The sequence below is a fragment of the Panacibacter microcysteis genome (genome assembly GCF_015831355.1).
Taxonomy (GTDB): Bacteria; Bacteroidota; Bacteroidia; order Chitinophagales; family Chitinophagaceae; genus Panacibacter; species Panacibacter microcysteis.
In genome coordinates this window covers 1-57,671 of the sequence record NZ_JADWYR010000003.1, presented here as the reverse complement: position 1 = coordinate 57,671, position 57,671 = coordinate 1, and the positions used below count along the sequence as shown (strand labels likewise).

The window sequence follows — 57,671 nt, the reverse complement described above, 5'->3', positions numbered from 1 at the left end:
TTCCCGCTTTCAGTTCATTTTTTGGATTAGGAAACTCAATACGCATTTTTATGGTACTTGTCTGCGGATCTACTGCGCGATCTATTAAACTGATCTTACCACTATACGGGTAAACCATTGTTCCGAAAGCAAGTGTAAAAGTGGAATCTTTGGGTTGCATCTTCTTTTCCTGCAACTGTGTAAACCGGTATAGCTCCCGCTGATCAACTGCTATGTCAGCAGCAATCGGGTTATCAGAAGATACGGTATTCAAGATAGTCTGTCCTGCAGAAACTGGTCCGCCAACCTTTACCTGCGATATACCAATTGTACCATCAAACGGGGCATAGATAGTGGTGTATTTAACACCTGTTTGTACTGCACGCACATTGGCCTGTGCTGCCGCAACAGTTTTTTCGGCGGCCTGTAATGCTGCGTCGGCATAATCTACCTGCTGTTTGGCAATAGCATCCTGTTTATCCAGTTCGTGGTAGCGGTCTGCGTCTTTTTGTGCTTTTAGCAGGTTGGTCTTCTGTACCTCAAGATTGGCAAGGGCCTGCTGGTAATTTGCTTCGTACTGCTGCTGGTCTATTGAATAAAGTTTCTGGCCTTTTTTTACGCGGTCTCCGTCTTTAAAATATATTCCTGTAACGAACCCTGTTGCCTGTGGCCGCAATTGCACTTCATTCAAAGCCGTAACTGTGGCAGGGAATTCATCGTAGTACACTGCATCGGTAGATACAACCTGTGTAACGGTCACCGGAACAGCGGGTGGCGGGCCTTGTTGTTGTGCCTGCTGGCCCTTATCGCCACAGGAGGCAATAAAGAGTATACTGCCAAGAAAAATGATATTGCCGATTTGATTAGCTGACATATAAATTGAATTGTTCGTTTTAGTTGTTACTTGTACTGTATTCATTATAACCCTTCTTTAGATCTTAGTAATTAATCTGCCCCAGCGCTTTTTGTACATCTGTTTTGCTGGCAAGCACCTGGTACAAAGCGTTGTAATAATTGATTCGTGCTGTTCTTAAATCTGTTTCAGAAGTGATTACTTCCAGGTATGTTTTAACGCCCGCTTTATATTGCAACTGAATAACATCATACACTTCCTGCGCAAGATCTACATTCTCTTTAAGTGCTTTGTAGTTTTCGAAATTTGCTTTGTAAGCAGCCAGTGCCTGCGCATATTCTGCATTAATGCTTTTTTGCAGGCTGATGATGTCCCAGTCTACCCTGTTTACCTGCAACTCCGCCTGCCTTATATTGGCTGTTCTTTTAAAGCCCTGGAATATAGGAAACGCAACAGTGAGACCTGCATAGGAGTTTGGTGCGGCGGTATTGTACAACTTACTGAATGAATTATTAAAGTAATTGAGGTTATAGGCACCAAAAGCTGATACTGTTGGAATAAAACTCCAGCGGTTATATTTCAGGTTTGCCTCCTGTAATTTCTTTTGTGTTGCCAGCCGCTGGTATTCTATTCTTTTCGTATAGTCAACACGTTGCAATGTGTCTGTAAATACTTCCCGCTCCATTGCCAGGCTGTCGTAAACAATGTTGAGGTTTTTGTCTACGGGATAACCAATAACTGTTTTCAAATATTCAATTCTCGCATTTAACAGATCAGTATTGGCAGCTTTAGATGCTTTGGCGTTATTAAGTGCAATGGTTGCACGTTTATAATCTGTTTTATCTGTGATGCCTACGTTGTATTGTGCGGTGGCATCTTTCAGGCTTCTTTCAAGTCTTGTAATGGTTTCTTCTGCCACTTTTATCTGCTGCAGCGTGGCCAGCACATCATAAAAAGCTTTGGTTGCAGTAACTGCCACATCTATCTTGTTACCGGCTGTATTTTGCCTTGCAGCGCGGCGTACATCTTCTGCGGTACGGCTGGCCAACAAAACATCCCTGTTGAAAATATTTTGTGTGCCGGTAAATGTTAGGGCCGATGTGTTGTTTACGCCAATCTTTACAGTATTACCGGCAAAAACAGTTTGCTGAAGCTGGAAGTTGTGCTGGTAATTGTAACCAAAATTCACCTGCGGATACCAGTCTGCAAGTTTGCTTTTGATTGTTTGTTCTGTTATCTGCTCATCAATTACAGATTGCTTAAGCAATGGCTGGTTCTGCAAAGCATATTGCACAACGTTTTGTAATGTTGCTTCCCGGAGCAGGGAATCTGCCTGTGCTGCAGCATTTTCTTTTATTAATAAAATAACGAGGATAAATCCTAAGATTCTTTTCATACTTTCTCTTATAAACATTTCAATAATCAATACAAGTTACTACGCAGCATTGAAAGCTGCAATGGCAGGCAAGAAAGCAGTTGGCGAAACTCAAAGTTTGGGCGTCAGCAACTAACGGAGCGCAAAAATAGTAATTTGTTTGACATTAATTAAACGTTTGTTTAAATGACAGAAAAATTACAATTAGTTAATGCTGCAAAAATACAATGGCGTAAAGCCTGGAAGTTTCCAAAAGAGACAAAGGCTAAAAATACCGCGACAAAATATGTAGCCCGCGCTGATTGTTATCAATATGTCATTTATGACTGAAAATGCAGGCAGGCAGTGCCTGTAACGCCGGCAGCATATGCTGCGTAAAGAACAGCATGTACAAGTGAGTGACACAACAGGCGCTTAATAGTAGTAATGCAGCCCGCACAATAATTAATTGCATAAATTCGCAGTCTTTTGTCATGCAATGATTACGCCGAATACGATACAGCAAATTACATCGCGCATTGATATTATTGATGTGATTGGTGAATTTATTAAACTGAAAAAAAGAGGTGCCAATTACTTAGGGCTTTGTCCTTTTCATGGTGAAAAAACGCCATCTTTTACAGTATCTCCGGCGAAAGAAATTTATAAGTGCTTCGGTTGCGGCAAAAGCGGCAATACCATTACATTTTTGATGGAGCATGAGAAGATCAGCTATGTGGAAGCACTGCGCTGGCTTGCCACACGTTACAATGTAGAGGTGGAGGAAACACAGGTAAGTGATGAAGTAAAGCAGCAGCAACAGGTGGCTGAGAGTTTGTATATCCTGAATGCTTTTGCACAAAAGTTTTTTGCCCAACAGCTTTTTGAAACCGAAGAAGGTGGCAACATAGCACTCAGCTATCTTGAAGAAAGGGGTTTTACGCACGAGACGCTGCATAAGTTCCAGGTTGGTTATAACCCACAGGCAAGAGATGTGTTTGCAAAACATGCGCTGCAGCACCAGTTTAGTGAAGAAGTGTTGCTTAAATCCGGCCTGGTGGTGAACCGGTACGAGGAGCTGGCAGATAATTACCGGAACAGGATCATCTTCCCGGTACACAACAATTCGGGGAAAATTATTGGCTTTGGCGCAAGGGTTATTGGCAAAGCCGATAAAGCACCCAAATATATTAATACGCCCGAGAATGAACTGTACATCAAAAGTAAAATTCTGTATGGTTTATATTTTGCGCGGCAGGCCATTGACCGCAGCGATGAATGCCTACTGGTAGAAGGCTATACAGACGTGATCTCCCTGGCGCAGGCCGGCGTGGAAAATGTAGTGGCCAGTGGCGGCACATCGCTTACCACAGACCAATTGCGGCTGATAAAAAAATACACCAACAATCTAACCATCGTATATGACGGCGATGCAGCAGGCGTAAAGGCGGCATTGCGTGGCCTTGACATGGCACTGGAAGAAAGCCTTAATGTACAACTGGTGCTGATCCCGGACAAGGAAGACCCTGACAGTTATGTGCGGCTGGTTGGTGCACAGGGCTTCAAAGATTTTGTTGCGGAGAATAAGAAAGATTTCATTCTTTTCCAACTGGAAGTAATGCTGAAAGAAGCAGGCAATGACGTAAACAGGAAGAATGAAGTGGTTAACCATATTGCAGAAACCATCAGCAGGATCAATAAGGCAGAAGATTTTACCAAGCAGCAGGAATATATCAGGCAAAGCGTTTCAATACTTAAAATTGACGAGAGTGGTTTTACCAATCTTGTAAACAAGTTTATACGCGACAGAATTTCGAAAGACGAGAAGAAAAGTGCGGCCAACGATGCACGCATTATAGAATCGCAAAAAAGTGAACAGGCAGCAGATGATACTGTAAATCTTTTAATGGAAGATGAGTTCCAGGAAAGAGAAATTGTGAAGCGGTTAATAGAGTACGGCAACGAAATACTTACAGAAGATAAAACGGTGGCAGATGCTATTTATGAAGTACTACAGGAGTTTCATTTAAAGAATGAAAAGCTCGACAAAATTGCTGAAGCTTATTTTGACATGCTGCACACCAATGGCAGGATAGATTCGAAAACATTTTTGTACAGCAGCGAACCGGAGATGAACGCTTTTGTGGCGGGCCTGTTGCATTTTGCTTACGAGTTGCACGACTGGGGCCGCCGCATGGAAGGCTATACCGTAAAACTCGACAGCGATATAAGCACCGTCATCAACTCCGCATTGGGCATATATAAATTGCGAAAAATAAAACGTATGTACCTGGAACTGGAAGATGAGCTAAGCAGGGAAAAAAACGAAGAGAAATACATATCGCTCATTACCATTTACAAACAACTGAAAGAAATAGAACAAAAGCTGGCGCAGGAAATGCGTACGGTTTATCTAAAATAATTGAGCCGGCTGCACTGCTACTATTAAGCTGCGGTTGTGTCACTCACTTGTACGTTCGGTTCTTTATGCAGCACTTATACAGTCTGCGCAACCGTAACCAACCAGGCCCTTTTTCCAATATTCAACTTCATTGGTTATTTGCGTTGCACGAGTTATAAGTCACCGTATTTTTTTCGGTACGCAATAAGCCAGCCAACCACCTCATTGTATGTCTTTAAACCATTGGGCTGGTTGTTTGCCTCAAGGTATTTTCCATAAATAAGCGTTATAAGCGGCTCTATGTCGTTTTCATGTTTTAAAATAAAACGTTTGTATTCCTGCACGTCTTTTCTCACCAATGTATCCAGCATTTTATAGTTGGCCCGTGCGGCAGCAGAGTCTTTGTAAAACAATTCCCTGTTGGCATAGCTGAATAAATCGAAATACGCAGAATACCGGAAACGTTCATCGGCAGAGGCAGTTGCGGCCAAATAGCCTGAAAAATTTGCTTCATCTTCTGAACCATAGCCGAGCTGGTGGCCAATTTCGTGGCACACGGTAAAAGGTATAACAAAACGCGGCACGGTAGTATTTACCTGCGCCTCTGCACTAAACGGGTTATAATAACCCAGAAAACCCGTGTAATTGCCCAGCCAGCCCCACATAGAACTTTTTACACTCGTGGCTCTATAGTCGAGAAAAGAAAATTTTTGTTGTGCCTTTTTATAAGATTGTACAGCCATGCCAAACATCTCTTTGTTGCCGGGGTATGCCACACTATCTCCCAAACTCAATCTTGTGCTATTCACCTGTTCAATGAGAGAGGTGGTTAGCTGCTGCAGGTCTGCAGTGTTGTATTCAACACGGTCCAGCTTTAACTGGTAGGCTATGCCAAGGCGGTCGTAATTAAGCCCCCATAAACTGTAAAAAAAAACGTTTACCCATAGTACAACTGCCAGGGTTCTTCTTAGAGATGCCAGGAAGCTCTGCCCGGTAACCTTTTTTGTAATGATGGCTTTTAAAGTTTTCCATAGTCTTATTATCAGCCAGATGACTGCAAGACTGTACAATATATCGCCCATGCTGAAAGGCAGCCAGCCAAACAACAACCGAAGCAAAATGCTTATGTAGGTGTAAATGCCGGATGAATAATACCGCTCCACCACTGTAGGGAAAAAAGCGACGATATTGATGCATATAAAAAGCGCCAAAGGCAGCAATAAACCCAACCATTTTTTCCTGCTGTTTTCCATTGCCATACAGAATTATTAACCCTTTTGGGGCTGCTAAAATCATTAATTTTATGTTTCTAAAGCTTTAAAGATTGAAAATCAGTTGGTATATGGCGCAAACGCACTTATGCACCTTTGTGCAAATTGATTTTAAAGACCTTTGATATTCCTTTGGATAGAATAATTTTTTCTGTTACCTTTGCCACCCCAAAAAAAGTGCATATGAACAACCGGAGAGCGTATGAAATTGCTTTTGTGGGATTAAAACCGGGTATTCATCACTTTGAATACGAGGTTGACGATAAGTTCTTTAAACAATACGGTGAGCAGGATTTTTCCAATTGCAAGGCGAAAATAAAATTGGAGCTGGAAAAAAGTAATTCGTTCATGATGCTGAAGTTTGATGTGGATGGTGCCGCAGATGTTAATTGCGACCGGTGTGGTAACGATTTGCAAATACAGCTTTGGGACGAGTTTAGAATAACCATTAAACTGGTAGATGAACCAGAGGTGCTGAACGAACAGGAAGAAGACCCTGATGTATATTACATCAGTAAAACAGAAAGCCACATTTATGTAGCAGACTGGATTTACGAGTTCGTTACGCTGAGCATACCAATGCAGAAAATGTGTGCCGAAGATGAAATTGGCGGACCGCAGTGCAATAAAGACGTGCTGGCAAAACTGCAGCAGATGCAAAAAGATGCCACACAGGAACAACAGCAGTCTAACAATGTGTGGAAAGGCCTGGAGAAATTCAAAAACCTGGAAGAAGAATAAATAGCCCGGCGTTGAACCGGTGGGTGATGGTAAGATGGTAGTGCACGTGTTGCATAAAGAACAGAACGTACAAGTGAGTGACACAACGGAAGCTGAAAGTAGTAATGCAGCCGGCTCACAACCCAAAAAAGAAACGAAATTTTTAGAAGTATAAAACTTTGAGTTATGCCAAATCCAAAGCGCAGACATTCACAGCAGCGCAGCGCAAAGAGAAGAACGCATTATATTGCTGAGTCTGTAACATTAAGCAAAGACACCACAACGGGTGAAACACATGTACGCCACCGCGCACATGTAAGCGAAGGCAAATTATATTATAAGGGTAAGTTGGTAGCTGAAAAAGCACCATTGAAAGCTTAATCTTTAAAATATATTCCATAGCTTGCCGGACATGAATATTGCTTTTGACATGATGGGTGGCGACTTTGCTCCGCTTGAAGCGGTGAAGGGTTTGCAGATTTATCTGTCGGGTACTTCACGTCCGGCTACTATATTTTGTATAGGTGATGAGGCTCAGTTGAAGCCTCTTTTTGATGAATATAAACTAAGTGGGAACAGTAACCTCAGGCTCATTCATGCGCCGGAAATTATTGGTTACCACGAGCCCCCCACAAGGGCCTTAAAGGAAAAACCAAATTCCTCCATCTCTGTTGGTTTCGGTTTACTATCCAAAGGCATGGTAGATGCTTTTATTAGTGCAGGAAATACCGGCGCAATGCTTGTAGCCACCATGTACACCATTAAAACCATCGATGGTGTATCCAGGCCAACCATTCCTACGATTGTGCCTAAACTTAACGGCGCCACAGGATTACTACTGGATGTTGGCTTGAATGTAGATTGCAAACCCGAACACCTTAACCATTTTGCCATTCTGGGCAGCCAATATGCACAGCACATCCTTAACATTGAAAATCCACGGGTAGGATTATTGAATGTGGGTGAAGAAGAAGGGAAAGGTAACCAGCTTTGCAAAGAGACTTACCCACTGCTGAAAGAAAACACGAAGATCAATTTTGCAGGCAACATAGAAGGCCGTGACGTTTTCCAGGATAAAGCCGATGTGATTGTTTGCGATGGCTTTACGGGCAACGTTATTCTTAAACTGGCAGAGTCTGTATACGATGTGGCGCTCAACCGCAATGTACATGATGATGAATATTTCAACCGTTTTCATTATGAACAGTATGGGGGCACGCCTGTACTTGGCGTGGCGAAACCTGTTGTAATCGGCCATGGCATAAGCAACGACAAAGCTTTTATGAACATGATCAGCACTGCAGAAAAAATGATCGAAACAAATCTCTGCGCAAATATCCAGCAAAGTTTTTCCGCATAATTATTCCTGTTTTGAATAAGCCTGCGCAGCAGGTGTTGTATCGGGCTTTCTTTATTAGATTTGCCCACTTTAAATTATTCGCATATGAAAATAGCAGTATTAGGCAGCGGCATGGTTGGCAGAACTATGGCATTGGATCTTGCGCAAAAACATGCTGTTACATCTTTTGATGCAAGCGAACATGCGCTGGCCACATTACAATCAAAATCTACACACATACAAACCATACAAACCGACCTTTCCGCTTATGAAAACTACCCCGCCCTGCTTCAGCCATTTGACCTGGTGATTACCGCCGTACCGGGATTTATGGGTTTTAATGTATTGAAAGCTGTGATAGAAGCCGGAAAAAATGTGGTAGATATTTCGTTCTTTCCTGAAGATGCGCTTGAACTGGATGGACTGGCCAGACAAAAAAATGTAACTGCGATAACTGACTGTGGTGTAGCGCCTGGCGTAAGTAACCTTGTTATTGGTTATTACAATACGGTAATGAAAATCGACAGTTTTGAATGTTATGTAGGTGGCCTGCCCAAAACAAGAAGAAAGCCTTTTGAATATAAAGCGCCTTTCTCGCCAATTGATGTGGTGGAAGAATACACAAGACCTGCGCGTTTAAAGGAAAACGGGCAAATTGTTACAAAGCCTGCCATGACAGAAATTGAACTGATGGACTTTGATGAGATAGGAACACTGGAGTGTTTTAATACTGACGGCCTTCGCTCTATTTTATATACCATGCCGCATGTTCCTAACTTAAAAGAAAAAACATTACGCTATCCCGGTCACGCGGCTTTGATTGTTGCGTTACAACGAAGTGGTTTTTTTTCAGAAGAAATAATTGATTATAAAGGTGCATCCATCAGGCCGATTGATTATACTGCGGCCATTTTATTAAAAGAATGGAAACTTGGTGCGGAGGAAGAAGAATTTACCGTAATGAAAGTTGTGGTAAAAGGTAAGATCGGTGACGCCGGCAAAACCGTTGAATATACCATGCTTGATAAGTTTGATCCCGAGTCGAAAACATCTTCTATGTCCCGTACAACCGGCTATACATGTACCGCTGCAGCCAATGCATTTGCGGATGGATTGATTACAAAAAAAGGAGTATTTCCACCGGAATTGATTGCAGATGACAAACGCGTATTTGATTACATCATGCACTACCTCAAAGACAGGAACGTACGCTGGATAAAACGGGAATATTAATAAAGTTGAAACAGCCCTGCTGCGTACCTGTTATCAGGATAAATAAATTTCGAGTAAACCATCGGGAAGTGTTACATGCACTTCCCTTTTTGTGCGGTCAATATTGTCAAGCGTCTCTTCATGAAGCGGAATCAGTGCCTCTTTGCCATTTATCATAACGGTCAGCAAAACCTGGTGTGGCTGCTCAATTACTTCATCGATTATTCCAAGCTGCTCACCATCGTTAAACAACATAAAACCAAGTAGTGCAATAGGCGAGTTTTTAGCTGCATATCTTTCAAAATCATCGTGCGCTAACCACACAGGTTTTTTAATAAATTTCAGGGCTTTCTCTCTAGAATCAACATCGTCAAAATGAACAATCGTTTCTTCGGCAGTTTTGGCTTTTGCGGTGGCCACAAAGTGCGGCAGGTAAGAACCTTTAACCTGTTCCACAAAAATAACCTCTCCCTGCCTGAATGTTGTCTTTTTGCCTAATGCATGTTTAACCAGTACCTCCCCGGTTAAACCGTGTACACCTACTATTTTACCAATATTAATGTAATCGTTGTTCATTGCGCAGCAAAGCTACTGAAGAATGAAACAAGAGACAAGGTGTATGGTTGATGGTATATGGTAAAAGGTGTATGATAAAAAGGTATGTTTTGTGGATACAAGAGCCTACGATTTAGCCAGGTGTTCGAAAAAGACTTTCAAGAACATCAAGGGAACAGATGTACAGTCAAAAAAAATATACCTAAAAAAACAACTCCCGGGTACATAAAAATTACGAGATAAAAAATAAAATGTGCTACCGCTTTGTATATAATTTTACGACATGGCACAACTGAATATTGGCGATGCGATGAAACAGTTTATTGAAAAAAGTAAACTTAAAAATGGCATTCGCGCAGTACAGATTGAGAGTGTATGGGAGCAGGTTATGGGTAAAACCATTGCGAAATACACTGACAAAATTGAGCTGATCAACCAAACCCTTTTTATACAGACCGCTGTAGGTCCGTTGAAGAACGAACTGGTATACCAGAAGGAAGCAATCATTGATCGCATCAATGAAGCGATGGGCGAGAAATATATTCGTGAAGTGGTAATAAGATAATTATATCCAGTAATCACGCATCAGTTTCTCATGATGCTCTTGTGGCGCCGCACCGTGTTTTTCATGTTCTGCAATCGCTTCCCGCATAAGATCGTGAATGGTAATTACACCCTGAAATTCCATCCCATCAAACACCGGCAGGTAACGGCTTTTAGAAGAATTCATCAACACCATGCATTGATCTGCTGTATCATTTAAACCTGTTACCGGCAAATCTTTACTCATGATATCTTTTACAAGCGTAGTATCAGAATGTTTATCCAGGAGAATAACTTTATGTGTATAATCCCGCTCTGAGACAATGCCCAGGTAGTTTCCATTCTCTCTTACAATCAGATAGCTGATATTCTCGGTCTTCATCAGGTTGATGGCTTCAATAACAGTACGGCCTGGAGCAATGAAATTGAACTGTGGTCCTTTCTGCTGAAGAATTTCTTTGACGCTGCGCATGGAAGTTGATTTTGAATATCAAAAATATCCCGGGCGGTCTGGGAAAAGTATGACGGCCATCAGTACGGTTGTTGCTTATGGTCACTGAATACGTACGCGGGGGTCAATAACGCTGTATAAAACGTCTGCCAGTATATTCACAATTATAAAGAATGTAGCGGTAAGCAGCACGCTACCCATTACAACAGGAAAGTCCAGCTTTTCAAGCGCATCAACAGTTACTTTACCAATGCCTTTCCAGCCGAAGATGTATTCAACGAAGAAAGCGCCGGCCAGTAGTTCGGCAAACCAGCCGGTAATAGCAGTAACAACAGGATTAAGTGCATTACGCAGCGCATGCCTGAATATCACCGCCTTTTTTCCCAGGCCTTTGGCATAGGCGGTTCTTATATAGTCCATGCCTAATACATCGAGCATCGCACTGCGTGTAAGCTGTGTAATAATTGCCAGCGGACGAATACCCAGTGTTATAGCAGGGAGCAGCAGGTTGCGCAACGCTAACTGTTTACCCCCGAAAACATCATACTCATATAAACTGCCAGTCATGTGTAAACCGGTGATACCTGTAAATACAAAACCAAACAGGTAGGCAAGCACAATACCCATAAAAAAAGATGGTGCGGAAATACCCAGTATGCTTACAAAAATGGCGGATGTATCCATCCACGTATGCTGTTTTACAGCGGCCAGTGTGCCCAGCAGCACACCCAATACGGTTGCAATAAGCATGGCTGTTAAAGCCAGCACCAATGTGCCTGGCAATGCCTCCGCTAACACAGCAGATACTTCTTTTCTTGTTTGATACGAGCGCCGGAGGTAAGGAAACTTAATTGCAAACTTCGTAGTACCGCCAATAAAAATACCTTTAAGCGAACGCGCCTCAATTTCCTGTTTGCTGTAAACACCTATTGGCGAAATATCATTCAGATACAGGACAAACTGTTTCCATTTGGGTTGATCAAGTGCAAGCTCCTTGCGAATATTATTGATCGTGGCGCTATCGCCTGTCTGCCCGATTACCAGCCGGGCAGGATCTCCAAAACCCTGGAACAAAAAAAACACCAGCACAACAACACCGAACAACACCAGTAGTCCGTACAACAGTTTTTTTATAATTAAGCTCAGCATGTATTGTGACTTATTAAAAGTCGAGGTCAGGAGATTTAGGCGCAGCCGTTTTAACCTTTGCTATCACTTCATCTACCTCTGCATAACTGTATTTGCCTTTTATATTGGCCATGTTCATTACAAAATAGGTAGGGTTTACTCTTGCAGCAGTCTTTATTACCGTTCCATCGCAGGTAAGAATGGTTACATTTTTTTTACCGGCCAGGGCAGCCTGCGCATCTTCTTTTCTCGAGGTTACTACAAACAACGGCAATCTTTTGGATGCAAGCATATTATTAAGACTATCAAAATCTTTATTCAGCCAATCCTGCTTACCCGTAAAGTCGTTCACAAATACCATTACATAGTCGTAGCCCTGGTTAAGAACAGCAACTGTGGTATCTGCACCGTCTTCATTCTGTAGCGCAAAGTCAACAATTTTGGGCTGCTCCCCTGCTTTTACCAGTTTCTGGTAGCGATCGATAAACTCGTAAGTTGAATCAAGGTCAGCCGGAAGTTGCTCAGCAGAAAATTCCATTTCCTTTCCGTCTTTTTTATACCTGAATGTTAACTCGTAAATATCTGCATGACCGGGAAGCACTTTCATATTCTCCACAATATTTGCACCCACCCGGAATGGCAGGCAATCTTTTACCGGCAAATAGGTCATAACATATTGCTGAAAGAAAGCAACCGCTATAATGCAACCAATCAAGACAAACATTGCCCGCGGTGCAGACAAAGCAGAAACAGTATTTTTCCTGTTTATAAAAAGGATAAGTATCAATATTAGCAACACCACATCTTTTATAAAAGAAGCGACAGGCGTAAGCGGAATACAATCACCAAAGCAGCCACAGGTTTTTATTTTGCCTGACAGCGCGGCGTAACCGGTAAGAAAAGTAAAAAAGACAATGAGCAACAACAACAGCCAGCTAAACAGTTTCATGCGCCAGCCAATGATTACCGCTACGCCTGCCAGTACCTCAAAGATGTTCATGATAAGAGACAATGCAAGCGTATAATCATTCAGACCGGTAAGGCCCCAGACCTCGAAAAACTCCTGCATTTTATAACTAAGGCCCAGCGGGTCATTTGCTTTTACAAGCCCGGAAAAAATAAACAGTAACCCAACAATCCACCGAATGATGACCAGTAATGTTTTCATTGATCCAGGTTTAAAAGTTTTTGTTTTCTATGAATTGCGATGAGCCAAAAAAACAGTATGATGATGCAGTGCGCCGGTAGTACCGGAGCTGCTGCCAAAAGATATACTGTACAAGAGTGCGACGCAAGGAACGGTGATCAGCCTTACTGCAGCCGGGCTCATCATTTGCTTAATGCTTTCCTTCACCAATAAGAATTAACGCAAACACGGCGTAGTTGAGTATATCAATATAATTGGCATCTATACCTTCGCTGATAAGTGTTTTGCCATCGTTTGCCAGTATTTGCTTTATGCGCAACAGCTTTACCAGTATCAGATCTGCAAAACTCTGCTGGCTCATATCTCTCCATGCTTCGCCATAGTCGTGGTTTTTATCCATCATCAACTGCTTTGTAAGCGTCACCTGCTCATCGTACCAGTCACCCACAGTTTCTGCCGGAACGTCTTCTACCAGAGGCTTTGCAAGCTTTAATTGTATCAGACCAATTACCGCATAATTAATAATACCCCTGAATTCACTGGCAATATCATCGCCCACTTTTTGCTCTCTCTTTTCCTGTATTGTTCGTATGCGCAGTGCTTTAATGAATATCTGGTCAACCACGCTGATGGTGCGCAACACACGCCACGATGTGCCGTAATCTTTTGTTTTTTTTATAAAAATATCTTTACAGCTTTTTATCGCCTCATCAAACTGTACATTCGTATTGCTCATGTTGATATCAGGTTTTTGTACCCGGCTGTTGCATAAGTATGGAGCATCGTTGCGTCGCACTCTTGTACTGTGGAAGCTGAACTCAGCAATGCGAAGACCGAAGCGCAAAAACGATGCACTTTGTACATCCTTCAGCCGATACTTAACTTTACAACCTGTGCCTGTTACAGCAGGTTACTGCGCTCAAAAATAAAGGAAAGCCAACAATGTTTACACTTAACTGCCGCGGAAGATTATTAAGCATTACACAACCTGTGGTAATGGGCATTATCAATACAACGCCCGATTCATTTTTTAGCGGCAGCAGGCAACAAACCATTGAGGGCGCTTTGCATCAGGCCGAAAAGATGATCAGTGAGGGAGCAGTAATACTCGATATTGGCGGGCAGAGTACACGGCCGGGTAGTGAGCAGGTAACAGCACAAACAGAAGCAGAGCGGGTGCTTCCGGTTATAGAAGCCTTGCACCATACTTTTCCCGGCACCGTTCTTTCGGTAGACACTTACTATGCATCAGTGGCCGAAAAAGCCGTGGCAGCAGGCGCTTCTGTTATAAACGACATCAGCGGTGGTATGCTTGATGCTGCCATGCTGCCAACAGCCGCAAAACTGCAAACACCATTTATATGCATGCACATGAAAGGCACACCGCAAACCATGCAGCAGTTTACACAGTACGAAAATATTGTACAGGAAGTGCTGGAATATTTTATTGAAAGAATAGCTGCCTGCAGGCTTGCCGGTATTACAGATATCATAATAGATCCCGGTTTTGGCTTTAGCAAAACAATTGCACAAAACTTTGAACTGCTGCGTGGTCTTTCTGTACTAAGCATGCTGGAAAAACCAATACTGGCGGGCCTGTCCCGCAAAGGAACCGTTTATAAAACCTTGCAAATACAACCGGAAGAAGCGCTCAACGGCACCACAGTGCTAAACACGGTAAGTTTGCTGAACGGTGCGTCTATACTGCGTGTGCACGATGTAAAAGAAGCCGCAGAAACCATAAAACTGGTGCAGGCATATTACGGGGAAAAATAGTATGTTTGCAGCCGAATTACATTCTATGCATTTTCTCAGTCTCAATTTAGATTTTCTCTTTCACCGAACTGCGTGGTAATTATTCCGGCAACTGTTGATGTTGCCTGTTTCCGCATGTAATTCAAATCATTCATTTAAAAAATTTCTGCTGATGCTTACGCATACCTCTATGTCGCAAAAAACTGCGCATTACCTTCACCTGGAAGAAGAATTTGGCGCACACAATTATCATCCATTACCTGTAGTGCTCGAACGCGGCGATGGCGTTTTTCTCTACGATGTAGATGGCAAACGTTACTACGATTTTCTAAGTGGTTACTCGGCCGTAAACCAGGGCCACTGTCATCCGCGTATTATTCATAAACTTATTGAACAGGCACAAAAGCTTACGCTTACTTCAAGGGCATTTCACAGTAACCTGCTGGGCGAGTATGCGCAGTTTATTACCAGCTACTTTGGTTTCGATAAAGTGTTACCCATGAATACAGGTGTAGAGGCGGTGGAAACAGCCATCAAACTTGCACGCCGCTGGGGTTACGTAAACAAAGGCATTGAAGAGAACAAAGCAAAGATCATTGTGTGTGAGCAAAATTTTCATGGCCGCACCAGCACCGTCATTTCCTTTAGTACAGATCCTTCTTCTTATACAAAGTTTGGTCCTTTTATGCCCGGTTTTGAAGTGGTGGAGTACGACAATTTACCCGCCCTGGAAAAAGCCATGCAGGATAAAAATGTGGCTGGTTTCCTGTTTGAACCCATACAGGGTGAGGCAGGCGTAAAAGTACCTGCTGATGGTTACATACAGGGCATTCGTGCACTTTGCAATGAATACAATGTACTTATGATTGCAGATGAAATTCAGACAGGTTTGGCCCGTACCGGCAAAATGCTTGCATGCGATCATGAAAATGTAAAGCCGGATATACTTATACTCGGCAAAGCATTGAGTGGTGGCACTATACCCGTGTCTGCCGTACTTGCAAACAACGATATCATGCTCAATATAAAACCAGGCGAACACGGTTCTACTTATGGCGGTAACCCGCTGGCCTGTGCCGTGGCCATAGAATCGTTGAAAGTATTGAAAGAAGAAAACATGACAGATAATGCCGCTGCTATGGGCGAACTTTTCCGCAACATGCTGAAGCAATTGCAATCACCATTTATTACTACCATCAGGGGCAAGGGCCTGTTAAACGCCATTGTGGTGTCGCACAGCAACCCTGATGCAGCGTGGGAGCTGTGCCTTGAACTGAAAGCAAATGGCCTGCTGGCAAAACCTACACATGGCGATAAAATCAGGTTCGCGCCACCATTGCTCATCACTGCAGAACAGGTGCATGAATGTGTGGGCATAATCGAAAAATCATTAACAATACTTGCATAAAAACATCCCGCCGTTGAGGCGGGATATTTTTTTATTGTATTGGCCAGGCTGCAGTAAATGAATGAAACTTTTGTTGCGTCGCACTCTTGTACGTTCTGTTCGTTGGGCAGCACCAACCCCCGCAACAAAAAATACCTGTAGCAGCCTGCACAACCGGGAGACAATTGTACATTTGCTCTTATATTCAATAACAACCGCCTGCAAGGGAAACTATATCTGGCCGGTTAAAACCATTGCTGCCAATGGGCAATGCTAACACCGCACCTTTACGTGTGCTAAACTGACAAAACGCCCATCTTCAGGTATTTTTAATTTATCCCGGCACTTTGTGCACAAATAAATACCGCCGATATATGCCCGAATCATTATTATTGCATTCCAAGCTAACAACATGGATAAGAAGGAGATCACAGCGAAAGACGGCAACCAATATTACTACACCATTTCCTACGCAAATGCGGAAAACCCTTTAGGTATTGTAAAGGCTACTTTACAGGAATATGCCATCTACAAATCTGACAACGACGAACTGATTGGTAAACTTTACCGCACCAAAGAAGGCAACTGGTACGATATGCCTGAAAACACTTCTATTAACCCGCTGCTGAAAACTTTTATAAAAATTGCCATAGAAGAAACGGAAAAAAAGAAAACCGTAGCCGCTGAGGGCGAAGGGCATGAACTGGTTTAAGCTGCTTTACCTTTCTTTTGGCTGATACACTCTTACATAATCTACTTCATATTTTACCAGGTTAGTAGCTGCATCAGGATCTTCGCCATTACCACCCAAGGCAAGATTGAGTAACAAAAAGTGTGGCTGCAGAAAAGGATTGATACCATTGGGGTTAACGGTTGTTGTTAGTACTGTTGTGTTAAGCAGTTCATCATCCAGGAAAAGTTTGATGGCGTCTTTTGTCCATTCCATTTTCCATACATGAAATTTATTTATCCAGTTACTGTCTTTTGCAGTAAAATATGCTAACGGTATCCGTTTGGTGTTCCATTTAGCCGTATAGCGTTTAGCTGTGCCCCATGCGGTATTGGCAAGCACTGTTGGCTGGTGATCTACCCTGTAAAACTCCATTAAATCAATCTCCCCGTTAGATGGCCATTCGCCGTTTATTCCCAACGTCCATATTGCCGGCCATGAACCTTTCGCGGTATCAATCCTGGCGCGTATTTCAAATACACCAAACAACCATTGGTGTAAACCGCTGGTCTTTAAACTTGCTGAAGTGTATTCAGCAAAAGGCCTGTTCAGCCGCCAGTCAGTTGCCCCAGGCTGATGATTATTATTTTTTACCTGCTCCCTCCTACCCTCAATCACCAGCACGCCGTTGGCGCAAGTTGCATTCCCCGGCTGGTACCATTGCAGTTCCTCGTTTCTCACAAAGCCATTTTCAAACTTCCAGTTGTCACTGTCCGGCTTTCCATCCATATCAAATTCATCATGCCATACCAGTTTATAACCTGCCTTTTCTGCAGGTGCATCAAAAGAAGGTTTGTATGGATCGCCGGGTTGGGCCATCGTTGTCAAACACATACACACAGAAAAGGCTGGTAATAATCGTTGCAGCATCGTACAATTCTTTTAAAGGTTGTAAAATACAACTTTTCATCACCGGCCGGGAAAGATGTTATCCGAAGATTCATGTTACACTAAAAAACAAAAAGCACCCTTACGGGTGCCCTTGGTTTTAAAAGGTCGTGATCACGAATAAATTACTTCGGCATAACTACTGTATCAATAACGTGTATCACACCATTGCTCTGATACACATCTTTGATCGTAACCATCGCCATATTACCTTTCTCATCTGTAATAACAAGGCCTGAGCCTTTCATAGAAAGCATCAGTTCTCCGCCGCTTACTGTTTTCAAAGTTGCTTTACCATTACCGGCTTTTATCAGCGCTGCAATGGCTTTGGAATCGTACCTACCCGCTACTACATGGTAAGTAAGTACTTTCGTAAGGGTAGCTTTGTTTTCGGGTTTTAGCAGGTTATCAACGGCACCTTTAGGAAGTTTATCAAATGCCTCGTTTGTTGGCGCAAATACCGTGAAAGGACCGGCACCCTGTAGTGTCTCCACCAGCCCTGCAGCTTTTACCGCAGCCACCAACGTGGTATGGTCTTTTGAATTAACAGCATTCTCCACGATGTTCTTGGATGGATACATAGGTGCGCCACCTACTTCTACTGTTTTTTCCTGTGCGTTTACTGTTGCAGAGATTATTACCGTGCCTAAAATAAATGTGAACAATTTTGCGAATTTCATACGTTTAAATTTTTTGCTATCCAGGAGCAATGTTTATTAATTGATTGTTGCGTGTTACATGTAAAGCACAGTTTAAATACGTCGTACGAAATCATCCGGTTTTGGGTATTTAAAAAATATTTGTGAAAGGAACTACATATGCAACCCATGGTATTGCCTGCCGGTAATACACAACAAAAAAGCCGCTCTTCGAAAAGAGCGGCTTTGATAAACAATATAACCCCCATTACCTGTTTATTATAAGCTGGTGTTTATACACAACATTTTTTCTTTCTACCGTAAACGAATAAATACCTGGTAATATGGTTGAAGGAAGTGTTACGACCCTGTTCACATTTCCCGGAAGTATACCTGCATTCATCTGCCACACCAGCCTGCCGGTATTGTTGTACAAACGCATAATGGTTGGCTCATAAGTATTACCAGCCAGCAGGTGTACGGTAAATAACCCGTTGGTTGGATTAGGCATTATACTTATTCCCGCAACGGAGCCGCTTGTAGTTGTGAACCTCGGTCCACACACCCATGCAGATGTATCTGTACTACAGTTGCTTCTCATGTCCCATTCGTAGGTTGTACCTGGTTGCAGGCCACAGATCGGCAAATGATTTACAGATCCTTTCACAGTACGTTTCACAACTGTATTAGTGCCTGCTGCACGGTAACGAATTTTATACCCGGCCACATCTCCGCCGCCGGATGACCATTTAAGCACGGCGGCAGTATCTGCTATGCCGGTAACTTTCAATGCTGCCGGCGCATTGCATATAACACTGCTACTCACATACTGCCATACATCAGCATACAATGTTGAGCCAAGGTTACCCGTACCTATATAACCTTTGTTGTTGATAGCAAAGCCCACACTGCCGCTCCGTATGCCGCCGCTGAAATCTGCTGTACGTGCCCAGGTGTTGGTGGCAGGGTTGTATTCCCAAACATCTTTATATACCGTACCGGCATAACCAACACCAATATAACCCTTGCCATCAACGCTAAAGCCTGTAACATACTCACGTGCGGCACCGCCATAATCTGCCTTCCTCGTCCACTTGTCTGCAGATGGGTCATACTCATAAAAATCCCTTTTCCAGCCACCATTCCAGCCCACACCCATGTAACCTTTGTTCCCTATAGACAAGCCGTAAGGGTTACTTGTTGGTCCGCCGCCATAGTCAGCTTTTCTTGTCCATTTATCTGCTGACGGATCATATTCCCAAACATCACTGTAAGGGCCGTAGTCGTACCGGTAGCCACAGGCAAAATACCCTTTGTTGCCTATAGAAAAGGCTGTACCATAGGCCCTGTCTATACCCGGGAAGTCCGCTTTTTTTGTCCAGGTATCTGCTGCAGGGTCATACTCCCACAAGTCTTTGTAATAGGTGAAAGGATACTCACCGCTTTTGCCCATACAGATATAACCTTTACCATTCACCGCAAATGCAGAAGCCGCATCCCTGGCAGCACCGCCAAAATCTGCCTTGCGTGTCCACGTATTGGCAGCGGGGTCATACTCCCAAAAATCTCTTACCGAACCAAACGCATCAATGCCGGTGCCAACATAAGCTCTGTTATTGATTACAAAGCTTACGGCATAACTCCGGTTACCGCCACCATAGTTTGCCTGCTGAAGCCATGTATCGCCGGCAGTTACACCGGCAGTCGTTTGTGCATTACACATCGAAGCCAACATTGCAAGCACAAGTAATTGTAAAATCTTTTTCATAAGGCTGCTTTTTTAGAATACAAATATTAGCACAGTATATTTTTTCTTTTGCTGACAATTATCAAAACACTGCATGATAGCAGACATTGTTTAGGCAGATAATTGTGATAATTTATATACCCGGCTTTTGAATATGGCTCAGCTCCTCTTGCGTCGCACTCTTGTACTGCATAACTGTATGCGGCAGCGCCGGGTACTGTCTGCACCAGTAATCTTTTTACCGGCGGTAAAGAATTGTGTGCATTAACTGATACACAGATTTTCTAACTTTACAACATGGTACAAGCGGCCCCGGTAATCTCCAAAAGAAAAAAGCAACTGGCTGAACAATACATACAGGAAGTAGATAAACATGTGCAGGATCTTAAAGAAGGTAAAACCGATCGTGCACATGAAATAAGAGACCTGGCAAAAATTCTGCACGTACACCCGGTACACCTGAGCAATACCATCAAAGAAGTTACCGGCAGATCTACATGCGATCTCTATGAAGAAAGGCTGCTCAATGTTTCCAAAGCATTGCTGCTCGAAACAGATATGAGTGTGGCTGCCATTGCAAGACAACTTACTTACGACCCTTCCAACTTTACCAAATTCTTTAAACATTATACCGGCACAACACCAAAAAAATTCCGCGACCGGTTTTACACCACCACATAAATCTTAAACTGTCACCATTTTTTCTTAAGCCAACACCATGCTTGTTCGTTAACATGGATTGAACTTTGCTGCTTCAAACAAAAAGATTCCATGATGTTAACACAAAGAAAAATAGCCCTAGTAACCGGCGGCAGCCGCGGATTGGGAAAAGACATGGCGCTGAGCCTTGCAAAGAAGGGGATAGATGTAGTGCTTACGTACCGCTCCAATGAAGCAGAAGCCAATGAAGTTGCCAACACTATACAAGCCGGCGGCGGCCATGCAGCCGTATTGCAACTCGATATGGCTAAGTTTGAAACCTTAGATGTTTTTGTACAATCTTTCCAGCAAACGCTTGGTACAACATTTGGTACAGGCAACTTCGACTTCCTCATCAACAACGCAGGTATTGGCGGCTCTAAAACGCTTGACCAGGTGACCGAGCAGTTTTTTGATGAATTTCTAAATGTACATTTCAAAAGTGTGTACTTCCTCATACAGAAATGTGCACCCATTATGAATGCAGGCGGCAGTATTGTAAACATTTCCACCGGCACAACACGTTTTACCAACCCGGGTTATTCTGTATATGCATCTATGAAAGGTGCCATGGAAATATTGACCAAATACCTGGCAAGAGAACTGGGGCCAAAAGGTATTACTGCCAACATTGTTGCACCGGGCCCTGTTGAAACAGATTTCAACAATGCCACCATACGCAACAACCCGCAACTAAAAGAAAGGCTGGCAGGTTTATCGCCGCTAAACCGTGTGGGCAGTGCAAATGATATCGGCGGCGTAGTAGCCTTCTTGTGTACGGAAGATGCTCGCTGGATCAACGGTCAGCGCATTGAAGTAAGCGGCGGGATCAATGTGTAAAGGTGGAAAGGAAAGGTATAAGTTGGAAAGGAAGGTGGAAGCTGAAAATCAAAGAGATGATCCTTCGGATCATCTCTTTGATTTTTGTAATAACGTATTTAAACGGGTTGGTATTTTGTAACGTTTTCGCCATTGCTGCATAACTGTACTACAGTACAAGAGTGCGACGCAACCAAAGCCACATAGTAGCAATGCTGCCGGGTACATAACATTACTGCCAGTTACTTACCCACACAAAGTATGGGCGATACGTATCGGCATTGCGCCAGATACCCGTTCCTTTCTCAATTTCATTGGTGCAATAACCTACCAGCAATTTACCATCTGCCGTAATAAACCCGGGATGCGCAGTGGCGTTGTAAGTAATCACGTTCCAGCTACCCACTTTGGCAGGCGTGGTATATACAAGTCTTTTATTGGTAAACGGCCCTGTTGGTGATGCTGCATCGTATAGGTAAATGTTTGGCCCCAGCAGGTTTTCCTGGGACAGCAGATAATATTTGCCCTGGTATTTAAAGAAACTAAAGTTCTCTGATAAACCACCGAGCAACCTGCCATTTCTGTCTGCGGTTGCCGTCCATGTGCTGCCATTGTAGTAGCTAACCGTACTTAGCGGATTATTGTACGGCGTGCGGCAAACGTGTGCAAACTTGTTGTATTTGGTACTTTCTGCACCATAGATATAAATGTATCCATCATCGCCTTCCCATGCGCCGCCAACCCAGTTAATGGCATCGCCGGTGCTGAATGGTTTTATTTCTTTGATGGTAAGATCAGGATAATTGAGAATGGCCACATCTACACCCAGTACTTTAAAACCAAAAGCACCACCTTCGCCGGTTGCTTTTATTTTGTTGATGAACACATACACCTGTGTTTTCTGCTGGTTCATGAAGATGAGGTTGGGCCAGTAATACTTCTGCCCGGCATTGGGAAAGAATGGCAGCGGATTTTGTTTGGTGCCGTTATAATACGTGGTAAAATTGCCACCCTGCATATTCATGGTGGTTACCTGGTTGTGTATAAAGCCGATGATGGGGCGGCTGCGGTCTGCATATACAGTATCCAAAAAAGAATCGCCCCAGATCCACACTACACGGTCGTCGGGCAGCTTGTAAGATACGGCAACGTCGCCGCCCGTCCAGCCCCCGCCATAGCGGGTAAACACACTATCCCAGTACGTGGCTTTTTCTGCCACTATTCCTGCAGCAGCGTTTGATGCAACAGATGCGCTAATGGCATTTTCATCAGCGGGTGTAAACTCTTTTTTACAGGAAAACAATAACAGTGAGGCGGCAGCAATGGCTACATAATTTTTCATGCGTACAGATTTGGTTTCGAGGAACTGTAAATATACCGCACCCTGCAAAACCAGCACCCGGCCGCTATGTATATTTTAATTGCTAATGCCTTGCATAATCTTCGAGGTAACTGAATGCGGCGGTAAGTTTTCCTTTTTGCAGCATGGTAGCGCGGTTAATGATATCGCTGCCATTGCCGAGCAGGTCGGGCAATACATACTTCAGCAGTTGCTCGCCAAAGTAGCGGCTTGCATCTCTCGGTAATTCATTGGGCAGGTTGCCTACGGCCATTACATCTATGCTGTCGTGCGCATAGGGCACTGTTTTTTCAAATGTTTTGCGGTGTACCCCGTATACAGGGTCTTGTATGGTCTGGTCGCCCAGGTTTATGGGCACAGAGCCGTCCATATCATCCGTAATGTCTGCAATGGTTTGTATGGTAAAGCTTTCGTTGATATCTTCTTTCTCAAACAGGCGTGGGTAGCTGGTTTCCCAGTAAATACCATTCATAAGTATATCTGTGCTGCGCGTATAAGGCAAAAACCTGCTGCGGTATTCTTCCGCATTTTCATGAAAATGTTCGCGTTTATAGGTCTTCAGCTCTTTGTGCGTGTACAGGTCGTGCCCTTTTAACTGTACATATACCGGGTAGCTGAATTTGCGCTCCAGGTATTCATCGGGCTCCACTTCGGTAACGCCCATCAGGTTCATGATCTCGAGAATACCGTGCGCCACACGTCCGCTGCCCGTTACGGCGATTTTGATGTTGGGCAGACGAAGCCCGAAGTAAGTATGTATCAGTTCGCGGTAATCTTTGTGTTTGTATACGCGCCCCAGCTCAAATTCGCCGGTACGGTTGCCATAAGCCATTACACCATTGTGTGCACCTACTACGCCGGCAAAAAAGCCAAAACCAATAATGCGTTGTCCATCTTCATGTTCCAGGCATTCGTAGTCTATGAGGGTAATGTTTTTGTCTATCAGCGCATGCATCAGTTGCTGGTTGTATGGCTGTTTCTTCTTGGTATGCGAAAAGAAGAGATAGGTCCTGTTGGCAATCAGCATATCTGCCGGCACCTCTTTAATGCCCATCAGTATATCGCAGTCGCTCACATCAGCAGTTACTTCAATACCCGCCTTGCGGTATTCTTCATCGCTAAAGCAGCGGTGCGCCGATGACTGCACTTTTACGCTGCATCCGGTAATGTTGTCTTTTAACCATTTACATTGAGATGGGGTAAGTGCCACACGGTTATCACCAGGTTTCTTTCCTTCTTTTATAAGCCCGATCGCAAACATGCCGAGTAATTTTGCGGCGAAAGTAAGGCATATTTTTTTGATACGAACTTTTGTTAGTATGGCATCGCCTGTTGCGTCGCAATCCGCTCATCGTTCGGTTCTTTGGGCGGATGCAGCGATGCGGGTTTAACATACCATAAGCTATAGCGCCTTGCCACTGTGCCATTAAGCACTAATTTTACCGCATGAAATTATTGCGCAGTTGCCTCGGTTTTATACGGCGGTTCCTGTTACCAAAAAAACGTTGCTGTAAGTAATGCAAAAAGGAAAAACCTTTTTGGCAGGTAATTGTGGTTACGCTTATATTTGCAACCCATTTAAACGCCCAGATGGCGGAACTGGTAGACGCGCTAGACTCAAAATCTGGTTATCGCAAGGTAGTGCAGGTTCGATTCCTGTTCTGGGCACTCGGAAGTCTTGTAAATCATTGATTTACAAGACTTTTTTGTTTTTGGACTTGTCATTTTGTGTCGATTTTTCACGCTTTTTCCCTCTTTTGATGACACATAAATGACACGTGAAATGACACATGAAAATTCCCTTTGTTTTACCAGTTCCGTAAAATTGCACCCGGAACTGGCGCCTGGTCTAATCCATTGTTATTCAACAGGTATCCGTGTGACACATGGCGAAGTTGACACATCTTAAGTCATTTTGCACCACCTTTTTCAAATTGATTCATGTATTTCTCATGCATTAATCTCCATCTAATTTTATCATTTAAAAATGTGCAAAATGAATATAGTGCCAAGAGTTTCCGCTGACGGAACAAAAACATTTTTCACCCTTGAATGGGGGCGCAAAAAGGGCGCACGTTTAGCCACCGGCATCTTTATCTACGTAAAACCCAAAGACAAAACCGAAAGAGACTATAATATCCAATCGCTGAAAAACCTCGACCTGATAAAAGCGCAAACACTCGTCGATTTACAAACCAGAGGACGCGGCTTTGTTTCACCAGCAAGAATGAAAGAGAATTTTCTGGACTTTTTTGAGAAGTATGTAAAAAAGAATAAAAGCGACAAGAACCGAAGCCTGTCCTGCTGCTTTTCCCAGTTTAAAAAATTTGTCGCGCTCGACCAGGGCAAAACAGAAAATGACACAGATGATCTGCGTATCTGTGCGGCAGACATCCTTCCGAATTTTTGTGAAAGATTCCGAAAGCACCTGCTTGACAACTTAAACGGCGAAACACCGGCAGACTATTTTATGCGGTTCAAAAAAATGCTCACTGTAGCCCAGGAGTCCGGCTATTTCCGGGAGTCACCTGCGGCCAAACTGAAATGTATCAGTCATGAATCATCCGAAAAGGATGTGCTGGAAGTGCCCGAATTTCTACAACTGCTTCAGACGCACTGCCGGCATGTGGAAGTCAGAAAGGCAGTGGTAAGCAGTCTCTATTCCGCTTTGCGCTGGTGTGATGTGGAACCGTTGGAATGGTGGCAGATTAAAACAGATAAGATCGTATTAAGAAGGCAAACAAAGACAGGTGTTCCGTTAACATTGCCACTGCACCCGGTAGTGGCTGCTATATTAGGGGAACGTGGAAATCCCGACGAGCGTGTATTTAGATTACCATCCTACGATACGGTACTTGATATTCTTCAGGAGTGGGTAACGGATGCGGGGATAGATAAGAAAATCACTTACCACTGTTTGAGACATAGCGTGGCGGATATTTTGCTTGCCGCAGGGGTAGACGTTCATACCGTGGCCGCGTTTTTGGGTCAAAAGAATGCGAAACAGGTGCTGGAGCGATACAAAAAAAGAGTCCGGCAAAACAATATCAATGATGCTTCAAAAGCCCTTCCTGTTCTTGACAGCAGTGATAACCTCGTTAACTTTTAACTGAGATAAGGAAGACCCGCCTGTACAGATGAGGTCGAGGTCTTCCTTTTTATAGTAGCCGCCACCAGTCTTTAAAATACCAAATTCTTCACATTTCAGCGCAAACTGCGTCCTGCTTAGATTACAATAGATCAACGCCTCTTCCGGTTTCAAAAAAGGCTTGAAGCAAATTGCAATTGCACGGATCATCACAACGTCATCGCGTTTCATCATACTTAAGATTTTATGCGGGAAGCATTTTTTATTCGCTCAATCTTGGAATAGAAACAAGATTCCCCGCAACCGCATTGCAGGAAGGTAAATACTTTATATACCCGTATTTGTTCAGCTCATTGATACAGCGATGAAATGTTGCAGCAGAAACCTTTGCCTGTTTAATGATTTCCCTTTTGAAAATAACCACAGGCATGTTGCCTTGCTGACACTTGATATAATTGACGAGTGCGAGAAACAAACTGATATGCGAAGGACGAATCCTCGGATCTTCCTGTATCAATTCCATAAAGTCTCTTATCATGTTCCCTACGTCCATAAACATTACCAATTACTTAGTGAAATCACGGACTATTGCCTCATCCGGGCGATCAATATATTCATTTGCAGCCCTGCTTTAGCAAATAAACCAGGCTACCCAGTACCGGGTTATAAGAAGGAATGTAATGGATATAACCATACCGGTGCAGTTCCTGGATCAGCCGGTGATAGGTGTTACTGGAAGATATCTTCGCGTATTGCATCAACTGTTTTCCAAACACAGATAACGGCCCCTGGTCTTCCTGCACACTGTAAAAATGAAGGATGGCTGCATACAGACTGATGTGCAGCGGACCAAGCCTTGCATCGTCTACGGCAGCCTGCATAAAGCCATGAAAAGCCGCTTTAAAATCCACCATTATCTTGTCTAGTGCCACCATCCTGCTTCACTTCATTCGTCCGTATTTAATGAATTTTGTGCTTTTGCCGCGGTTTTTTGATTTCCCCTTCCTGCTTTTGCACCTGCCTGTTGGTCTGTCGTTGTTTATGCGCTGTGTGTGCCGTCTCGCTCTCCTTTTCTTCTTTGGCCACGCGCTGTTCCTCCCGTCTGTTTTCCTGTGCGGGTGCCTGCTGTTGCCGCGTTTCGCTTCCATTGCGTTGCCTGATGTGTTCAACACTCTCCTTTAATTTTTCACCGAACTCCTTCCCAATGTATCCCTTTTCGACCAGGGCGTCCGTTGGTAGCACCTGCTTGTTGGCGTCATATACCCGCAAAGCGTTTAGGGGGATATTGGGTGAGATAAACAGCTTTTGCTCTTTGCCGTCATTACTGATGAATGTTGCCAGCTGCAGGTTGCCGCGCTGCAGGGATTCCATCAGACGGGTTTTATACTCCTCATGCGCCAGCTCCCGGATACTATAGCCGGCCAGCACTTTTTCCAGGTCGAACGGGTAATGCTGGTTATACTGTTTCTGCTCGGGGCTGCCGTTTTGCTGGATGTTTTTCAGATTGGCCACTGTCCAGGCCTTGTAATGCTGGTCGTTCGCATTGCTGAAGGTTTTCCAGACCGGTCTGCCGGAGAGATAATTGAATGCTTCCTTGAATGTAAAAGTGGTGTAGAACTTCGCAGCATGCTCGTCATCGGGTTTGCGTTTGAAATTATTCAGGTGGAAGGTCTGCTTCATCTCTGCCGCCTGCCCGTCCTTCCGCACACTGAGGTCGTACTTGTTAAAAAAGTATTGATCCGAGGTCTCCGACTTTTTAATATGCAGCGTTGCACTTGCTTCATCGCCATCATACGATTTTTTGAAAGGATGTTCGATGGAGGGTGCTCCGCTCTTCAGTTTGTCGACCAATTCCGGTGTGAAAGCCTCTTTCAAACCGATCTTCATCAGTTGTTTCTCAAACAAACTCAATTCTTTCTCTGTCATAACAACAATTTTTGATGTTTAAAAATCTGTGTAGTGCTCACCCGGTTGCGTATTGCTGTCCGCGGATATCGCATGGATGATATCCCTGTTTTTCACGCGCAGTTGCAAATGCCTCCCGCCACCAGCTTCGCCGATCTGTATAATAAAAACCTTCGCATCAGGTATGGTAAATGATTCAAAGGCAAACACCGCAACCGAAGTAGTATTTGCCCTGATCTTTTTGCTATTACCGGCAGTACACACCGGTTGCATCTCCACCTGCTGCGCAGCAGTGCGTTTGGCGATCTTTTTGTCCTGGATGCTAAAGCGGATAAAATCAATATCATAATGGATAGAAGACACATTCTCGAAGCTGAGCTGCAGGAACAGCAGGTTTTCTTTGGTATAGATACCCCTTACCACCACACGCACATCACCTTTATCATCGGCGGTACCATACACCCGCCGCCTTGCATGCAATAACCTGTTGCTGACCTGCGCTGCATCAGCAGGGTTCATCCCTTTTTAAGTGAATAACTACATTTATAAACAACCTGCCGTTGCAGGCGCTTTATCGCCCCACAAGGTTTAAAGACCTATCGCAAGTTTTACTCCTGCACCGGCTTTTTTGAACAAGGGATCAAATAGAAAATAGGGAATTGCAGTCCCATTATTAAGGTCTTGATCAGGTTCAAAAAACAGGTTAAAACTTTTCATTCTCAAATCATTAAAAGTATGAGTAAGTTATTTAAAAATTTTGTAGGTATCGACATTTCAAAATCCTGGTTCGATATTACACTTATCGCCATGCAGTCATCGGTTAGACCGCTGCATCAACAGTTTGCACAGACGGCTGACGGGTACAAAGCGTTATTGGATTGGCTGCAACTTCACCAGGCCGCCATCAATAATGAAACCCTGTTTTGCCTGGAGTATACCGGCATTTACAATACGGGCCTGGTTAACTTTTTAGTTCATCACTCTGCTGCCATCTGGATAGAAATGCCCCTTCGCATAAAAAAGGCTGGTGGATTGGAACGAGGCAGCGATGACAGATCTGCTTCCTGCAAAATTGCGTGGTATGCGCTGCGTTATCACGACCAGGCAAAGCTCTGGAAGCCAGCAGACACAAGCATTGAGAAGATAAAGCATCTTATTGCCCAGCGGGAAAGGGTCGTTAATACGCTTAAGCTTCTTACTGTTCCTGCACAGGAACTAATTGATTGCGGTTGCATTGGAGAAGGTAATATGGTACTCAAACTGCAGCAACCCGTTATTAAAGCATTGCAAAAAACAAAACTGCAAATTGAATCTGTTATCAACAAAATAATAAAGCAGGATGAACAACTAAATCATACTGTAGAATTGTTACAGTCAGTAAATGGCATTGGTAAAGTAACAGCCACAGCCCTGCTGGTGTACACCAAAGGCTTTACGGCTTTTAACAATGCCAAAGAGCTTGCCTGTTATTGTGGTGTAGTGCCTTTTAATAAAACCTCTGGCAGCAGCGTAAAATACAAGCCATCAGTAAGTCCTTTTGCAAATATGAAATTAAAAAAACTGTTACACCTCTGTGCCATGTCGGCCCTGCAAAATGACTCGGAAATGAAAGCCTATTTTGAAAGAAAATTGTTAGAAGGAAAAAACAAAATGAGCATCATCAATGCCATCAGGAACAAACTCATTCATCGTGTGTTTGCAGTAATTAGAGACAATAGGCGTTATGAGGATAACTATGTACGCCCCTGTGCATAACCACGAAAAAATTAATAATAAAATGGCTCAAATAAATCATAGAAAACTTGAGCAAAACCCCATGTTACCTGCAGCCTTATTTTATTATACACTCTGAATAGCCCTTCTCCATTATTGGTTTAGAAAATGGAATATTGCTAATAATTGGAAATTTACCATCATCTGCTTTAAAAATAACAGTCAACTCAAATTGACCTGATTTGTACAAGTTATACAGCTGTCGAGAGGAATTAAAATTAAGTGTCGCTAAGGCTGTATCATTAGGGCCAACCAAGATGTCTTTACTAATTTTATTTTGAGAAAGAGTACCTCTTTGATAATCTATCTGCTGATCTTCAAAAGGCGAAATAGGCTTAGTTATTTGTAAATCGACGCTCTTACTTAGAGTCACGGACAGATTTGTTTTATTAATTATCTTAACAAGGTACGGAGGTATGCTTTCGACACTTTGACGGGTAAAATATACACTAACGCCATTAGTGCCAAATATTAAGATAAAGATAGCAAATCCCTTAACCCATTTTCTGAACAAAGGTAATCGCTTGCTAACCGACTTTTTCGGTGGCTTTTTTGCAAATAAAACAAATAGTGTTCCACCGAAGAGCGTAGCATACAATGCTATGATTAAAATTTTATAAGAAGTTTCTTTTGAGGACTCCGTTAACCCCAGCACATTCCCAAAGTGGTAAATTAAAAAAAGTATCCCTGTACCTATTAGGCTTCCAATAACTGAATATTTATTTTTTTTGATTTCTTCTTTATCTACTGCCATGGATTTATTTCTGTTGCGCTTAAGGTTGCAGGTAACGGCCAGGTATTACCGAAGGTTTGGAATTAGTATTCCGTCAGCCCCGGAACAAATGCCGATTTGAAAATATTTTGTTGAAGATAACAACTGCTGCCGATTGTTGCTTTGTCTGCCCGAACTGAAGATGAATAGCGCACAAACTGCTCATTGTTATTCCGTCTGCCAAACTTTTGGTAATGCCAATGTTAGCGGTAGTTTTGGGGATCACTTTCTCGGTTTCAACCTTATTTTTAATCCAAGACTCTCAATCTTTTTCATAAAGGAAATCGAATCCGTTACTATTAAATCTTTACTTTTTTTGTCTACGATCCAAAATTCTTGAACATTATTACTATTACGCTTCGCTACACTCTTTGCGATTATAAATCGATTGTCAAAATTGTATTCTATTACTTCTTGAGGAATAATGGTTATTCCTATATTTTTCTTTTCGTCTCCTGATAGAATTTGAGATTCGTTTCCAGCGCCTAAATAAAAATATTTATCTCCTAGATCTTCAGTAATAGCTGTATCATTCCAAAGACAGGATGATATACATATTAATACAAAAAGTAAAAGCAAGTTTTTAGATTTTGTCATACTATCGATCTAATTCGGAGTGTCTGCAAGAAATTACCGCTAACGGGAGTTTGTGAAAAAACCATCGTTACAAATCAAATATACACACAATGTTAATAGGCCGAAGTGTGTATGATTTTTGTGTGTTGGTATTATGCAATTCATACAGGGAAGCAATCGTAATCAAACATATTTTGCCACACTTAATGGCCAGGTAGCTGCCGACAATGCAGTACGGCTCATGGATGCCTTTGTAGATAAACTGGATCTGCAACAATTAGGCTTCACAAAGACAATGCATAAGAGCGAAGGCCGTCCACCATTTGCTCCCGCTGTACTACTGAAATTATACCTCTACGGTTATTTAAATAAAATACGCAGCAGCCGTAAACTGGAAAAAGAATGTACCCGCAATATAGAACTGCAATGGTTGTTGCAAAACCTGCAGCCTAACTATCATACCATTGCAGACTTTCGTAAGCTGCATGCAGTGCCACTGCAATCCATGTTCAGGTTATACGTTCACTTTCTGGGTGATTCCGGCCTGCTGGGTAACAAAACCATTGCTATAGATGGCAGTAAATTCAAAGCAGTTAACAGCAAAAAGAATAATTACAATCAAAAAAAAATAGATAAGCATCGCCAGTTTATAGAAGACAAAACCAATAAATATTTGCAGGAACTTGATGAAATCGACCAACAGGAAAGCACCACAGCGGGTGATGAACTTCAGCTAAAAAAAGAAAAGATCACACAAGGTCTTATCAAACTCAAAGAACGTAGTATTAAATATGATCTTATACAGGAGCAGTTGAACAATACCGATGACAAACAAATAAGCACTACTGACTGCGACAGCCGCAGCATACTTATTACCAAAAGCATTGTAGAGGTTGCCTACAATACGCAGAATGCCGTAGATGATAAACATAACCTCATTGTACATACACAAGCCACCAATACAAATGATGGCAAGGCTTTGCATAATACAGCCATGCAAGCCAAAATAAACCTGCAATTACAAAAAGAAGATGAACTAATGATACTTGCTGACAAAGGTTACCATACCGGTGCAGAACTGCAGCAATGTCAGCAGGAAAACATGATCACACATGTAGCTTACAAAGAACAGCCCTCTGTAAAGCATATAGCCAATGAATTTTTAGCAGAAAGCTTTCACTATGATAAAGTAACAGATATTTATGTATGTCCCGCAGGTGCAACCCTCACATCATTAGGTACATGGCATCACAAAAAAGGAGAAGCGAATGAAACAAGTTATCGTTTTAAAACATACCGCACGGACGCCCGTAAAACCTGCCCACTGAAAAACCAGTGCACCAAATTACCCAAACGAATTATACAACGCAGCGAATACCAGGACGCAGTTGACATCAATGATACTAACATCAAAAAAAACCCGGCTTACTACAAACGAAGGCAAGCTATCGCAGAGCATCCCTTCGGTACGATCAAGCGACACTTCGGATATACTCATACACTACTGAAAGGCTTGCAAAAAGTAAATGGAGAGATGAACCTGATCATGTTCTGCTACAACTTTATGCGCACTAAAAACATATTGGGCTTTGAAAAGATGCTCGAACAAATCCAAAAGTGGCAACCAAACTACAACAAAGTAGTTTGTGCCATACAAAAGGCTATTATCAAAGTTGTTTACAGACTAATTAAGCCAGTCGTTTTTTTGTATGATTATTTATCGCTGTTTTTAAAGGCTCCTCTAATGAAGCGCTATACTTTTGGGGCAATACCTTTTTAGGTCGTTTTTGGAAAAATAGAAGGTTTTTTCACAGTCTGACGGGCAGGTATTTGCGAAGGCTGGGGAATAGACTTCCGTCCTTTAGATTTGTTTTAATATAATTTATTTAAGATAACTACTATTATTACTTTTTCTTTTTTGCTTCTTTTTTCTTTTTAATATCCACAATAATTTGTGAATAAACTAACCAGTGGCGGCAGCGCATTATGACTTCCGTAGGGATGCATACCCATGGGCGGATACAATCTGCCGCCACTTTTGATTGCCTGTAATATTCATATAGAAATTAGGGTTCGATACCCATTATCAAGGACTATAATTTCAGACAATTTGGTTAGTCTTTTATAACAGTTAAAAGCTAAGCTATGACAAAAAATTATTTTATTGGAATTGATGTTTCCAAGCAAACACTGGACGCTGCCTTTATTATTCGTACCAATGAATCTTTTTCCACTCCGGTATGGAAACAGTTTGATAATACATTGGCAGGCTTACAAAAAATGAAAAGATGGTTACTACAGCTGAACGTGCCACTTAATCAGCAAACCATTGTCGTGGTAGAAAATACTGGCATCTATCATCGTTTGTTATGGCAGTTCTTTTCAAAGCAGCAAATTGATCTTTGTATTGAAAATGCAGCCCAGGTAAAATGGAGCCTGGGTATTGCAAGAGGGAAGAGTGATAAAGTGGATATCCGTCGGTTGGCGCTCTATGCTGCCAGGCACTCAGACCGGTTGAAACCTTCTCCTGTTCTGCATCAGCATGTATTGGCTCTCAAAGATCTGATCACACTACGCAACAAATTGTTGGTGCAGTTAAAAAGTATCGAGACAGCCTTTAACGAATTGAAGGTAGTTAGTCCTGTATCCTTTATAAGAACATCCAAAAAGCTTTTGACACCCGCCATCAAAGGCCTTAAACAGTCATTGAAAAAAGTGGAAGATCAAATAACAACACTTATCAAAAAAGATGATCAACTATTACATGTTTATCAATTACTGATTTCAATACCTGGAGTTGGCCCTGTAACAGCTATCTATCTTATCTGCTGCTCCAATGTTTTTACGATGTGCACCTCCGGAAAGCAGCTGGCCTGTTATTGTGGTGTGGTGCCATTTGATCACCAAAGTGGGATCAGTATAAAGGGAAAGCACAGAGTTCATAAAATGGCTAACAAAGAACTTAAAAAATTACTACACATGTGTGCATTATCAGCGATACAGCATTACGTCGAATTTAAAGATTATTATAACCGCAAAAAACAAGAAGGAAAACATCCGATGGCTATTCTGAATGCAATCAGAAACAAGATCGTATTACGGGCATTTGCTGTGGTGAAAAATGACAGGCCGTATGTAAATAATTACGAAAAGGCGGCGTAAATAAGATTGATTTTTTATTTGGTGAGATCATAGAAATCCGCCCACAGCCGCTGCTGATTGAAAATATTAAGTTGAAGTTAAGTACTAAAGCCCAAAGTTATTTGTCCAGCCCGAACTGAAGATTGGCTTTGCAATAGGCTGATGTTTGTTTGTCCAGCCATACTTGCACAAAACCCAATGTTGTACGCCGCTTTGTCAACGGATTTTTTTCATTAACGCCAAAAGCCCACTCTTTGTCCCTACAAAATAATTACCTTTTTTAAATTCGGGAAGTATAAGGTCGTCCAGGATTTTCTTTGTTTCTGCGTCTGTCAATTTTTCTTCAATTCCATATCCGTTGCAAATTCTAATTTTTCTAAGCCCTGTGCTTATACCAATTGTAATTCCATTGTTTAATCCTTTTTTACCAACTCCCCAATTATTTGCAATCGTCAATATAAAATCATCAAACTCTTCTTTATTTGTCCACGAACTGTCGATTGTTACAATTGCGATCTCGTTTTTTGTTTCCTTTTCAAAGTTGCTAATTGTTGAATCTAACTCGTTGATTTGGTTGGTTGTAAAAATATTTTCAAAATCACTTGTCCATCCTAAAGGTCTTGCAGGAAAACGAATTTTATATTCAGCCTTTGCAAATTCTCCATAACCAAATATAGAAGTGTCACCAATTGATTTTAAATAATTTGTGTCTTTCGATAAGCTGTCAACAATTGTCAAAATACTGTCTGCATAAATTCTTACAAACTGGTTTAAAAATGCAGTGTCTTGAAGAGAGTTTTGTTTGTTGTCAACAGTTTTGGTTGTTACATTTTCTTTCGACTTCTTCACTTTAGGCTTTTGTCCAAAGGAAGTATCAAATAATGCAGTCAAATAAAATATTATGATTAGTAGACGGGTCATATTAAAGTGGCGTACAACGTCCACGGCTTGGCGATGTGGCGGTATTTGAAAATCGTCAGCCCGTAACTGCTACTAAATTTATAAATAAAAGTTCATTGTTTATTATATTGCCTGGCGTTATTCGTCTGCTGGAGCAGAAGCCGATTAGCGAACAAAAAGCTGAGCATATATTCGCCACCCCGCCATATTGCCAAACCGCCTGTTGTGCGTATAGCCTTTGTATTTTCTGCATTAGTCAATTCCTAAATCGTCAGCTATCTTTTTTTCGGAAGTTACTTCTTCTAAATCAAGTCCAGCCATGTCAGCGATAATATGATTAATTACACTCTCCATTTCTTGCCTGTTAGTCCCTTCGTTTGCTACCAGTGTCGAGTAGTTTAACGCCAAAGTATGCTGTGTAAATTCTCGAACTGTTGTTTCTTTAATTGCTGTCCGTTCGGGTTGAGTAGGTCTGAAAGAAGAAACGTTAGAATAATGCCAGCAACTGGAAATAAAAGTGTCCACTTGCTGAAATCAAATAGATTGATAAGAATTAATGATGTCGCAAGTCCACCAATAATTGTAGCGATACCAAAAGTTGTTAAAAGTGTCGTCCAGGGCTTTTCAATACAAGGTCTGGTAATTTTAAGTTTGCTGTGTCGGCAAAACTTAAATATACTCGTCGTCTGTTTGTTTTAGGAAATATTTCTTCTGGCGATGTGTCGAGCTTTAATTTCTGTGGTGAAAAATCGAATGTGTCAGCAAATGATTTTCGTAGCTTATAAAAAAGATTTTGGGATTTACATTTGTCGCTGTGTTTGCCAGAAAGATGTCGCCAAACTGCGTTGTGAAAATCTCCTACAGTTGAAATTTGTTCAGCTTCTTGGTCTGGAATTTTGATACCGAAAGTGTTTTCGACTTTGATTAATATTTCTACGCTGTCAAGTCCCATAGCGTTATTGATTTTAGGGTTTGTCCCGTAGGCTTACGCACAACGGCCAGGTATTACCGAAGGTTTGGAATTAGTATTCCGTCAGCCCCGGTACTAATGCCGATTGAAAATATTTGTTGAAGATAACAACTGCTGCCGATTGTTGCTGTGTCTGCCCGAACTGAAGATAAGTAGTGCATAACTGCCCATTGTTACTACGTCCGCCAAACTTTTGGTAATACCAATGTTGGCTGCTGCCTTATTGCTTATTTTTCTCTGAATAATAAAGTTCTTTAGTATCATGTACAAAACAAATGAAAAGAAAAGCCGAACCCTTTTCAAGTAGCCTGAAAGATTCTATTGCTTTTTCGAAATATAAGTTGATTTCATTTAGGTGCTGTAAATTTTTAGTTTTAAAAATCATGAGCCTAAGATCTGCATTTGCAAAAAGCAATTTCTGAAAATCAAACTTTATCGCAGGACTTCTCAATTTACTAGTGTCATTTTTTCTTCTATCGCCCAATTCTGATTCAACAACTAATGGCACATCTTCAGGCGTATAGAACTCTCCCTTTTTATCGACATACCAGTGTACATCATAAAGAAATTCTCTGTTGACAAAGCCATACTTTTCAAATTGTTCACGACTTTGTTCTGATGTAAGTCCATTTGCATAAACCCGGAATCCAAGCTCATGTCCAAGCTTTACTAAATTATATTTGATTGTATTAGTATTTGGTTTTCTAGCTTCTCTTTTCTCATATATATAAGCTGACGAAATACCAATAAACAATTTTAAAATTCTATCGGAGTATTTGCTACTTAGTCGAGTATTTTGGTCATGAATTGCCTTTAAAAAAATTCCCATTATTGATAGATTATGCCTGAAGGTAGCAGCCAACGGACACGGCTTGGCGATGTGGCGGTATTTGAAAATCGTCAGCCCGTAACCGCTGCTAAATTTATAAATAAAAGTTCATTGCTTATTCTATTGCTTGGCGTTATTCGACGGCTGGGACTGAAGCCGATTAGCGAACAAAAAGTTGAGAATATATTCGTCGCCCCGCCATGTTGCCAAACCGCTTGTTATGTGCCGTACTTCTTCGTGTCGGGAATTGGGTGTTTGAATTTTGTAAACAACTTTTTGTTTTACCAACTGTCACTGCGCAAGCCAATAATGCTTTTTAAAAATTGATAAATCTTTTGTGTCCACCGAAAAATACTGCAATAAACAAAAGCAAATTAAAATTCATTTTGGTTCTAAAGCTGTTTCAAAACCGAAAGTGCTATGTCGCCCCAAATACTGCAACTAAAAACGAAAACAGCTTTGCATTTTCTGTTTGTGTTTAAAAACTTTGTCAAAGCAAAGTGATTGACGTCGAACCAAAAAATTCTGTTGAAAAAAATGAACTGCTGTTTGTCGTTATGAATCGTGCTTCTCAAAATTTTTTTGTCAAAGTTGCAGTGATTGTTAAACCGTGTACTATGTCCGCTTGCTTATGACCTGAACAAAAGTCCACCCGATACAAAAGCCAACTTGGAAAAACTAAAGAATAAAATTTATTCAAAAGCTGAACAAAGAACGTCAGGCCGATGTGGGCGTTGGGTTTAGTCAACCATAAATGATAAGGAACACTTTTACTGTCGCTCCAACGCTGATGAAACTGTCGGGCTGTATGGCACATAGCGAACCAGTATTGCCGCAGATGGGATATTTGATGCTGTGTCTGCCCACAACTGCAGCCGAATAATGAGTAAAAAGTACAAGTTAGCAACTTACTGCCGAACAGTATTCCGTCAAGCCGGGATAGAGTACGGTAGCGATTTGCAGCTCATTGTTCTTCCGTCAAGCCCCATTTGAGGCAATACATTTGTTGGCAGTAGGTTTTCTTAGTGGACTGCTGTTCCTTTTCTTGCTGGTTCAACATTGTCGGGTAAATTTTCCTTGACAATTTTAAGTGCTGTTTCTGCATTTCCAATACCTAAATATTCATCCTTATTTTTTGTTACGACGAATTGTCTTTCCAATTTTTCTGTGTCTTGTTGAGTAAAAGAACTTTGATTTTTAGTTGGTGCAAAATTTTCAAATTGTTTCGGTGTCACATTTGGTAAATCATCCGAATCATAAGGGTAACCTGTACATCTGCTAAAACACAAGGTGTACAAACTTGTGAAAGGAAACAATTTACTTAATACTTCATCTTTAATTGCAAGTTTAATAAAGTCGTGTATTTCAGCTCTTGAATTGTCTTGCAAAATGTAGTTCCAGGTATATTCAACTTCTTTGTTCTCGTCAAATGCGTTTGCCTCATTGTTTGGAGTTACAAAGCTGAATTTATTATTTAGTTCTTTTGTAGTAATATCATTGCAAAGCCAAAAGTCTAACATTTGTACAAGCTCTGTAATACTTTTTGTTTGTCCGTGTGCAAGGCAAACACCGTCTCTCCAAAAGTCAGGCAGATATAGTTTTTCTTCTGCTCCGATATATACTTGTGAAAATTTTTGTCCGTTTTCAATTCTTGCGTAAGTCAATGGGATGTTTTCTAATTCGGTGCCATTTGCAACCCTCAAAATAGAATTAAGTTTTTCAAACTCAAGATCTATTGCACTTTGAAGTCCACCGACTTTTTCAAGTTCAGGATACATTGTCTGAATAGGTGTATTTGATTTAAAGGTATTCAAAAATCGCTTTAACATACTTGTCGACCGGAGTCGTTCTAAACTTACTGCCAACGTTAAAGCATTTGTGTTTGTGGCGGAATTTGAAATCCGTCAGGTTGGTACAAATGCTGATGTAAAATACAAAAGTTCATTGTTTATTCAATTGCTCAGTTTATAACGTCGGGCTGGGACTGAAGTTGATAGTAGCACACAGTTGAAGCGGCGTTATCTGTCCGCCGACATAACACAAATGCAATGTTAGGTGCAGCCATTTATAAACTAATGTCCTTGAATTTGATGTTTATATGGTTTTGCTCATAAATCCAGTAATTAAACTCATGAATTTGTCGTCCAATGTTTCCAATTTCATATTCAACCTTCTTTCCTTGAGTTCTTATTTTCGACTGATTAAAAAGAGCCTTGTCCATTTGAAGCTTGTCAAAAAAAGTAACTAATGATTTTAGAAGATTATAATTTAACGAATCTATTTTGATAGCGATACTGCTGTCTATGGTTTGAGTACTGTCTAGAATATTTAAAAAAGTGTAGGAATTGTCGATTAGTTCCTTTGTCACCTTAGGATATTTTGATTTTACTTGGCTTGTAGAGCAGAAGGTTATTGTCGCCCGCAAAAATGTTTGATGAGCGTCTTTAACCAGATGCCAGTGCTTGTCTGTCAAATATTTTACCGTGTCAACTTGAGCAAATGACTTTGTACTGTTAGAGACTATCAGAAGTCCGCAAAAGAATATAATTAGTGAATGTCGCATTTGGTTGCACCTAACGAAAAAGGCTTGGCGTTTGTTGGGGAATTAGTATTCCGTCTGCCCATAACTGAAGCCCAATGATTGCAATATTGCTGATGTTTTATTCACAGGCAAATTTATAACGTCCTGCCCGAACTGAAGCACAATAAAGAACAAATGATGAGGCTATATTCGTCAAGCCCCAATAATGCCAAACCTAATGTTGGCTGCTGCTTTAGTATTCTATATTTTTTGTTTCATTTGTTCTTTGTAACTTTTTATTGTCACCAAGTAATGTCAAAAATTCAATCAAATCATTTGCTTCATTTGGTGGTGTCATTGATTTTAAATATTTCCTTTGTCCATTGTAGTAAACTATAATCGTTGTTATAACTGCATCACAACAGGTAATGTCTGGAAATTTTAAAGTGTCTAAATTACAATTTTGCAAAAGTCCAATTAGTTTGTTGTAGTCAGTTTCAATTAAAGTGCCTTGAAACTGTCCACTGTAAGGTGTTTTGATTTCATCTTTATGTTTAAAATATTGTCTACTCACAAATAAATTTTTGCTACTGTCAATTTCTAAGTCAAGCTTTGGGCAATCTCCATTACAACGGCTTGAATGAAAAATTATTTTCACTAAATTTATTTTGTCTTTTGTCTGGGCTTTGCAAGACGATAAAGAAACTGTCAAACAAAGCAATGCAAGAAAAAAATTAGTCTTTGTCAATTTGAAATATGGTTAAGTGATTATTATTTCGTCAAAGTTTGAGGTGTGTCAAAAAGTTGCAGCCAACGGCTACGGCTTGGCGATGTGGCGGCATTTGAAAATCGTCAGCCCGTAACCGCTGCTAAATTTATAAATAAAAGTTCATTGCTTATTCAATTGCTTGGTGTTATTCGTCGGCTGGAACTGAAGCCCAATAGCGAACAAAAAGTTGAGAATGTATTCGTCGCCCAGCCATATTGCCAAACCGCCTGTTGTGTGTAGCCAAAATCGGTCTGCAGTTGTCTGTCAAATCCATGTATAAACTAAATTGATGTCACACCCCAACTTTTGTTTAAAATCGTTTATGAAATTGTCTTTCAGACTTGACCAATTCCAAAACGTAAATCCTAAGTCGCTAAATCCCCATTCTGGTATAAACTTAACTTGATGGATGTCTGTCGCAACATTACATAAAGGGCAAGTCAAATTGTTACTTTTATTGTCACCCCACTCACTTAAAAAGTCCCAATCTTCACTTGCTATGTCCTGTTTGCAATTTGGGCAGAATAGTTCTTCAATGCCATTTTCTCCTGTATGAAAAACCTGTCGCTCCGTTATTATTTCGAGTCCGTTTGCGCCTAAGTCAAAGGGTAAAAGTTCTGGCTCTGCTGAAACAAGTTTTGCTCCGTTTGAAATGGCATAACCGTTATTTGAGCTAAGAACACAATCTGAAAGTGTCGACTTAACTATGTCAAGAGAAACAAGCCATTCTAAAATTTCTTTTGCTTTAATTTCTTTGCCTGGATAACTTGATTGTCTTGGTACAATTGAAATACTATGGTCGCTCATGTTCTTTGTCTGTTGAAGTAGAGTAGTGTCGCTGAATGGTTACACACAACACTTAAATATACGCCACTCCAACAAATAACTTAAAAAAAGAGCTATTGGCAATCAATATGTTACTGTTCGCCTTTTTCAATTGTAGTGGCGCAAATACAATTTACCATGCTATCTTACCTTTCTGCCAGAGATCATCTAAGGGGCTTACAATATTTATCAGCTTGTCTTTACGTACATGTAAATATCGCTCAGTGGTTTTAATATTAAAATGACCTAACAAATCCTTGATGTATTTAATATCAATCCCTTTTTCAAGCAAATGGGTTGCAAAACTATGCCTCAATACATGTATGCCTGCGTGTTTGCTGATACCCGCTTTATGCTTTGCCATCTGGAATATCTTCTGTACCGTTCGCGTCGGGTATGGCTCACCCGTTTGCTCTGATTCGAAAAGATACATTTTTGGCTTTGTTTTATACTGCTTTATATAGCTTCTAAGTATATCCAGTAACACGGGGCTCAGGGGCACATACCTGTCTTTTTTACCTTTGGCATTTTCAATGAGTATCTGCATCCTGCCACTATCTATATGACGGAGTTTGAGATTGACTAACTCACTAACCCTTAACCCGGCGCTGTAAACTGTAAACAACAATGCTTTGTGTTTAAGATTTGGTAATGCCCTGAACATACCTGCCAGTTCATCTTCATTTAATACTTTGGGCAGTTGCAATGGTTTCTTTGGTCTTGGTATGTCAAAAAACATGGTGTGCCTGTGCAACACCTGCTCATAGTAGAACTTCAAAGCATTCATCCGGCTATGTAATGTATTTTCTTTCATGCCCTGTTTCAGGCAGTAGAGGAAATACTTTTGCAGGTGATGTGGTGCTAAATCCTGTACCGGCTTATCTTTTAACAGATGCAGTAGTTGTGCAAATTCATTGCGATAAGTTTTTATGGTAGATTTACTATAGGCTTTTAGAGTAAGGCACTGCAAAAATTTTTGCATTTCCTCCTGGTTATTACTACTGTTTTGAACCGGTAAAACAGTTTGCTGTGTTGAAACCGATGTTTCTGTAGTGGTTATATCTGTAGCGGCCAGTTTGCACTTTTTCCTGTTGTCTGTAGTATCGGGTATATGCCAGCCTTTGAGTGTATGGCTCCAACGGGCTCCTGGTACCATATTCATGCGCCCGTTTAAATGCCGGTTAGGTGGAAAGCTTACCAGAATGCGCTTTTCTCCTTCGTAGCTGATCAAAGAATGGGAAATACTCATAGACGATAATGCGCCGCCAACTCACTCACAGGGTTTGCAGCAAGGATTGAATACCATAAAAATATTATTTTTTTTGAAACTTTATGCATTCAAATATGCTTTGCGCAATTGTTTATCCGGTATGAAATCTTTGGGCCAGCAATCCAATCCGCCAGCCGAATAATTCGGATGATATGTTGCAGGATGATCAGGGCTTTCGACTTGCCCGATAATGCCGCTTGATTTATCAGGGATTGCTGCGACGTTTTCCTGTGACATTTTAATTCAAATCTTTTCACTCTACAGATGGGATAGATTGCTATGTGGTTTTGACCCGCAGCCCACAGTTCCTCCAACAACCGGACGTACAAGTGAGTGACACAACAGGTGATGCCATGTAATACCAAAGCCCGTAAACTGATATTTGTTATTGGTACTTCATCCGTGCAGCCGAACAACAAAAGAGATGGTGTATAATTACCTTCTTTTACAGCAAATGTGTACACAAAAATAGTTGCATCGACAGGCGTGGTAGTACGGTTTCCCATAAACGGATGACTTTTTGAAAAACCCCGAAAATTAATCGTGGAAAAGCATGGCATTTATTACTAGACAGGCACAGGGCAAAATACACGGATACTGTCAGCACAACAGCAAGTACCGTAAAGCCCGAACATAAAACAATCTCCCACTCACCTGTGGATGTGATGATATGCGATAGTCGTTGAACAAGGAAAAATCCATTAATCTTTAACTACCTTATAAGTTTCTGTGTGGTTTCCGATCATTAATTGAATTATATAACACCCACTAGCAAGGGTCGCAATATCCAATCTGCGTTGGTATTTTCCAGACCATAAATTTTCTTTCATAGACTGAAGTATCATCCCATCTATAGATAGAACTTTAATAGTAACAGTTGATTTTGCCGATAACTGAAAATTGATCAATGTAAAGTCTTGTGCCGGATTGGGAAAAAGTCCGACAGCACTATTTCCAGCCTTAACAGGTTTTTGTAGCCCCGATAAAGTGATATCATTACACTCTGTAAATATTAATGCTGTATCTCCTGGTAAAAGGTTATAATTTTCTAACAATGAAATACTGTCTACGTTCTCCTTTATTTCCATTCTGCTGATGCGTGCTGTGCTTACTTTACTTCTGGTATTAAGTAGCGGTGCAGTATAATCCGGGCAAATTTTACTTTCAGCGGTCCATTTGTTTATTGTTACATGATCATCGTTATACCACAACCCATACATATTTCCATTCTTGTCTATGCTTGGAAAAAGTTCTCTCTTATGTGGTATTTTACCTGCATTAACCAATTGTTGATTAAGAAACACATCTTGCTCCATCAAGGTCACTTTGCATTCCAATTCCGCCTCACTAAAATTTGTGTAGGTAAATAAAAATTTATGGGGGTAATCCGAGTAAACCCCATAACCGCCTATGATGAATAACCTGTTGTTCTTTTCAATCACTTTGTTTGGCCAGTCCGAATCATAAGAATCACCAAAAATTATATCTGTCAGTATTGGCTTTTTATGATCTTTGAAGATCTTGAGTACTTCAGACGCTGAATTATTCTCGAAATCTACCAACACCACTTCGGCACCAATTATATAATCTCCGTTGCTGTTTATATACAAACTGTTTGAGTAATAATCATTTCCTCCGAAAACCGATGGAGAAGTACCTCTTTGAGAGATGAGTACACCCGTACTGCTAAATACGCTTATTTGCGGGCGTTTATGTTTATAAATATTGTTTTCAACAACATCGTACAATAATACATACTCGCGGCTTTCATTTTCGATTACACTCACAGGAGTCGTCAATAAATTGTTGCTTACAAGAAATCTTTTTGCCCATTGTACATTGCCATTTTCATTCAACTTTACAAGCAAAGAATAATTATTTTTCATTGTGTCGTAGTCCTTTGCAAACAAAATCAGTCCATTGTCTGATGTAGCAGACAAGCAGATATAGGGAACAGGATGGTTTGCAGGAAAATACTTTTCCCATTTTACCTTTCCTACAGTATCGATTCTGGTAAGATAGTAGTAGTTACTTACTACACTTGAAAACATTACAGTACCGAAAAAATAATCTTCATTTTTTGCTTTTTCAAATGCATAGGAATACTGAATACTTTTTACACCCAATGAAAATGTTTGAGCCGTTGAGTAAGTACTTACACAAATCAGTGTAAGAAGCAAAGTATATGAACTAATTGTTTTTAAAAGCATCGTTTGGTCAATTTTAGTAATATCGTTTCACAATTAATAAGCAGCGCCGTTATACTTTTATTCTTTAATAAACTTCAATACTCTTTGCCGGCCATTTTGTATAATTCTTATAAAATAAATACCATTACTTAAAGCCGACACATTAATTGTTTGCAGATTCATACCTTTTTGTACGGTGATCTTCTGCTTTTGAAGTTCTTTCCCGTTGGTTGCTGTGAGCGATAAATTTAGCGTACCTGATTTTTCAGCATTATAAGACAACATAATAAAACTTTTGGCAGGGTTTGGATACAGCGAGGCCAAAGCTTCCTGCTTTTTTAAATTTGTGCTGGTTACTGCAGAAACCTCATCAGGCATTTTTAAACTGCAATTTGTTTTGCTATATTCAACATCCGTTACCGTTACATACCTGTCAGTAAAAACAACAGCATCAACAAATCTTCTCATACCCTGCACCGGGGCGCCAACATTCATTGTTATGGTAGAAGTATCGTAATCATATACCGGAGCATCAAAAGCAGGACAAATTCTACCGGAAGCATTGTATTTACCAACCAGCAATCCATAACCATTTGTATAATCTCCATACGTTGACAAAGATGTCATGCTTTTTTTTGTATAGGCTGTTCGTACAATCGTCCCAAAATCTAGCTGTATGGGTGCTAGATACTGTTGTACGGCAAATATGTTAGTGTTTACCACACCGACATTACCCGGATTACCATCCCTGTCAATCGGTGCCAGGTAATAATAATATTTAGTGGATTCATAATCGAATGTTTCCAATTCACCCAACATGTAATACTGTTCATCTTTCCTGATCAGTTTCATCGGGTAATCGCTCCAGTAATACCGGTGTGCCGGTCTATAGTTTTTATACGAAACAACTTTACCATTTTCATTGGTTGCTAAAAGATAAGACCTCGGACCTGTCTGGCACCAGCCACAGTCATAGCTTACCGCAACAAGGTAGCCCTTTTCATAACGCTCTGTTATTGCCCGTGGAGTAAAGTTTTGATAAGTGCCTTCATCATAAATGTGATCCCAGCCTTGCTGCAAGATGATCTCACCGTTTTTATTTAGTTTGATCAGTTGCATTTTTTCTGTTGCACTAAGTGAAAAAGTTACATACACCAGGACATAATTACCTTCCTGGTCTTCCATGGCCAGGATACCGTCAAAATAATTATTACCGGGTGAGCCAAGAATCTTCTTAGACCAGGCAACATTCCCAAGACTATCGCACTTCATCACTGTGGCGGCATGTTGCTTTAGCATGTTGTCGTAGGTCTTTGCAAATAGTAAAAGACCATTATCTCTTGTGGGTATTACTTTATTGTATTGTTGGGTAGTTGAATTGAGCGGGTTATAGGACTTTTCCCATATTTTTTTCCCTTTATTATCTAAACGTAAACAATAGAAATCGCTACGTGTGTTGCTATCGTTAAAGATATTTTGTGTAACAAACTGGTCTCCGTTTGTTGCTGTAGTAATGTTTGCATCACCCGTTTTGTAACCGGTAAATATTCTTTTAACAAAAGTCTGTTGTGCAAAAATGTTAGTATAAATACACAACAACACGGGCACCATCAATAAGAATGGTGCTTTATACAAAGTAGGTAAAACTCTGGCAAAATACAACTTGACTGCATTTACGCTGGTTCCAATGTTTGTAACAAAAGAGGTTGCATAATGCAGGCTGGTTAAGGTTGTTGTAGTTTTCATACACCTGTTGAGGATTGATTGAGGTGAAATTACAGCAGGCACCAATATAAAAACATACCGCTTTAAGTGTATATTCCAACACTACAGGAAAGCATTTCGCCAAACGCGGATAAAAGGAAGCCACAAGTGCGTGACACAACAGCGCATGCCAGGCAACAGTCAAACTGTACAATAAGCTCTGCCGATAATCTCATAACTAACAGGCACCCTCATGCCGCAGCGTTGTACAGGAGATTGCTCGATGATTGGTCTGTCAGTTTTTGAATTTTCAGAAAATGAAATGGACACTTTCAATACAAATGCCACCATGCAGGTAGCTGTCCTTTCGACGATGCATAAACAGCTTTGTACACATCCATTCCTTCATTTTGCTCAGATAATTTTTACAACTTATCCTTTAACCATTACGCCTGAGACAAAATTTTTTAATAAGTGTACAATAAACACTTATCTTCGCGCGCTGTCAAAAATAACACTCACCGGAATCACCCGATAACAATACGTGCCGCAAAAAACCAGCCACTGTTGCTATCCGATACCACCATCCGTTGTACAATATATGAAATACCTACTGTCCTTGTTGTTCCTGACCGCCGGCTTGTCGGTTTTTGCCCAGCAACTTCGTCTCAAGGCAAAAAACGACGTCAGTCTCCTGCACAATGATTTCGAAAGCCAGCACATCCCCTTTCAGCTATCACAGGCTGCTGCCTTGTTTGGTTTGCCACCTCATACCGCGCTTGTTACTGACCGCGTGGAAGCGGACCCGCTTGGTTACGTTCATTACCGTTTGCACCAGACACTCTTCGATATTCCGGTCGTGAACAGCATGTTTATCGTGCATACCAAAAACGGCAGCCTGCACAGCACGGGCGGATCAGTGATTGTTGACACCAAATTGTTGTCCCCGGTACAAAAAACTGCACGAATCAGTGCCGCTACTGCTGTATCACGTGCTGTCACCGCCAGCCGCGCCAAAAAATTGGCATGGCAGGATGCCGCAATGGAGCAGGCGCTCAGGAAACAAACCGGTAATCCCGCTGCAACCTATTTTCCGCGGCCCCGGCTGGTCTATTTCAGCCCGGGCGAATGGATTGATGTAGCTGCGCTCCGGCTCTGTTACCAGGTCGATATCTATTCCATGGACACGCTCAGACGCACTTTTTTTTATATTGATGCGGCAGACGGAAAAGTGATCGGCAAAAAAGAGCGGCTTCATTTTACGGATGCCACGGGTACCGCCAACACCGCCTACAGTGGCGTGCAGACGATTCATACCGCCAAAACTGCCGGGCAGGTTTTTTTATTGAGAGATTCATCCAACAGCACGGCTGTGATAACCCTGCACGGCGAATCGGACTCACTGGGGCTGGACTATACCAGCCGGAGCAAAAACTGGGTACTGCCCGGAGTGGCACAGGCAGCCCTGGATGCGCACTATGGCGTAACGCAGACTTATCTTTTTTACCTGCAGCATTTTGGCCGGAACAGTTATGACAATAAAGGAACGGCACTTACCAGTTATGTTAACAACCCGAAGTATACTGACAATGCCTTCTGGGATGGCACCGCCATGAACTTCTGCAAAAGAAGCAACGGCAATGCCGGTGGCGTTACGGGAATCGACGTTTGCGGACATGAGCTGACTCACGGTGTAACGCAGGAGACCTGCGATCTCGTGTACAGTTACGAATCCGGTGCGATCAACGAAAGCCTGAGTGATATCATGGGGAAATCCGTACAGTTCTGGGCCAAACCTGCTGATTCAAGCTGGGTATTGAGCAACGACATGGCATGGGAACTGCGCGATCTTTCCAACCCCTCCCGCCTGTCACAGCCGGATACCTATCAGGGTGCTTTCTGGATATCCTCCTCTTTTGACCTTGGTGGTGTACATACCAACAGCGGTGTCGGTAATTTCATGTTTTACCTGCTCGCGCACGGAGGTACCGGGGTCAATGATAACGGCAATGCATACGATGTCAAAAGTATCGGACTTGACAAAGCTGCCCAGATCATTTACCGGTCACAGGCATTTTACCTCACCCCCACTTCCCAGTATTATGATTGGCGGGTTGCCTGTATCAGCGCGGCAACCGATCTTTATGGCTCTGCTTCCGCAGAAGTCAGCGAGGTCAAAAATGCTTTCTACGCGGTGGGTATCGGCCCGGATGCCAACGGGTGTGATGCACCTTACCAGTTACAGACAACAGACACAACGCGCAACGCGGTGCTGCTGAGCTGGCGTCCTGCTCCCGGCATCGGTTACAATGTGCAGTATAAATTAGCGACATCCGGCACTTTTACCACCATTGGTAATGTGCAGGATACGTTTTACCGGCTTACCCGGTTAAAACCAGGATTGTCTTACGACTGGAGAGTGCAGTCCACATGTGACTCACTGCATAGCGGCTTATGGTCTGCGCAGGCATCCTTTGCCACGCTGGCAAGGCGCGGCACGATAGCCTACTGCACTTCCGCAGGCTCATTTACAAGTGGTGAATATATCCAGCGCATTTCCATCAACGGGTTCACCAACACAAGCGGGGACAATAAAGGCTATGGGAACTATACTAATAAAACCATCCAGCTGACACAGCATAACACCTATAACCTTGGTGTCACCGCCGCCATCCCGGGTACGAACTACCAGGAACCGTGGAGTGTGTACATCGATTACAATGCGGACGGGGATTTTACCGATGCGGGTGAACTGGTTGGCACAACCACCACCTTTGGAACTGCGCCAGGTACCATCACCTTTAACGTGCCTGCTGCTGCTTCCCCCGGCAACACCAGGATGCGGATCCAGCTCAACGCACCCGCCTCGTCGCCCTGCGCTGCTTTCACTTACGGAGAAGTGGAGGATTATAGTTTGAAAATTGCACGGAACAGCGCTGCGGTCACTGCTGCACAGGCTACATCTTCCGCCAACCTTTCGGCGCTGAGCGTTTCGCCGAATCCCGTATCCGCCGGTACGGTAAATGCTTCCTTTACGCTGGCTGCAGGCGGCCATGTAACAATAAAAGTGACCACCTTAACAGGCCAGTTATTACTGCTGCAGGAAGCGGGCAGCCTCCCTCCCGGCGATCACCGTATCACCGTCAAGGGTCTCGGCAACATCGGTAACGGAACTTATTTTGTGATTTTAGAACAAAAGGGGCTGGTAACAGGCCGGACCCAACTTTTCATTCACCGGTAAAAGATTCAGCGGGTTGCCGGATGCTGATGCCCGGCATCCTGCAATGCTGCTGCCTTATTGCCTGCAACATCATCCATATGCCGGACCGCAATCCATTACCCGTGACATTCACCCACCTGGGTGAAACCCTGCAGGGTGTAATCCTGCACAATCCTTCAGTCTTTGGAAACATCGTCCTGGTCAGGCTTCACGAGGTGCATCAGGATTTGCATGCGGTGATTGTATTGCACAAAGAGGGCAGCGAATGGGTATCTGACGAATTCGGTGAACGTTATCCGGAAACAATCCGCCAGCTGGACCGGATCATCCGGGCGACTTTACTGGGTATTTGAATCCGTTTATGCAGGAGATCAAAGGTCCCAGGATTCTGAAAAACTTAAGTTTTATTTTCAATTCATGGAAGGGCTTGTCCCCATTTTAATACAGTTGTCATTTTCAAAAGCAGGATTCCACAGGCTATTACAGGTCATTCTTGACAAACCAATTTGTTGAAATCACCGTAAACACCGCAATGTTCAATATGATTGGCCATTGTCATAGGCTGCAGGATTTCCGGTCCCCAAAGACTTTACATCGCAGATGAAAGCACGGTTGTTGAAAAACCTGCAAAACTGAAAAGGATTTTGTACGTCAACATTATTCGAAACCTCAAACTTGTAAAATAATAATGTTGCCTTTCATCCATAAATTCGTATTTGTTTAGGATTAAAAGAATTTTAATGATCAACTAAATTATTGTAATAGGAAAACTATTATCAATCTAGAACTAATCATTAATGACAGACTCCAAGAAGAAAATTTAGGTACTGACACCCAACTGATGAATATAAAATTCCAACTTCAACAAATAATTCCGCTAATATAATTTCACACGAAAATGTACTCAAAAAATCCCATCATTGTCATAACAACAAATAGCTAAGATGAAAAAAGGGATCAAAACCACTGATTTAATTCTGGTACTTACTCTGACATTATTTTCACTGCAACTAAAAGCTCAGAATACTTCAGATAGTATTGATGTTTTTATCAAAAAAAAGATGACCCAACTCCAAATACCCGGACTTCAGTTAGCCATTGTCAAAAATGGAAAACTAGATAAGTTGAGTAATTATGGTTTGGCAAATATTGAGCATCAGGTACCAACAATTGCTAAAACGACTTTTTCTATTAATTCTATGACGAAAGCATTTGTGGGAGTGGCTATAATGCAGTTGCAAGAGCAGGGAAAGCTTAATATTAATAATCCTATTTCTTATTACATTTCTGATATTCCTGAAAATTGGAAATCAATTACAATAAAACAATTGTTAAGCAATGTTTCTGGACTTCCAAATAATATAGATGAAAAGGAACAAGTACTGGGGGAGGGTGTGGAAAGTAAAAACTGGGAAATGGTTAGGAAATTGCCAATGGAATCTCACCCTGGAGAAAAATTTAGTTACAATCAAACAGGATATTATATTCTGGGAAAAATTATTAATTCGTTAAGCGGGCAACATTTTACGCAATTCATAGCAGAAAATCAATTTACGCCTTGTCTGATGACTGCTACACGATTTGGGGATTCCAACGACATAATTCCCAATAACGCCGGCTCATATTCTACGATTTTCAACGAAAATGGCAAATGGATTAACGACGGTAAATTACACAATTCATATGCATCATTTCCGTTGTTTTTCAGAACTGCAACCGGAATTATTTCTACTGCCGAAGATTTGAGTAAATGGCTGATTGCTTTACAAAGTGGGAAACTTTTAAAAAAACAAGAAAGCATTGATCAAATGTTTACAACAACAAAATTGAACAGTGGTGAAATTGGTGGATTTAATAAACTCACGAATGGCTACGCATTAGGCTGGCCAACTGTAGAAAGAGACGAACATTTTGCAGTAGCGCCAGTTGGCGGAATGCGTTCTGCTTTATTTGTATATCCCCAAGATAGTTTAGCTATTGTGATATTAACTAACCTCCAGGGTTCAAATCCAGAATGGTTTATCGATGAAATTGCTGGATATTATTTCCCGGATATGAAGGTTCAAAATGGTTTTGGTTTGAGTAAGAACCTGAAAATATTACGACTATACCTTATAAAGAGTAATTATCAAAACCCTTACAATATTTATCAGAAATTAAGTCAATCAAACAGAAACTATACCCTGACCGAAGATGAAATCAACACCTGGGGGTATCAGCTAATGGAGCAAAATAAAAAAAATGAAGCGCTGCAAATTTTTAGGTTGAATACACTATTATTCCCTAATAGTTGGAATGTATATGATAGCTATGGGGAAATGCTGGAAACTTCAGGAAACCGAAAAGAGGCAATTATTAATTACAAGAAATCTTTAGAACTGAATCCTGACAACTCGAATGCTCGAAATTTTTTAAACGCTAAGAAATAATGCCGAAAATACAGCTTAAGTATATTGCCGAAAGTGAAGATAATTAGACAAAACAAAAAGTTGAAACACGGATTTCGTCTGACCCATTTCGGCAGACTCCGTGTGCCTCTTGTTGTACGGAGAAGAAGTATTCAAACAACTCTTTGAGCAGGTATTTGAAAAATGCATGAAGAGCGGTATGATAGCAGGTCACACACAGGCCGTTGATGGTGCATACTTAAAGGCCAATGCCAGTAAAGAAAGTTTAGAGATAAAGCCAAAACAAAAAAAGTACAGCACAGTATTTACAAAGCAGCACTGGAAAGAGCTAAAGCAAGACAACAGACCGTAAGGGCCAGGTTAATGAAACGCAAACGCAGCAGTACGGTTGAACCTGTATGTGACACATTAATAAACTTCACGGGTATGAAGCGTTTAAATGCAAGAGGTATAGAGGCCACCAATAAAATGCCTGAAAAAATGGTTACGATTCAGTGCACCCAATACAGCAATAAAAGCAATGGCACAGGTACAAACAAAATACAGGGAAGGTTTTATGCTGATTACAAAACTGTTACTGCAACTTATTTTAAGCCCGGAAGCGGCAATGGAATTATCTGGTTATAAAATGTGCTTTGAAGAGCAGAAAAAACAGCGGCCTTGTAATGGCTCCTAAATGCTAATGAGGAGAAATTATAACTTCATTTTTTTGAAATTATTGTTGTGCAACAGTGACCAATGTAAGCTGAAGTCTTATTCTAGATCTTTTAATGTTATTTTGTGAAGGTAGTCTTTTGTATGTGATACTCCACCTGCAGGAAATTTTTCTTCTGAGATACATTCTTTAGCGTCCAATTTTATAACAGTGTAATTTGAAAAGTCTGTTCCGGTAAAAAATATAATATTTAGAATCTCATACTCTTTGTTTGGCATTGCAGATGTTACCAACAGGTATTTATCCGGGATGTCATTTAAGCCTTTTAGTTTAGCTTTATTTGGATAGTTATCTATTCTGTAAAAAACAGTTAGATACAGAAATTTGTTTTTAAAGTCAAGAAACATTAAGCCATTTCCAAATGGGGAAGTCGGCCACGGTTGTGACACTTTTTTAGTGGCTTGTAAAAACAAATCAGATTGGGTATTATAATGATATCTGGGCGGTTTTTGACTAAAAAAATAAATGAGTGGTAAGCCTCCCCAAAAACAGTACGTTTTAAAAGTAGACAAATTGTTTAATTTTAAAACTGTAAAAGATGAAAAAAAGCACATTCAGTCCTGCACAGATTGCAGGCATTCTCAAAGAGTTTGATAATGGCAAGAGTGCCGAAGAGATTAATCGTGAACACGGAGTAAGCAAAGCCAGTCTTTATAAATGGCGACAACGCTATGGTGGTATGGAAGCTACAGAGCTTAAGCGTATGAAGGACCTGGAAGAAGAAAATGCCCGGTTAAAACGCATGTATGCAAACCTGGCCATGGAGCTTGACGTAGCAAAATACATCATTGAAAAAAAGTTGTAAAGCCTTGCGATAAACGGGCTATCGTAGATGATCTGCGTATAGAACGGCCTAAAGACATAGGCAAGGCGTGTCGTATATTAAACATCAGCCGCAGCTCTTTGCATTATCAATCTGTAAAGAATGATGAGGTGCTCATTCAATTACTCCGGCACCTTGCAGCAACAGTGGGAGATGAAGGGTATCAAAAGTTTTATAATCGCATAAGACTGCAGGGCTACCGGGTTAATCATAAACGTGTATACAGGCTTTACAAACAACTGGGATTGCGTATAAAGCGTAAAGTAAAAAAACGGTTACCTGTTCGCATACAGGAAAAGCTGGAAGTGCCGGCAGCCTTTACACAAACATGGAGTATAGATTTTATGACAGATGCGTTAAGCAATGGACGTAAGTTCAGGTCATTTAATGTGATAGATGATTTTAACCGTGAAGTACTTTTTATAGAAACAGATTATTCACTAAAAAGCAGCCGTGTACTTTGGGTATTAAGACATTTAATAGCACGGTATGGCAAGCCTAAAAAAATACGAATGGATAACGGCCCGGAATTTATAGCACATCTTGCAAAGCACTGGAGCCAGGCAAACGAAATAGAGTTTAAATATATACAGCCCGGCAAGCCATCGCAAAATGCATACATTGAAAGGTTTAACCGCACTTACCGGCAAAAAGTGCTGGATGCTTATTTATTTGATAGCTTAAACGAAGTAAGAGAAATAACAGAAGATTTTATAATTGACTATAACAACCATCGGCCGCATGATGCACTCGGTGGACTGACGCCAGTATGCTACCGGCAAAACAGGGAAGGATTAAATCCCTGTTTTGCTGATGGGCTCCGTTACGCTTCGGCTACGCCTTCGCTTCACTACACCCATCAGCAAAACAACATGCAATGAAGAAAAACGTCTACTTTTAAAGCGTACTCAAAAAGGGATGGCTTCAGAGTAGCCCGGATTTAAAAATCTTTGAGCAACACCATCTTTGTCAACGTTGATATTAAATTCAGATAACGAATCTGTCACTTCAAAGTGATTGCCATCCATTGAAATATTGTTTAGACCACCTAAATCAAATAACTGAATTGATTTTGTCACTGAGTCTTTATATGCGGTGATGCGATTTACATATTCATTCATCCATTTATTAGAAAATGGAATCTTCAGTTGAAAACTAACCACCATTGGCAAAAGTGGGTTTAATAAACTATTCGACTGATGTAGTACTTTTTTGAATTCAGCAAAGCTATTTTTAAAATTACTTGTAACATTCTCATTAACTGCATTCGTTTTTAATAGGATATTATTTGAAGTCGTAAGTGCATCCAATTGTTTGTTGTAACTATTAGTTGCCAACACTAATTGCTTTGAAAAATTTAATGAATCATCTTTAGCGCTGCGAATCAATGTAATGATGTTCAGTGAATCCCTTATGCGCCTGTCTTTCTGTATTTCGGAGTTTATTCGGTCTTCAGCGTTCTTGTTAACTTGAATAATTGCTTGAATTAATGATAAACAAACCAATAATATAATGACTATCCAGCCTATAGGATTAGGCTTCTTTACCGGTCTTTTTTTTACCTTGTTCGTCTTTTTCAGTATTTAAGGAAGCGCCTATAACCGCTAAGATGGAACTTATAGCTAGAGTTATGAATTCCCACATAATTTATAGCTTTAGGCTTAAGATTTCAGCTAACGAGCAGGGCTTTATGCAGGTTGGGAATTGTTATTCGTCCGCCCACAAAGGCTGCTGATTGAAAAATATAAAGTTGAATTTAAGAACTAAAGTTGAGATTTGTTCGTCCAGCCCGAACTTAAGTTGGGATTTGCAATGACCCGATTGCTCCGACGTCCTGCCGCCATAACGCCAAACCGATTGTTGGGCGTTCGTGCTGGCGTAATGAGAACTCTTTGCCTATCTATTTTAGCCTGTTAAAATTAAACTCGTATTTGAATAGCTCAATGTTTGGCTTAGTCTTAACTAATTCAACAAGATTAGTGTCGGGTGTGTGTAAGCAAATAATTCCTTTTATGTCTCTGTCAATGAAAAGGTGTCCCAGTCCCAAAATATATCTTTCAATTTGTTCAACTACTCCTATACCTGCTTCATTACGTTTCAATTCCACTACATACAGGGTGTTCGAGCCTCTTTCGACAAGCAACAAATCTAAAATACCGCTTACTGTTGGAAGGTAATACTGTCGCCCAAATATTTTATTGTCCTGATAAACTTCCAAATCCTTTCCGAACACTTTATACCCATACTTTATCTGCTCAACAATCATGTCTTCCAAAATTTTTTCTTTGGCTAACAGCTTCGTTGCTACAAACTTTTCAATGTTGAAAGGTTTCTTAATTTTAAATAACTGCTTGATTAGTTCATCAGCAAATGAAAGATTAGAAGTCTTTTGTTCAAACTTTTGCTTCAACTCTTTATAATAACAATTGTGTGGATATTTTTCGATTGCAAAGTTTAGAATTTCAATTCCTTTTGCATACTCACCCACTTTTTCAATGGCTAAAAGAAAGTTGTTCAGGTCTAAAACAAAAAGGTTCTGTTCTTCACTTTCATTATGTCGGAAAAAGTATAGCTCTTCTAAGCTAAATATTTTTAGAGCCTCCTTATAGTGTTCATAAGCATGTGAGTAATCTTCGATCCTGTTGTAACAATATGCTAAATCATTATGCACATTATACTTCACCAAAAGATATTCATCAGTGCTTTCAAGAGTTTCGTTTTCAACTTTGCTATTCCGCATTGTTGCCTTGAAATTTTCAAGGAAAAGAAGATTGTTTTTAATGGAGTTCTCAAAATTTTCCAAGTCAAAGTAACATAAGGCAATGAAATATGAGGCAACATAATCATCAATTCGGTTAAAATGAAATAAGGCAATTTCTGGTCGTTGATTATCAAGTTCAATCAACCCGTTAATGAAATCAGTAGCGTCTGTGTTATCAGCGTTGGTTAAAGCCTGTTCGTAGAATAGGGATTTTGTCTCTGGATTAAAGAAGTACAAAAGCGGATCCCAAATCAAAAAGAACAAGTCTGGGTTTTCATTTAAATCAGCAACAATGTTTATTGCCAATTCATTGTAAAATTCCTCGTGTTGTCCATTGAAGGCTTCTCTGAATTCGTCTTGGTTTATATATAAAGCATTTGGGGTCACCTCATCTTCCAAACACTCTAAAGTCTCATCCATTTTTTCCTTAGAAAAAGTGTCCTTCAATTCTTGTAAAAGGTAAATTAGCTTATCAATCATTGTCAAATCAGTTAGTCTTTTTAAGTTTTGAGTTTCTTCCGCATGACGCCCAACGGTCAGGGCTTTATGCAGGTTGGGAATTGTTATTCGTCCGCCCACAACCGCTGCTGATTGAAAATATAAAGTTGAATTTAAGAACTAAAGTTGAGATTTATTCGTCCAGCCCGAACTACAGCTTGGATTTGCAATTTGTTGATGTTTGCTGGTCATGCCCAACTTGCATAAAACCCAATGTTAGCTGGCGTTTTGTTTATCGTCGTTTGAATATCCATTTTACCTTTGAACCATTTTCTGGATACTTGTCTGTACATGAATTGCCTTCGCAGAATCCCAATGTCCACCCCGACAATAATTTGAAATAATAACCCCAGTCTGGTTCTTTTGTCAATTCGGTTTGAATTTCTATTGGTAATTCCGTAAACCTTGTTCCAACTTTATAACCTTCAGGTGTCTGAAACTTTTTGTCGTTAGTAGCCAGATAAGTTGTGTCACTGTCATTTGTTACCAAATCAAAATCGCAACCATCAATTTTAATTGTTGTGTAAGGTGACATTTGTCCACTTGATACCAATGTCATTTTACCAAGTGAAATGTTTGGTAAGGTGTCCAGCGTTAATGTTGCCTTGTTTGTATTGTTACTGTCTACCTTGCTTGTGGTGTCTAAAGATTTGGTGTTTGAAAGGTCTGTCTTTAAAGTGTCAGCAGACTCAACTTTTTCTTGTCCTGTGTCACTACAAGAGCAAACTAAAATTGTCCATGTTACTAATAGTAAGGATGGTCTCATAAAATGCCAGCTAACGAAAAAGTATTTGCGAAGGCAGGGAATTCATTGATTGTCCAGCCCGGTACAAATGCCCATTTGAAAATATGTTGTTGAAGTTAAGAACTAAAGCTGAACATTGAATGTCGAGCCCGAACCGCTGCTGATGCCTGGGTAAGCCTCCCCAAAAACAGTACGTTTTAAAAGTAGACAAATTGTTTAATTTTAAAACTGTAAAAGATGAAAAAAAGCACATTCAGTCCTGCACAGATTGCAGGCATTCTCAAAGAGTTTGA

General features: G+C 41.2%; 57 protein-coding genes and 1 tRNA gene (1 of these 58 running past the window's edge). 23 read left to right on the top strand and 35 right to left on the bottom strand.

Translation table 11 applies throughout. From position 1 onward, the window contains the following. Positions 1-853, bottom strand: the 5' portion of a protein-coding gene (locus I5907_RS19620; RefSeq protein ID WP_196992556.1) for an efflux RND transporter periplasmic adaptor subunit. Its footprint begins 320 nt before the window's first position; only the first 853 of its 1,173 coding nucleotides appear in the window; the start codon lies at positions 851-853; its stop codon lies beyond the left edge, outside the window. A 64-nt stretch (positions 854-917) separates the two neighbouring features. Further along, positions 918-2,228 (bottom strand): TolC family protein, encoded by a 1,311-nt coding sequence (locus tag I5907_RS19615; RefSeq protein WP_196992555.1) that lies wholly within the window; start codon positions 2,226-2,228, stop codon positions 918-920. 165 nt (positions 2,229-2,393) lie between these two features. Here I5907_RS19615 and I5907_RS19610 point away from each other — a divergent pair, with 165 nt between their 5' ends. Together I5907_RS19610 and dnaG are read left to right on the top strand one after the other, a co-directional pair. Then, the gene (locus I5907_RS19610; RefSeq protein WP_196992554.1) at positions 2,394-2,537 is read left to right on the top strand and encodes a hypothetical protein; all 144 of its coding nucleotides are present in this window, start codon (positions 2,394-2,396) and stop codon (positions 2,535-2,537) included. 148 nt (positions 2,538-2,685) lie between these two features. Next, positions 2,686-4,608, top strand: coding sequence for a DNA primase (gene dnaG, locus I5907_RS19605; RefSeq protein WP_196992553.1), 1,923 nt, complete (start codon positions 2,686-2,688; stop codon positions 4,606-4,608). Positions 4,609-4,760: 152 nt separating this feature from the next. On the opposite strand, the gene I5907_RS19600 is transcribed toward dnaG, so the two are convergent. Beyond that, positions 4,761-5,846, bottom strand: a complete 1,086-nt coding sequence (locus I5907_RS19600; RefSeq protein ID WP_196992552.1) for a DUF3810 domain-containing protein — start codon at positions 5,844-5,846, stop codon at positions 4,761-4,763. Between the two features lie 195 nt (positions 5,847-6,041). Between I5907_RS19600 and I5907_RS19595 the strand changes: the two genes are divergently transcribed. The 4 genes from I5907_RS19595 to I5907_RS19580 all read left to right on the top strand — a co-directional run bounded on the left by I5907_RS19595 (position 6,042) and on the right by I5907_RS19580 (position 9,150). After that, the gene (locus I5907_RS19595) at positions 6,042-6,599 is read left to right on the top strand and encodes a YceD family protein (RefSeq protein ID WP_196992551.1); all 558 of its coding nucleotides are present in this window, start codon (positions 6,042-6,044) and stop codon (positions 6,597-6,599) included. 165 nt (positions 6,600-6,764) lie between these two features. After that, the gene (gene rpmF, locus I5907_RS19590; RefSeq protein ID WP_196992550.1) at positions 6,765-6,959 is read left to right on the top strand and encodes a 50S ribosomal protein L32; all 195 of its coding nucleotides are present in this window, start codon (positions 6,765-6,767) and stop codon (positions 6,957-6,959) included. A 31-nt stretch (positions 6,960-6,990) separates the two neighbouring features. Next, on the top strand, positions 6,991-7,938 hold the full coding sequence (plsX, locus tag I5907_RS19585; RefSeq protein WP_196992549.1) for a phosphate acyltransferase PlsX: 948 nt from the start codon (positions 6,991-6,993) through the stop codon (positions 7,936-7,938). Between the two features lie 84 nt (positions 7,939-8,022). Beyond that, complete coding sequence (locus tag I5907_RS19580) at positions 8,023-9,150, top strand: saccharopine dehydrogenase family protein (protein ID WP_196992548.1); 1,128 nt, start codon at positions 8,023-8,025, stop codon at positions 9,148-9,150. 33 nt (positions 9,151-9,183) lie between these two features. Here the strand turns inward: I5907_RS19580 and I5907_RS19575 are convergent, their stop codons facing one another. Next, positions 9,184-9,705, bottom strand: a complete 522-nt coding sequence (locus I5907_RS19575; protein ID WP_196992547.1) for a ribosome maturation factor RimM — start codon at positions 9,703-9,705, stop codon at positions 9,184-9,186. 262 nt (positions 9,706-9,967) lie between these two features. On the opposite strand from I5907_RS19575, the gene I5907_RS19570 reads away from it, so the two are divergent. Beyond that, positions 9,968-10,249, top strand: coding sequence for a DciA family protein (locus I5907_RS19570; protein ID WP_196992546.1), 282 nt, complete (start codon positions 9,968-9,970; stop codon positions 10,247-10,249). Here the strand turns inward: I5907_RS19570 and I5907_RS19565 are convergent, their stop codons facing one another. The 4 genes from I5907_RS19565 to I5907_RS19550 form a co-directional block, all read right to left on the bottom strand. Then, the gene (locus I5907_RS19565) at positions 10,250-10,699 is read right to left on the bottom strand and encodes a CBS domain-containing protein (protein WP_196992545.1); all 450 of its coding nucleotides are present in this window, start codon (positions 10,697-10,699) and stop codon (positions 10,250-10,252) included. It lies immediately after the preceding gene. Positions 10,700-10,780: 81 nt separating this feature from the next. Next, positions 10,781-11,827, bottom strand: coding sequence for an ABC transporter permease (locus I5907_RS19560; protein WP_196992544.1), 1,047 nt, complete (start codon positions 11,825-11,827; stop codon positions 10,781-10,783). Positions 11,828-11,840: 13 nt separating this feature from the next. Next, positions 11,841-12,974 (bottom strand): BT_3928 family protein, encoded by a 1,134-nt coding sequence (locus tag I5907_RS19555; protein WP_196992543.1) that lies wholly within the window; start codon positions 12,972-12,974, stop codon positions 11,841-11,843. Between the two features lie 169 nt (positions 12,975-13,143). Continuing rightward, complete coding sequence (locus tag I5907_RS19550; RefSeq protein WP_196992542.1) at positions 13,144-13,689, bottom strand: DUF1599 domain-containing protein; 546 nt, start codon at positions 13,687-13,689, stop codon at positions 13,144-13,146. Between the two features lie 206 nt (positions 13,690-13,895). Here I5907_RS19550 and folP point away from each other — a divergent pair, with 206 nt between their 5' ends. From folP to I5907_RS19535, 3 genes are all read left to right on the top strand, one after another. Further along, a complete protein-coding gene (gene folP / locus I5907_RS19545; protein ID WP_196992541.1) occupies positions 13,896-14,729 on the top strand; it encodes a dihydropteroate synthase in 834 nt (277 codons plus the stop codon). A 151-nt stretch (positions 14,730-14,880) separates the two neighbouring features. Continuing rightward, a complete protein-coding gene (gene rocD / locus I5907_RS19540; RefSeq protein ID WP_196992540.1) occupies positions 14,881-16,116 on the top strand; it encodes an ornithine--oxo-acid transaminase in 1,236 nt (411 codons plus the stop codon). Positions 16,117-16,507: 391 nt separating this feature from the next. After that, entirely contained in the window at positions 16,508-16,807 is a 300-nt protein-coding gene (locus I5907_RS19535; protein WP_196992539.1) for a hypothetical protein, read from the top strand. A gap of 6 nt (positions 16,808-16,813) precedes the next feature. Here I5907_RS19535 and I5907_RS19530 read toward each other — a convergent pair whose 3' ends face one another. From I5907_RS19530 to I5907_RS19520, 3 genes are all read right to left on the bottom strand, one after another. Then, positions 16,814-17,659, bottom strand: a complete 846-nt coding sequence (locus I5907_RS19530) for a glycoside hydrolase family 16 protein (RefSeq protein ID WP_196992538.1) — start codon at positions 17,657-17,659, stop codon at positions 16,814-16,816. Positions 17,660-17,838: 179 nt separating this feature from the next. Beyond that, entirely contained in the window at positions 17,839-18,393 is a 555-nt protein-coding gene (locus tag I5907_RS19525; protein WP_196992537.1) for a fasciclin domain-containing protein, read from the bottom strand. Positions 18,394-18,619: 226 nt separating this feature from the next. Further along, positions 18,620-20,119: a fibronectin type III domain-containing protein gene (locus I5907_RS19520; protein ID WP_196992536.1), complete on the bottom strand. Its 1,500-nt coding sequence runs from the start codon at positions 20,117-20,119 to the stop codon at positions 18,620-18,622. 276 nt (positions 20,120-20,395) lie between these two features. On the opposite strand from I5907_RS19520, the gene I5907_RS19515 reads away from it, so the two are divergent. Beyond that, a complete protein-coding gene (locus I5907_RS19515; protein WP_196992535.1) occupies positions 20,396-20,779 on the top strand; it encodes a helix-turn-helix domain-containing protein in 384 nt (127 codons plus the stop codon). 90 nt (positions 20,780-20,869) lie between these two features. After that, on the top strand, positions 20,870-21,637 hold the full coding sequence (locus I5907_RS19510; protein ID WP_231402199.1) for an SDR family NAD(P)-dependent oxidoreductase: 768 nt from the start codon (positions 20,870-20,872) through the stop codon (positions 21,635-21,637). A gap of 211 nt (positions 21,638-21,848) precedes the next feature. Here I5907_RS19510 and I5907_RS19505 read toward each other — a convergent pair whose 3' ends face one another. Together I5907_RS19505 and I5907_RS19500 are read right to left on the bottom strand one after the other, a co-directional pair. Continuing rightward, on the bottom strand, positions 21,849-22,958 hold the full coding sequence (locus tag I5907_RS19505; RefSeq protein WP_196992534.1) for a DUF5005 domain-containing protein: 1,110 nt from the start codon (positions 22,956-22,958) through the stop codon (positions 21,849-21,851). Between the two features lie 82 nt (positions 22,959-23,040). Continuing rightward, positions 23,041-24,237, bottom strand: a complete 1,197-nt coding sequence (locus tag I5907_RS19500; RefSeq protein WP_196992533.1) for an NAD(P)-dependent oxidoreductase — start codon at positions 24,235-24,237, stop codon at positions 23,041-23,043. A gap of 323 nt (positions 24,238-24,560) precedes the next feature. Here I5907_RS19500 and I5907_RS19495 point away from each other — a divergent pair. Together I5907_RS19495 and I5907_RS19490 are read left to right on the top strand one after the other, a co-directional pair. After that, a tRNA-Leu gene (locus I5907_RS19495) sits at positions 24,561-24,644 on the top strand. 328 nt (positions 24,645-24,972) lie between these two features. After that, complete coding sequence (locus I5907_RS19490) at positions 24,973-26,085, top strand: tyrosine-type recombinase/integrase (RefSeq protein ID WP_196992532.1); 1,113 nt, start codon at positions 24,973-24,975, stop codon at positions 26,083-26,085. Here I5907_RS19490 and I5907_RS19485 read toward each other — a convergent pair. The 5 genes from I5907_RS19485 to I5907_RS19465 all read right to left on the bottom strand — a co-directional run bounded on the left by I5907_RS19485 (position 26,035) and on the right by I5907_RS19465 (position 28,488). Beyond that, on the bottom strand, positions 26,035-26,298 hold the full coding sequence (locus I5907_RS19485; protein ID WP_196992531.1) for a hypothetical protein: 264 nt from the start codon (positions 26,296-26,298) through the stop codon (positions 26,035-26,037). The two genes, I5907_RS19490 and I5907_RS19485, sit on opposite strands and share 51 nt — an antisense overlap. A 28-nt stretch (positions 26,299-26,326) precedes the next feature. Beyond that, the gene (locus I5907_RS19480; protein ID WP_196992530.1) at positions 26,327-26,617 is read right to left on the bottom strand and encodes a hypothetical protein; all 291 of its coding nucleotides are present in this window, start codon (positions 26,615-26,617) and stop codon (positions 26,327-26,329) included. Between the two features lie 61 nt (positions 26,618-26,678). Next, on the bottom strand, positions 26,679-26,999 hold the full coding sequence (locus I5907_RS19475) for a hypothetical protein (RefSeq protein ID WP_196992529.1): 321 nt from the start codon (positions 26,997-26,999) through the stop codon (positions 26,679-26,681). 25 nt (positions 27,000-27,024) lie between these two features. Further along, the gene (locus I5907_RS19470; RefSeq protein WP_196992528.1) at positions 27,025-27,990 is read right to left on the bottom strand and encodes a hypothetical protein; all 966 of its coding nucleotides are present in this window, start codon (positions 27,988-27,990) and stop codon (positions 27,025-27,027) included. 18 nt (positions 27,991-28,008) lie between these two features. Further along, positions 28,009-28,488, bottom strand: a complete 480-nt coding sequence (locus I5907_RS19465) for a DUF4138 domain-containing protein (protein ID WP_196992527.1) — start codon at positions 28,486-28,488, stop codon at positions 28,009-28,011. 216 nt (positions 28,489-28,704) lie between these two features. Here I5907_RS19465 and I5907_RS19460 point away from each other — a divergent pair, with 216 nt between their 5' ends. Next, a complete protein-coding gene (locus I5907_RS19460) occupies positions 28,705-29,724 on the top strand; it encodes a transposase (protein ID WP_196992526.1) in 1,020 nt (339 codons plus the stop codon). Between the two features lie 76 nt (positions 29,725-29,800). Here I5907_RS19460 and I5907_RS19455 read toward each other — a convergent pair whose 3' ends face one another. Together I5907_RS19455 and I5907_RS19450 are read right to left on the bottom strand one after the other, a co-directional pair. Further along, positions 29,801-30,496 (bottom strand): hypothetical protein, encoded by a 696-nt coding sequence (locus I5907_RS19455; RefSeq protein WP_196992525.1) that lies wholly within the window; start codon positions 30,494-30,496, stop codon positions 29,801-29,803. Between the two features lie 240 nt (positions 30,497-30,736). Continuing rightward, positions 30,737-31,111, bottom strand: coding sequence for a DUF3997 domain-containing protein (locus I5907_RS19450; RefSeq protein ID WP_196992524.1), 375 nt, complete (start codon positions 31,109-31,111; stop codon positions 30,737-30,739). Between the two features lie 133 nt (positions 31,112-31,244). On the opposite strand from I5907_RS19450, the gene I5907_RS19445 reads away from it, so the two are divergent. Together I5907_RS19445 and I5907_RS19440 are read left to right on the top strand one after the other, a co-directional pair. Beyond that, positions 31,245-32,870 (top strand): IS1182 family transposase, encoded by a 1,626-nt coding sequence (locus tag I5907_RS19445; protein WP_196992523.1) that lies wholly within the window; start codon positions 31,245-31,247, stop codon positions 32,868-32,870. 365 nt (positions 32,871-33,235) lie between these two features. Continuing rightward, the gene (locus I5907_RS19440; protein WP_196992522.1) at positions 33,236-34,252 is read left to right on the top strand and encodes an IS110 family RNA-guided transposase; all 1,017 of its coding nucleotides are present in this window, start codon (positions 33,236-33,238) and stop codon (positions 34,250-34,252) included. Between the two features lie 195 nt (positions 34,253-34,447). On the opposite strand, the gene I5907_RS19435 is transcribed toward I5907_RS19440, so the two are convergent. From I5907_RS19435 to I5907_RS19385, 11 genes are all read right to left on the bottom strand, one after another. Continuing rightward, the gene (locus I5907_RS19435; RefSeq protein ID WP_196992521.1) at positions 34,448-35,122 is read right to left on the bottom strand and encodes a TPM domain-containing protein; all 675 of its coding nucleotides are present in this window, start codon (positions 35,120-35,122) and stop codon (positions 34,448-34,450) included. Between the two features lie 261 nt (positions 35,123-35,383). Next, complete coding sequence (locus tag I5907_RS19430) at positions 35,384-35,656, bottom strand: acyl carrier protein (protein ID WP_196992520.1); 273 nt, start codon at positions 35,654-35,656, stop codon at positions 35,384-35,386. 76 nt (positions 35,657-35,732) lie between these two features. After that, positions 35,733-36,083: an acyl carrier protein gene (locus tag I5907_RS19425; protein WP_196992519.1), complete on the bottom strand. Its 351-nt coding sequence runs from the start codon at positions 36,081-36,083 to the stop codon at positions 35,733-35,735. A gap of 238 nt (positions 36,084-36,321) precedes the next feature. Next, complete coding sequence (locus I5907_RS19420) at positions 36,322-36,930, bottom strand: non-classical export protein 1 (RefSeq protein ID WP_196992518.1); 609 nt, start codon at positions 36,928-36,930, stop codon at positions 36,322-36,324. Positions 36,931-37,952: 1,022 nt separating this feature from the next. After that, a complete protein-coding gene (locus I5907_RS19415; RefSeq protein WP_196992517.1) occupies positions 37,953-38,708 on the bottom strand; it encodes a DUF6193 family natural product biosynthesis protein in 756 nt (251 codons plus the stop codon). Positions 38,709-39,704: 996 nt separating this feature from the next. Further along, positions 39,705-40,109 carry a DUF6438 domain-containing protein gene (locus tag I5907_RS19410; protein WP_196992516.1) on the bottom strand — a complete coding sequence of 135 codons (405 nt, stop codon included), beginning with the start codon at positions 40,107-40,109 and terminating at the stop codon, positions 39,705-39,707. Positions 40,110-40,484: 375 nt separating this feature from the next. Beyond that, a complete protein-coding gene (locus tag I5907_RS19405; RefSeq protein ID WP_196992515.1) occupies positions 40,485-41,027 on the bottom strand; it encodes a hypothetical protein in 543 nt (180 codons plus the stop codon). Between the two features lie 151 nt (positions 41,028-41,178). Continuing rightward, the gene (locus I5907_RS19400) at positions 41,179-42,294 is read right to left on the bottom strand and encodes a tyrosine-type recombinase/integrase (protein WP_196992514.1); all 1,116 of its coding nucleotides are present in this window, start codon (positions 42,292-42,294) and stop codon (positions 41,179-41,181) included. 81 nt (positions 42,295-42,375) lie between these two features. Next, positions 42,376-42,552 carry a hypothetical protein gene (locus tag I5907_RS19395; RefSeq protein ID WP_196992513.1) on the bottom strand — a complete coding sequence of 59 codons (177 nt, stop codon included), beginning with the start codon at positions 42,550-42,552 and terminating at the stop codon, positions 42,376-42,378. 464 nt (positions 42,553-43,016) lie between these two features. Further along, positions 43,017-44,525 (bottom strand): T9SS type A sorting domain-containing protein, encoded by a 1,509-nt coding sequence (locus I5907_RS19390; RefSeq protein WP_196992512.1) that lies wholly within the window; start codon positions 44,523-44,525, stop codon positions 43,017-43,019. Positions 44,526-44,582: 57 nt separating this feature from the next. After that, positions 44,583-46,250, bottom strand: a complete 1,668-nt coding sequence (locus I5907_RS19385; protein ID WP_196992511.1) for a T9SS type A sorting domain-containing protein — start codon at positions 46,248-46,250, stop codon at positions 44,583-44,585. A 559-nt stretch (positions 46,251-46,809) separates the two neighbouring features. On the opposite strand from I5907_RS19385, the gene I5907_RS19380 reads away from it, so the two are divergent. The 4 genes from I5907_RS19380 (at position 46,810) to I5907_RS19365 (ending at position 52,463) form a co-directional block, all read left to right on the top strand. Next, positions 46,810-49,449, top strand: coding sequence for a M4 family metallopeptidase (locus I5907_RS19380; protein WP_196992510.1), 2,640 nt, complete (start codon positions 46,810-46,812; stop codon positions 49,447-49,449). A 77-nt stretch (positions 49,450-49,526) separates the two neighbouring features. Further along, positions 49,527-49,781: a hypothetical protein gene (locus I5907_RS19375; RefSeq protein WP_196992509.1), complete on the top strand. Its 255-nt coding sequence runs from the start codon at positions 49,527-49,529 to the stop codon at positions 49,779-49,781. Positions 49,782-50,372: 591 nt separating this feature from the next. Continuing rightward, the gene (locus tag I5907_RS19370; protein ID WP_196992508.1) at positions 50,373-51,857 is read left to right on the top strand and encodes a serine hydrolase; all 1,485 of its coding nucleotides are present in this window, start codon (positions 50,373-50,375) and stop codon (positions 51,855-51,857) included. Positions 51,858-52,262: 405 nt separating this feature from the next. After that, on the top strand, positions 52,263-52,463 hold the full coding sequence (locus I5907_RS19365) for a hypothetical protein (protein WP_196992507.1): 201 nt from the start codon (positions 52,263-52,265) through the stop codon (positions 52,461-52,463). A 126-nt stretch (positions 52,464-52,589) separates the two neighbouring features. Here I5907_RS19365 and I5907_RS19360 read toward each other — a convergent pair whose 3' ends face one another. Further along, positions 52,590-53,063 carry a hypothetical protein gene (locus I5907_RS19360; RefSeq protein ID WP_196992506.1) on the bottom strand — a complete coding sequence of 158 codons (474 nt, stop codon included), beginning with the start codon at positions 53,061-53,063 and terminating at the stop codon, positions 52,590-52,592. Between the two features lie 26 nt (positions 53,064-53,089). On the opposite strand from I5907_RS19360, the gene I5907_RS19355 reads away from it, so the two are divergent. Beyond that, complete coding sequence (locus I5907_RS19355) at positions 53,090-53,356, top strand: transposase (RefSeq protein WP_196992505.1); 267 nt, start codon at positions 53,090-53,092, stop codon at positions 53,354-53,356. 20 nt (positions 53,357-53,376) lie between these two features. Next, entirely contained in the window at positions 53,377-54,255 is an 879-nt protein-coding gene (locus tag I5907_RS19350; protein WP_196992834.1) for an IS3 family transposase, read from the top strand. A gap of 27 nt (positions 54,256-54,282) precedes the next feature. Here the strand turns inward: I5907_RS19350 and I5907_RS19345 are convergent, their stop codons facing one another. From I5907_RS19345 to I5907_RS19335, 3 genes are all read right to left on the bottom strand, one after another. Then, positions 54,283-54,762: a hypothetical protein gene (locus I5907_RS19345; RefSeq protein ID WP_196992504.1), complete on the bottom strand. Its 480-nt coding sequence runs from the start codon at positions 54,760-54,762 to the stop codon at positions 54,283-54,285. A 512-nt stretch (positions 54,763-55,274) separates the two neighbouring features. Further along, a complete protein-coding gene (locus I5907_RS21960) occupies positions 55,275-56,714 on the bottom strand; it encodes an endonuclease NucS domain-containing protein (protein ID WP_196992503.1) in 1,440 nt (479 codons plus the stop codon). A 151-nt stretch (positions 56,715-56,865) separates the two neighbouring features. Then, entirely contained in the window at positions 56,866-57,399 is a 534-nt protein-coding gene (locus I5907_RS19335) for a hypothetical protein (protein ID WP_196992502.1), read from the bottom strand. Positions 57,400-57,671: the final 272 nt, after the last annotated feature.

Excerpts from the sequence above, each read along its gene's own strand:
- I5907_RS19615 (WP_196992555.1), bottom strand. The coding sequence starts at position 2,228 with ATGAAAAGAATCTTAGGATTTATCCTCGTTATTTTATTAATAAAAGAA.
- I5907_RS19610 (WP_196992554.1), top strand. The coding sequence starts at position 2,394 with ATGACAGAAAAATTACAATTAGTTAATGCTGCAAAAATACAATGGCGT.
- dnaG (WP_196992553.1), top strand. The coding sequence starts at position 2,686 with ATGATTACGCCGAATACGATACAGCAAATTACATCGCGCATTGATATT.
- I5907_RS19600 (WP_196992552.1), bottom strand. The coding sequence starts at position 5,846 with ATGGCAATGGAAAACAGCAGGAAAAAATGGTTGGGTTTATTGCTGCCT.
- I5907_RS19595 (WP_196992551.1), top strand. The coding sequence starts at position 6,042 with ATGAACAACCGGAGAGCGTATGAAATTGCTTTTGTGGGATTAAAACCG.
- rpmF (WP_196992550.1), top strand. The coding sequence starts at position 6,765 with ATGCCAAATCCAAAGCGCAGACATTCACAGCAGCGCAGCGCAAAGAGA.
- plsX (WP_196992549.1), top strand. The coding sequence starts at position 6,991 with ATGAATATTGCTTTTGACATGATGGGTGGCGACTTTGCTCCGCTTGAA.
- I5907_RS19580 (WP_196992548.1), top strand. The coding sequence starts at position 8,023 with ATGAAAATAGCAGTATTAGGCAGCGGCATGGTTGGCAGAACTATGGCA.
- I5907_RS19575 (WP_196992547.1), bottom strand. The coding sequence starts at position 9,705 with ATGAACAACGATTACATTAATATTGGTAAAATAGTAGGTGTACACGGT.
- I5907_RS19570 (WP_196992546.1), top strand. The coding sequence starts at position 9,968 with ATGGCACAACTGAATATTGGCGATGCGATGAAACAGTTTATTGAAAAA.
- I5907_RS19565 (WP_196992545.1), bottom strand. The coding sequence starts at position 10,699 with ATGCGCAGCGTCAAAGAAATTCTTCAGCAGAAAGGACCACAGTTCAAT.
- I5907_RS19560 (WP_196992544.1), bottom strand. The coding sequence starts at position 11,827 with ATGCTGAGCTTAATTATAAAAAAACTGTTGTACGGACTACTGGTGTTG.
- I5907_RS19555 (WP_196992543.1), bottom strand. The coding sequence starts at position 12,974 with ATGAAAACATTACTGGTCATCATTCGGTGGATTGTTGGGTTACTGTTT.
- I5907_RS19550 (WP_196992542.1), bottom strand. The coding sequence starts at position 13,689 with ATGAGCAATACGAATGTACAGTTTGATGAGGCGATAAAAAGCTGTAAA.
- folP (WP_196992541.1), top strand. The coding sequence starts at position 13,896 with ATGTTTACACTTAACTGCCGCGGAAGATTATTAAGCATTACACAACCT.
- rocD (WP_196992540.1), top strand. The coding sequence starts at position 14,881 with ATGCTTACGCATACCTCTATGTCGCAAAAAACTGCGCATTACCTTCAC.
- I5907_RS19535 (WP_196992539.1), top strand. The coding sequence starts at position 16,508 with ATGGATAAGAAGGAGATCACAGCGAAAGACGGCAACCAATATTACTAC.
- I5907_RS19530 (WP_196992538.1), bottom strand. The coding sequence starts at position 17,659 with ATGTGTTTGACAACGATGGCCCAACCCGGCGATCCATACAAACCTTCT.
- I5907_RS19525 (WP_196992537.1), bottom strand. The coding sequence starts at position 18,393 with ATGAAATTCGCAAAATTGTTCACATTTATTTTAGGCACGGTAATAATC.
- I5907_RS19520 (WP_196992536.1), bottom strand. The coding sequence starts at position 20,119 with ATGAAAAAGATTTTACAATTACTTGTGCTTGCAATGTTGGCTTCGATG.
- I5907_RS19515 (WP_196992535.1), top strand. The coding sequence starts at position 20,396 with ATGGTACAAGCGGCCCCGGTAATCTCCAAAAGAAAAAAGCAACTGGCT.
- I5907_RS19510 (WP_231402199.1), top strand. The coding sequence starts at position 20,870 with ATGATGTTAACACAAAGAAAAATAGCCCTAGTAACCGGCGGCAGCCGC.
- I5907_RS19505 (WP_196992534.1), bottom strand. The coding sequence starts at position 22,958 with ATGAAAAATTATGTAGCCATTGCTGCCGCCTCACTGTTATTGTTTTCC.
- I5907_RS19500 (WP_196992533.1), bottom strand. The coding sequence starts at position 24,237 with ATGTTTGCGATCGGGCTTATAAAAGAAGGAAAGAAACCTGGTGATAAC.
- I5907_RS19490 (WP_196992532.1), top strand. The coding sequence starts at position 24,973 with ATGAATATAGTGCCAAGAGTTTCCGCTGACGGAACAAAAACATTTTTC.
- I5907_RS19485 (WP_196992531.1), bottom strand. The coding sequence starts at position 26,298 with ATGATGAAACGCGATGACGTTGTGATGATCCGTGCAATTGCAATTTGC.
- I5907_RS19480 (WP_196992530.1), bottom strand. The coding sequence starts at position 26,617 with ATGGACGTAGGGAACATGATAAGAGACTTTATGGAATTGATACAGGAA.
- I5907_RS19475 (WP_196992529.1), bottom strand. The coding sequence starts at position 26,999 with ATGGTGGCACTAGACAAGATAATGGTGGATTTTAAAGCGGCTTTTCAT.
- I5907_RS19470 (WP_196992528.1), bottom strand. The coding sequence starts at position 27,990 with ATGACAGAGAAAGAATTGAGTTTGTTTGAGAAACAACTGATGAAGATC.
- I5907_RS19465 (WP_196992527.1), bottom strand. The coding sequence starts at position 28,488 with ATGAACCCTGCTGATGCAGCGCAGGTCAGCAACAGGTTATTGCATGCA.
- I5907_RS19460 (WP_196992526.1), top strand. The coding sequence starts at position 28,705 with ATGAGTAAGTTATTTAAAAATTTTGTAGGTATCGACATTTCAAAATCC.
- I5907_RS19455 (WP_196992525.1), bottom strand. The coding sequence starts at position 30,496 with ATGGCAGTAGATAAAGAAGAAATCAAAAAAAATAAATATTCAGTTATT.
- I5907_RS19450 (WP_196992524.1), bottom strand. The coding sequence starts at position 31,111 with ATGACAAAATCTAAAAACTTGCTTTTACTTTTTGTATTAATATGTATA.
- I5907_RS19445 (WP_196992523.1), top strand. The coding sequence starts at position 31,245 with ATGCAATTCATACAGGGAAGCAATCGTAATCAAACATATTTTGCCACA.
- I5907_RS19440 (WP_196992522.1), top strand. The coding sequence starts at position 33,236 with ATGACAAAAAATTATTTTATTGGAATTGATGTTTCCAAGCAAACACTG.
- I5907_RS19425 (WP_196992519.1), bottom strand. The coding sequence starts at position 36,083 with ATGGGACTTGACAGCGTAGAAATATTAATCAAAGTCGAAAACACTTTC.
- I5907_RS19420 (WP_196992518.1), bottom strand. The coding sequence starts at position 36,930 with ATGGGAATTTTTTTAAAGGCAATTCATGACCAAAATACTCGACTAAGT.
- I5907_RS19415 (WP_196992517.1), bottom strand. The coding sequence starts at position 38,708 with ATGTATCCTGAACTTGAAAAAGTCGGTGGACTTCAAAGTGCAATAGAT.
- I5907_RS19405 (WP_196992515.1), bottom strand. The coding sequence starts at position 41,027 with ATGAGCGACCATAGTATTTCAATTGTACCAAGACAATCAAGTTATCCA.
- I5907_RS19400 (WP_196992514.1), bottom strand. The coding sequence starts at position 42,294 with ATGAGTATTTCCCATTCTTTGATCAGCTACGAAGGAGAAAAGCGCATT.
- I5907_RS19395 (WP_196992513.1), bottom strand. The coding sequence starts at position 42,552 with ATGTCACAGGAAAACGTCGCAGCAATCCCTGATAAATCAAGCGGCATT.
- I5907_RS19390 (WP_196992512.1), bottom strand. The coding sequence starts at position 44,525 with ATGCTTTTAAAAACAATTAGTTCATATACTTTGCTTCTTACACTGATT.
- I5907_RS19385 (WP_196992511.1), bottom strand. The coding sequence starts at position 46,250 with ATGAAAACTACAACAACCTTAACCAGCCTGCATTATGCAACCTCTTTT.
- I5907_RS19380 (WP_196992510.1), top strand. The coding sequence starts at position 46,810 with ATGAAATACCTACTGTCCTTGTTGTTCCTGACCGCCGGCTTGTCGGTT.
- I5907_RS19375 (WP_196992509.1), top strand. The coding sequence starts at position 49,527 with ATGCCGGACCGCAATCCATTACCCGTGACATTCACCCACCTGGGTGAA.
- I5907_RS19370 (WP_196992508.1), top strand. The coding sequence starts at position 50,373 with ATGAAAAAAGGGATCAAAACCACTGATTTAATTCTGGTACTTACTCTG.
- I5907_RS19365 (WP_196992507.1), top strand. The coding sequence starts at position 52,263 with ATGAAGCGTTTAAATGCAAGAGGTATAGAGGCCACCAATAAAATGCCT.
- I5907_RS19355 (WP_196992505.1), top strand. The coding sequence starts at position 53,090 with ATGAAAAAAAGCACATTCAGTCCTGCACAGATTGCAGGCATTCTCAAA.
- I5907_RS19335 (WP_196992502.1), bottom strand. The coding sequence starts at position 57,399 with ATGAGACCATCCTTACTATTAGTAACATGGACAATTTTAGTTTGCTCT.